Origin of the sequence: Pseudomonas sp. AF32, from assembly GCF_022342325.2 — a bacterium.
In the GTDB taxonomy this organism is placed as follows: Bacteria; Pseudomonadota; Gammaproteobacteria; order Pseudomonadales; family Pseudomonadaceae; genus Aquipseudomonas; species Aquipseudomonas uvaldensis.
Genome location: NZ_RQJK02000007.1, coordinates 1 through 57671, shown reverse-complemented (window position 1 = coordinate 57671; position 57671 = coordinate 1). Strand labels below are relative to the sequence as shown.

Sequence of the window (57671 nt, the reverse complement as noted above, 5' to 3'; positions counted from 1 at the left end):
GTGTTCTCCGGCCGTTTGACCGACTGGAGCCAGATCACCGGTTCCGGCCGTACGGGCGCGATCACTGTGGTCTATCGTGCTGAAAGCAGCGGCACCACCGAGCTGTTCACCCGTTTCCTGAACGCCAAATGCGCTGAAACCGGCACCTTCGCCATCACCACCAACTTTGCCTCCAGCTACAGCGGCGGCCTGCCAGCCGGCGCCATTTCGGCCACTGGTAGCCAGGCTGTGATGACTGCCGTGAACGCTGCCCAAGGTCGCATCACCTACATGAGCCCGGATTACGCTGCAACGACGCTGGCCGGTCTGGATGACGCCACCAAAGTCGCCCGCGTTGCCGGTGTTTCCCCAGCCCCCGCCAACGTATCGGCCGCCATCGCCGCTGTTGCGGTTCCTGCCGTCGCCAACCGCGCCAACCCGAACGCCTGGGTACCGGTGTTCGCCGCTACCACCAACCCTAACGACCCAAGCGTCGTGGCCTACCCAACCACCGGCTATCCGATCCTGGGCTTCACCAACGTGATCTTCAGCCAGTGCTACGCTGACGCAACCCAGACCACCCAGGTGCGCAACTTCTTCAGCCGCCACTACGGTGCGTTGGTCAACAACGATTCGGCTATCACTTCCAACCGTTTCGTGCCGCTGCCTTCGGCCTGGAAAACCGCCATTCGTGATTCCTTCGTCACGGCCTCCAGCGGTCTGAGCATCGGCAACACCAGCGTCTGCAACGCCATCGGTCGTCCGCTGTAAGCCCACGTTCGAGCGACCTGCAATACCTGATCAGCAACGGCGCGAGTCGTTGCTGATTTTTTGCGTATTGCCCGTACCAACACAGCCAAATGAAATTTTCATGACATCCGTTCGGTCCCGAACGGCTGCAACCGCCTAACCCCTATAACCAACGCTGGCAGCTTGATGGCACTGCGTTGCGCCCCTTAGAGCGAACCGAAAGGATGAGTAGGATGCTGCGCTGCAAACCCCGGACGAACCTGAATGCTTCCCGTCGCGATGGCGAGTTGTCGATGCTGCGGCTCAAGCCGTTGGCCCAGGCCATCGCGCTGCTTATGGTGGCCGGCAACGCCCAGGCGGCTACGGCGTTCAGTTCGGCCTGGTTTGCCGCCAAGGGGGCCTCCCAGGCCGCCGGTGCGGGGCGGCCCACGACGACACGGCCCGGTATGCCGCCACCGCTGGCCCAACAGCAACGGGCCAATGCGCAGTTGCAGCGTTCGCTGACCAACCTCAACAACACCGTGGCCGCCATCGCCGCCCAACAAGCCGCCCAGGCAGCGGGGCGGCAAGCGGCGTTCGGGCAGGTACAGGTCGTGCCCGACGGCTTGGGCGAGGGAGGACTGACGGTCGACAACAGCCTCACCCAAGGTTGGCTCAACGCCAAGGGACCGAAGCAGACCCAGGCCGGTGGCAAGACTACGGTGACGATCGAGCAGACCGCCGACAAGGCGATTCTCAACTGGGAAACCTTCAACGTCGGGCGCAACACCACGGTGGATTTCCAGCAGCAAGCGGACTGGGCCGTGCTCAACCGAGTCAACGATCCTCAAGCCCGACCCAGCCAGATCCAGGGCCAGATCAAAGGCAACGGCACGGTGATGCTGGTCAACCGCAACGGCATCATTTTCAACGGCAGCAGCCAGGTCAACGTGCGCAACCTGGCGGCGGTGGCCGCCAATATCAGCGACGAACAATTCAGCCAGCGTGGGTTGTACGTCGATGCCACCGGCAGCCAACCGACCTTCACCGACGCGGCGGGCAAGATTGAAGTGCAGCAGGGCGCACTGATCGAAACCCATCGCGCAGCCACCTCCACGGCCGGTGGTGGCTACGCCTTGCTGCTGGGCTCGGAAGTGGAGAACGCGGGATCCATTATCACCGCCAAGGGCCAGACCACCCTGGCGGCCGGCGACAGCTTCTACATTCGTCGCGGCCAGGGCACCAGCGGCAACCTGCGTTCGACCACCCGTGGCAATGAAGTCGCGACGTCACTCAAACCGGGCAGCAGCGCCGGCACCGTGATCAACAGTGGCCTGATCCAGGCGAGTACTGGCGACATCACGCTTACCGGGCACCGGGTGGAGCAAAACGGCGTGGCCGTCGCCAGCAGTTCGGTGGACACCCGCGGCACCGTGCATTTGCTCAACGCCATCAGCGATCGCAGCGGCAGTGTGACTTTGGGGCAAGGCAGCGTCACCGCCGTGTTGCTCGACGCCGCGGGCGGCAGCGCTCTGGACAGTCAACGCAACGCCGGGCCTGCCGGTCTGGACGGTACGCCGAACAATTTGATCACCGGCCAGTTCAACAATCTCAGCAGCGTGGTCGACCGCTCTGATCAGTCCCGTGTCGAGATTGTCAGCGGCGCCAGCGTCGATTTCCAGAAAGGCTCCATCACCCTGGCCACCGGCGGGCAGGTTGCGGTCAGCGCCGCCGGTCGCAGCCTGGTGCGCGATGGGGCGGTGATCGACGTGTCCGGCGCCATCGGTGTCAAGGTGGCGATGGAATCCAATTCCATCAAGGTCAACGTGCAGGGCAACGAACAGCGTGACGCGCCGGTGAATCGTGAGGGCGGCAAACTGACCAGCAATGATGTGTGGGTGGACGTGCGCGATCTGGTCTACGTCCCGGCGGGCACCAACGGCTACGCCACTGACCGCTGGTACACGGCGGGTGGTCTGTTGGAGGTTGGCGGTTATCTCGGCACCCGTGGCCACAGCGTCGGTGAGTGGGCGGCCCAGGGCGGTACCCTGACGTTCACCGGCAATGACGTGGTGACCCAGCAGGCGGCGCAGCTGAACCTGTCCGGCGGCACCCTGGATGTGCAGAGCGGCTACCTGCGCCAATCCTGGCTGAAAGGCGCCGACGGCCGTTTGTATGAGCTGTCCAAGGCGCCGGGCGACATCCTCTACACCGGCATCTACAAAGGCTACGAAGACCACAGCCAGCGCTGGGGACAGACCGATTACTACTACAACCCGCTGATTGCTCCGCGCGAGCGTTTCGAGGCCGGCTACACCGTGGGCCGCGATGCCGGCAAGCTGGTGGTGTCGACCCGCAACGCCGTGCTGGAAGGTCAGATCGTCGGCGAGGTCTACCAGGGCGAGCGGCAGACTCAGGCACCGAACCTCAACCTCGACGGCTACCAGCAGTCGCAGAACGCCGTGGCCCGTCGGGCTCAATTGTGGGTGGGCAGTTACACGCCGATCTATGACAAGGCCAGCGGCGTGATCAACAGTGGCCTGAACCCAACGTTCGACCAGGTCACCCTCGGCAAAGTCTCCAACAAGATCGCCGCCGGCCTGGACCTTACCTCGGCGGTCGGCTCCGACCGGCAAGGCAAGCTGGTGCTGGACAATGAATTGCTCAATGGCTTCCAGCTCGGCGCGGTCAAGGTGGCGGCGGGTGAAGGCATCAATGTCGATGGCGTACTCAAGGTCGCCGACGGCGGCGACATCACGCTTTATGCCCCGCAGGTCGAGGTGAATGCCGACCTGACGGCCCGCAGTGGCCGCATTACTTTGGGCAATGTGCTCAAACAGGTCAGGACCGATAATTTCCAAATGGGAGACGTCACCCTTTCACCCGCCACGGGACAGCGGGCGATGGTCACCTTGGGCGAAGGCGTCAAACTCGATACCGCCGGGCGCTGGAGTAATTTGTTGCTCGACGACACCGGCCGCCAAGGCCTGCCGTTCATCAACGGCGGCACCGTATCCGTGCGCAGCAGTGGCGATATCGATGTGCAGCAGGGCAGCCTGATTGACGTCAGCTCCGGTGCTGCCGTCATGGCCGATGGCAAGATTCGCGGTGGCAAGGGTGGTGACCTGACCTTGACCGCGAGTACCGGTGCATCGTCCGGTAACGGCGATTTGAACCTCGAAGGTGAACTGCGCGGCACCGGCGTGAACGGCGGCGGGACCTTGAAGCTGGCGGCCAGCAAAGTGCTGATCGGCAACACCAGCACCGGCCTCGAACCTGGCACTCTGCAACTGGGCGGCGATTTCTTCGACAAGGGGTTCTCGGCCTATGACATCACCGGCAACGAAGGCCTGACCGTGGCCGACGGGACCCGGGTCGATGTGACGATGCCGGTGTACCGTTTGGGTGAGCAGGCGTTGGTCACCGGCAGCGACGCAGCGCCGGCCGATGCGTTGCAGCGCTGGACGCCGGAGCTGTATCAGGAAGACGCAGTCAAAGGCATTCTGACCCAGCGTCGTGGTGCGAGTCTGAGCCTCACTGCCGGTACCGTGAACGCCAGCGCCGCCGACATGGCGAGCACGGTATTGAGCCTGGGCAAGGGCAGCGTGATCAGTGTCGATCCGGGCCAAGGCATTGATATACGCAGCATTGGTCAATTGACCGTCAACGGCACACTCAACGCATGGGGAGGGCGGGTCAGCCTTACCGAGTTGAGCGTCAATGATGCGGTTCGCGATCAGGTCAATGCCCAAGGCCATGGTCGTTCCATCTGGCTGGGCGAGCAGGCGCTGATCGATGTTTCCAGCCGGGCCGTGACTGCACGGGACATGCGCGGCCAGACCTACGGCCTGGTCCGCGATGGCGGGCAGATTGTTGTCGGCGGCCAGATCGATGCGGCGAAAGGATCGACGTCGGCCTCCGAGCTGTTTGTGGTGGTGCGCGACGGTGCCCGTCTGCAAGCGGATGGCAGCCAGGCCGTGCTGGATGTTCCGGGCCAGGGTCGCACGTTGGTCGCGAGCAATGGCGGCAGTATTTCCCTGGCGTCGGCCAATGGCCTGTATCTGGACGGTGCGTTCAGCGCCCGCTCCGGGGGCGACGGGGCGGCTGGGGGCAGTCTGTCGGTAGCACTGGAAACCCCCTATTACCTGAAAAGCGCGGTCAATGACCGAGTGTTGAATGTGCGTGAGCTGGTTTTGAGGCAAGTCGCCCAGGCAAGCTCGCTGAGCGATTCGGCGGAAACCTCGGCGGACTCGTTGGTTTATGGGCACGGCCAGCTGGGTATCGATCAGGTTCGGGGCGGTGGTTTCGACAGCCTGTCGTTGTTGAGCAACGGCCTGATGAGCGTGGATGGCGACCTCTCGATATCCCTCGGCCAAGGCCTGGCCTTGTACGCCCGCAGTTTTGGATTGAGTGCAGCGGCGCCCGCCAATACCCGGGTCGAGCTCAATGCGCCCCATGTGTTGCTGTCGACTGCGACAGGGCTGGCGAGCACTCGACCGAGTTTTGATCCCTACACCCGGCCAGTGATCGACGGTGGCGGGGTGTCTCTACTGGCGAACAAGGCGGTGTTTTCCGTCAACTCGGATCTGCTGGATGTGCAAGGCAATGTGATGTTCAGCAGCAAAGGCACCGTGAGGCAGGCCGATGGCAGCACGGTGGAGCTTGAGCGCGCAGGTTTCGATCAGGTCCAGCTAAGCAGCCGGGGTGATATGCGTTTCCTGGCCGGGTTCTCTGGCAACGATATGCCGGAAGGTTTCACTACCCAATTACTGACGCCTTCGGACATGCTCTTGCAGGCGGCCCAACTGTATCCGGCGACGGGGGTCGGGGCACGGATATTGGCAGGATATGGTTGGGGAACTGAACCCGGTAGCAGCACCAGGCTCTATGACCCGACGCGTCGCCTGGTGATTGGGCGTACCACCCAGGTCACACCACAAGTGCCTTATTCAGTCTTCGGTCGCCTGCAACTAGGCAGCGCGAAGATCGAACAGGGTGGTGTCGTGCGAGCACCCTTGGGGTTGCTTGAAGTCGGTACAAACAGCGGAGAGGGTATATCGGCTCGGGTAGACCTGTTGCCGGGCAGCCTGACATCGGTCAGTGGCCTGGGCCTGGTCTTGCCTTATGGCGGCACTGTCGACGGACAGAGTTATCAATACGCTGGAAAGAAGGTTGTGTTGCTGGGACAAGGAGCGGTGCCCTCCGGCAATGGTGACCTGAACATCGGTGTGATTCTCGGCGGCAAGTCGGTGGCGGCCGAGGAAGGCTCGGTACTCGACCTCTCGGGTGGCGGTGAATTGCTCGGCGCCGGTTTTATCTCTGGCCGGGGTGGTTCCACCGATGCGCGTTTCAACCCGCTGGTGCAAATCGGCACCAATGGCGGTTTCACGTTACCGGGGCTGTCCAGCAATCCGGTCTACGCCATCGTGCCCGGCAATCAGAGCCCATACGCGCCGGTTGCAGCCGAAGGGGGGGCGGTGGATCCCAGGGTCGGTCAGCAGATCACCATCGGTGCCGGTGTGCCTGGGCTGGCTGCCGGCACTTACACCCTGATGCCGTCCACCTATGCCTTGCTGCCGGGTGCGTTCCGGGTCGAGGTCAATGGCTTGGCGGGGCAGGGCGCCACAACGGGCGCGCAGCAGATGCGCAATGGTTCCTGGACCACCGCCGGGGTGCTGTCGGTGGCCAATACCGGGCAGCGCAACAGTTTGTCCAGCCAGGTCATTCTGACTTCGGGCGATGTGCTGCGCCGCTACTCGCAATACAACGAAACCAGCTACGCCCAGTTTGTGCTGGCCGATGCCGCTCGCCTGGGCGTGCCTCGGGCAATGTTGCCCGTGGACGCCAAGACGTTGAAATTGAACCTGGCAAAGGGCGCGGGGGATCAGGCGTTTTCCTTCAACGGCACCGGCAAGTTCGCGCCTCAGACGGGCGGCTACGGCGGTACCGTCGCGGTGGTGGGCGGCGCCGGGAGCGCATTGGAAGTGGTCGCTGACGGGCGTGGGGCAACGGCCGGCTTCGACGGCGTGACCCTCAATGCCGCAAGCCTCAATGCATTGAAGGCTACACGCCAAGTAATTGGCGGCCAGTTTTACGTTGACTATGGTCAGGGAGGGAACTACATCACGCCGCAAAGGGTGTCCCGCAGTGTTGCGTTGCGTGAAGGTGCGATCCTGTCGGCGCCCGAGGTATTGCTCCTGGCCGACGGCGGTGAGCTGTTGGTGGAGCAAGGCGCAGCCATCAACACCATCGGGCAGGGCAAGGCCGCGTACGATGCCCGCGATGGCTTTATCTATAACCTCAATGTGAAGAACCAGAATTACAACATGCTGGCGGCCTCCAACGGCTTGCTCAACGTGTTGGCTCCGCAGTCGGGTGCCGCGGGTTCGGTCAATATCGGCGGGTGCAGCCTGACACCGTGTAGCGGCGTGACTCGGATTCACTCCGAAGGCAGCCTCGTTGCTGCCTCCGGCAGCAGCCTGCAGTTGGATGACCAGGTGCGTTACGGCACCCGTCACCTGACCCTGGCCCTGAGCAATATCAACGTCGGCACGGCCCAGGCGCTCAGCGATGCGGCGATGCGGCAGGTCTTGCCAGCGGGTCTGACCCTGAGCCAGACCGTGCTTGATCGCCTGTTGCTCGGCGACACCGGGTACGGCGCACCCGCCCTGGAAACCCTGGAGTTGTCAGCCAGTCAGGCGCTGAATTTCTACGGCACCGTCAGCCTTGACACCTATGACTCGACCACTGGCAAATCGCGCCTGAGCAACCTGATGCTCAGCACCCCGGCCATCTATGGCGCCGGCAACGCCAATGACGTAGCGACCATCCGGACCGCCAATCTGGTCTGGAACGGTGCCGTCGGCGCGCCGGGTTCGGTGATTGCCGGCGGAGCCGGCACCGGTGCCGGTCGCCTGGACATCCAGGCCCAGCGCATCGAGTTCGGCTACGGTGCGTTTGCCCAGCCCAGCTCGCTCACCACCCTGGACCGTCTGGCCCTGGGCTTTGCCAACGTCAACCTCAGCGCCAGTGAACGGCTGACGGCCAACCACAAAGGCAGCCTGGCGGTGTATCAGAGCCAGGGCGCCTATGACGCGAAAACAGGTTTCGCCTACAGCGGCGGCAACCTGAATATCCTCACCCCGTTGCTCACCGGCGAAGCCGGGTCGGTCAACCGCATCACCGCGGGTGGCGCGATCAACGTAGCAGGTGCGAGCGCTAAGCCGGGCACCGTTTCCGGGCTCGGTGGCGAGTTATCCCTCAAGGGGGCCAGCCTCAACCTGGCCAGTGCGGTGGTGCTGCCCAGTGGCAAGTTGACCCTGAGCGCGACCGATGACCTGACCCTGGCCAATGGGGCGTTGATCGACGTAGCCGGTCGCGGGATCACGTTCAACGATGTCACGCGCTACAGCGCCGGCGGCGAGGTCATCCTGCAAAGCCGCAACGGCAACATCCATCAGGCCGGCGGGTCGAGCATCGACCTCTCGGCGCGCAACAACCAGGCCGGCCGGCTCAGCGCCGTGGCCCTGGATGGGACGGCGGGGATGGTGGACCTGCAAGGGCGAATCCTGGGCAGCAGCTCGGGCGAATATGACGCCGGCGGCACCGCCATGCCGTACCTGGCCGGCGGCGTGGAGATCCAGGCCCAGCGCCTGGGCGGTGGTGGCAGCCTCAGCGAGCAGTTCGCGGCGTTGAACCAACGGTTGAATGAGGGGCAGGTCTACGGTTCCCGTGGCTTCCAGCTTAAACAGGGCGACCTGGTGATCGGCGAAGGGCTCAAGGCCTCGACCATCAGTGTGTCGGTCGATAACGGCAATCTGTTGGTCAATGGCAAGGTAGACGCCAGCGGCGAGCGGGTTGGCAGCATCCGGCTGGCGGCGGGTCGTTCCCTGACGCTGGGCCGCAACGCGATACTCGATGCCCACGGTAATCGCCTGCGGGTGGACAGCTACGGCAAGATCATCGATTCGCCCAACCGTGCCATCGTCGACCTGACGTCCCGCGCCGGTGTGTTGACCTTGTCCAACGGCGCCCGCATCGACCTGCGCCATGGCGTTGCGGCGACAGCCGGCCAGCATGACGGTCGCGCCCGTGGCACCCTGGAGCTCAATGCCCGGCGCGCCGGCCCGGATGCCACCCACGGCGACATCGCCATCGACGCCAGTGGCAACCTGGACATTCAGGGCGCGCGGTCCATCGCCGTCAATGGTATGTGGCAGTACAGCGACGCGGAATATGGCAGCGATCCGGCGGCCAGCGGACGCCCTTATCAGGTCATCGACCAGGCATACCTGGACCGCAAGCATCAGGACAGCACAGCCTTCATCAACGCGGCGCTGAACAACGACGATTTGATGCAACGCAAACTCGGCGGCCTGAACAACGCCCGTTATGCCGATGCGTTCCACTTGCGGCCCGGCGTCGAAATCGTCAGTGCAACCGCCGACGGTGATCTGGTGGTGCAGGGTGACCTGGACCTGTCCGGTTATCGCTATGCGAGCGTCAACCCGCACACGCAGAAAACCGCCGTGTACGGCTCCGGCGAGGCCGGTGCGTTGACCCTGCGCGCCGGGGGCGACCTGAGCATCTACGGGAGCATCAACGACGGTTTCGCACCGCCACCGGCCACGCAGGATGACAAGGGCTGGGTGTTGCTGCCCGGGATCGACTTCACGGGGGGCGACATTGTCGTACCCGGTGCCGGCGTGACCCTGGCCGAAGGCACGGCCTTCCCGGCGGGGACCACGTTGAACTACGACTTGCCGATCAAAAACGTGATGTTGGCGGCGGGCACCCGATTGCCGGTGGCGGCGATTCTCGAACAACCACTGGAGCTGCCCGCCGGCACCGTATTGGCGGCCGCCGTGCACGATGCCTCCGGCAATCTGTTGTTTGCCGCGGGCACCTTGCTGAACCAGGCCCAGACCCTGCAGGCCGGCTCGCAACTGGGAGCCGGCAGCGTGTTGAGCGCCCCCACCGCGTTGCTCGGCTTCACCTGGCCGAAGGGCGTTGCGTTGCCCAACGTGGCGAACGCGGGCAATGCACAGAGCAACATCCTCAGGCTGGACCGCAGCCTGGCCCTGAACCGTGGTTCGTTGATCCCGTCCGGTACCGATGTGAAGTTGCCCGATGGCGTCGAGTCGATCCAACTGCGTCCGGAAATCGCCGGCAGCCAGGGGCGGATGTGGGCCGTCGCTCCGATGCTTGCCGAAGGGTCGCAATCCTGGTCGCTGCGGTTGGTGGCCGGGGCCGATACGACAGCGGCGGACAGCCGGATTGTCCAGCCGGAACCGGTGCATGGCGATTTGCGTTTTGCCGACAGCCATTACGGCATGTTTGGTAAGCCGGTACCGGCCAAAGGCGTTTTCATCTGGACTGAAGCCGGGGTCGCAGAGCTTCTGAACGCCGGGGTCACTGTCGAGCTTGGCGCACCCATCGACCAGGAGATCGTTGGCGCCTTCGGTTATGCTTCGGTCGATGCATTTTGTGCCGACCTTCCGTTCATGTGTGCGCAGCAATCTTCCTACAAGTGGACTGAGGCGGCGGTGGAGGCGCTGGCGGGATCCGGTTATGACGTCAAGGCAGGTGCGCCGATCGATGCGTCGGCTGCCCAGTTTTTCGGGTTCGATTCGGTCCAGGCGCTTTGTGAATATGCGCCGGAATTGTGTGCGGCCCTCGGCGTGGACTACAAGCTGGTCGCCGGCAGTACCCGCCCGAGCGTCATTCGCACCGGCACCGGCGACCTGGAACTGCTCAGCGGCGGCAGCCTGCGCATGGATTCGTTGTTCGGCATCTACACCGCCGGCACCTCGTCAACGCCGACGTTCCCGGGCGATCCCTACAACCAGCCCAAAGCCCTGGGCACCAATGGCAAGGTGCTCAACGACGAGAATGGCAGCTACGAAAAACTCGTGGATGGTGGCACAGAGAGCATCTACCGCGCCTGGTATCCGGACGCGGGCGGTAACCTGTTGCTCAAGGTCGGCGGCGATCTCAGCGGTAACTTGACCGCGCCCGCCGCCACCCCTGTCGGGCGACCGAACCCTGCCGACAAGGGGCAGGATTCGGCCAATGTCGGCAACTGGCTCTGGCGCCAGGGCAACGGTGATCCGGTGAACGGCCAGCCGACGGCCTGGTGGATCAATTTTGGCAGCTATACCGCGTCGACAGAGCCAGGGGGCGCTGATCAGATGGCCGGTTTCACCGGGTTCGGGACCTTGGGCGGCGGTGATCTGGACGTACAGGTGAAGGGGGACGCGGGGGTATTGAACCGGCTCGCCGGTGGTGACTTCAATACAAACATCACCCCCCGCAGCCAGGGGCTGCTGTTGGCTGTGGGCAGCACGGGTCGCGTAGGCGCCGATGGCAGCCTGCAACTGACCGGCGGCGGTGATCTCAATCTGCGGGTGGGCGGTGCTGTGAACCCAGAAAGCCTGTTCGTGAACGGGCATCTCAACGGTGCGGTCATCAACCTGCGAGGCCACGCGCAGATCGATAGTGGCGCCATCGGTCGTATTGATCTTCAATACGGCAACGCTGCCTCAGCACAGTCTCCGGGAGAAACGCGAGCCTACGACTCCTTCAAGTCCACGCGAGGGTTGGCTACCGGTGGGCTGACCCTCATGCCGGGCGATGCCACCTTCGATCTGGCAACTTCGGGCGATCTTGTCGTGATGGACGTTGCCGACCCCGGCCGGGCACCGATGATGAGCGCTTCTCGCTTCAAGGACGGTGACAGGAACGGGTCGGGACTGAGCTGGTTCACGCTATGGACGGCCAATACCGCGATCGACTTGTGGTCGTCCGGAGGTAACCTGACACCTTACACCTCCAGTACCGCAACGGACCTGGCGGTGGTCTACCCATCGATCCTGAGAGCCGTGGCGGCCGGTGGCAGCCTCTACTATGGAAAGTCGTCAGTGTTATATGAAGCAGGCTACAGCGGCGACAATCGCCCAGCCCTGCTGCTTGCTCCCGGCATCAACAGCGAATTGCAATTCCTCGCCGGCGATTCCATCTACGGCGGCGACCTGTCGGTCAGTCGTTCCGGTGCCGCGTCGTCCGCCTTGGCGACGCCATTTCGTCCCGCCTATGTCGCTTCAGTCGATGGCGGCATCAGTATCAAGGTCAGCAATCTTTCGGCCGATGGTAATCCCGTGGTCCTCAGCAGGAATCAATTGCCGCTGTTTGCCTTCGCCACCAGCAGCGCCTCCAGCGAATGGGCTGCCAATGTCGATCCTGCCCGCTTCTATGCGCTTAACGGTGACCTGCTGGCAGTGACCACTGGACGAACGATGACATCAGTTCCCACGGGCAAGTGGCCGGGGCGAATTGCCTACGAAGGCGCCGGAACGGTCCGGATGATGGCTGGGCGAGACATCGTCAGCAGCGGGATACCGCTGGGCGGATCGCGCAGTGATGACCTGGAGGCGGGGAATTACACCGTCGATGGCAACCTCTTCATCCACAACAACCCCACCGACATCTCCATCGTCTCGGCCGGGCGTGACATCCTCTACAGCCACTTCAACGTCGCCGGCCCCGGCCTGCTGGAGATCACCGCCGGGCGCAACATCCTGATGGAGGACAAGGTCAGCATCACCAGCCTCGGCGCCGTGGTGCCGGGGGATTCGCGCCCCGGCGCGAGCTTGGTGCTGCAAGCCGGCGCGGGCCTCAATGGGCCGGATTACGAGCGCTTCGTCAAGGCGTACCTGGACCCGGCGAACCAGGCCCTGGCTGGTGTACCGCTGGCGAGCCAGAACGGTAAGGTCGCCAAGACCTATGAAGCCGAGTTGGCGGATTGGCTGGAGCAGCGCTTCGGCTTCAGCGGAGATACCGAGCAGGCCCGCGCTTATTTCGCGAGGCTGCCGGCCGAGCAGCAGCGGGTATTTGCTCGCGAGGTGTATTTCGCTGAGCTCAAGGCTGGCGGTCGTGAGTACAACGAAGTCGGCGGCGTACGCCAGGGCAGCTATCTGCGCGGCCGCGAGGCTATCGCGCTGCTGTTCCCGGACAAGGACGTGGCGGGCAATGCGATCACCTACAAAGGCGATATCACGATGTTCGGCGGGGCGGGTGTGCACACCGATTTCGGCGGCAGCATCCAGATGCTCACGCCGGGTGGCGGCCAGACCTTCGGCATCGAGGGCAACGCGCCGCCGTCCACCGCAGGCGTCATTACCCAGGGTGAGGGGGATATCCAGTTGTATGCGCGCAACAGCATCCTGCTGGGGCAGAGCCGGATCATGACCACCTTTGGTGGCTCGATTCTGGGCTGGTCGGCTCAGGGCGATATCAACGCCGGTCGCGGTTCGAAGACTACCGTGGTCTATACGCCGCCCAAACGGCTGTACGACACCTGGGGCAATGTGACCCTGTCGCCGTCGGTGCCGAGTACCGGGGCCGGTATCGCCACCCTCAACCCGATTGCCGAGGTGGCGCCAGGCGATATCGACCTGATCGCACCGTTGGGCACCATCGATGCGGGCGAGGCGGGGATCCGGGTGTCGGGTAACGTGAACATCGCGGCGCTGACCGTGGTGAACGCCGCCAACATTCAGACCCAGGGCAAATCCACCGGCGTGCCGTTGGCCGCCACGGTGAACACGGGGGCGATCACCTCAGCCAGTTCGGCGGCGTCCTCGGCGACCCAGGCGGCGGAAGAGGTCGCCCGCCAGCAGCAGTCGGCGGCGCGGCAGAGTCAGGCGTCGGTGTTCACCGTGCAAGTGGTGAGCTTCGGCTCCGAGCAACTGGCCCCGTCCCGCGACGGCGCCAGCCGCGAAACGCCCAGGGCCTATGATCCGGCCAGCCCTGTGCAAGTGCTCGGTGCCGGTCCTCTGGATGAACAGACACGGCAGCGGCTGACCGAGGAGGAGCGGGGGCGGTTGAGTTTGTGAGTGGTGCGGGGCAGTGGTGGCGTTGGCTGTGCTGCCCTCATCGCGAGCCGGCTCGCTCCCACAGAGGCTCGGCGTCGTGCAGAAGATGTCTGGATGGGGGGACCATTATGGGTGGGGTTATAGCCAGCGGGGCGTGGTGAAGAACGAAGCCATTTCCTTTCGAGCCAGGGCGGAGCCAAAGTAGGGGCCCTGGACATGGTCGCAAGCCACGCTGCGCAGTTGGCTGAATTGCCGGGCGTTCTCGATGCCTTCGGCGGTGACCATCAGGCCGACGCTGCGACTCAGGCGGATCATCGCCAGGACGCCTTCGCGGTCGTGCTCCAGGCCAAGTTGCGAAAGGATGTTGCGATCGAAGCGAATGCCATCGAACGGCTGGTTCAAGACTTCGCGAAGGGAGGCGATGTTGGTGCCGAACTTATCGATGTTGATCCGCACGCCCAGCTCTTTGAGGGCGTGCAGGGTCGCGGCGACGGTCTTGTGATCCACCAGCAAAATGCCTTCGGCCACTTCCAGGATCAGTCGATGGGGAGCCAGGCCGCTGGCCTCCAGGGTCGTTTGCACCTGATTGAGCAGGAAGCCGCTGCTGAACCACTTGGGCGAAACCGCGAGCGAAACGCTGACCGGCATTGGCCAACTCGCCGCTTCGTCACAGGTATGGGTCAATATCCAGGTGCCCAGCTCTTCCAGCTGGCCTGAAGTCTCGGCGACGGGGATGAAATCGGCGCCGCTCAGCTCGCCTTTTTCGGGATGGTGCCAGAATATCTGGGCTTCGAAGCCATGCAGTTGCTCGGCGTTCATATCGAAGCGGGGCAGGTAGCGCAGCTCCAGCTGATCCTGCTGCATGGCTGCACGCAATTGCTGTTCGTATCGACGACGGTCCCGGGCCACGTGGCCCATGGCTTCCACGTAGACGCGCCAGGTGTTGCGGCCGGCGGCCTTGGCCGCATACAAAGCGATGTCGGCCTGGCGCAGCAGCTCGTCGGCACGGTTTTCTCCGGGATGTGACCAGGCAACGCCGATGCTCACGCCCAGGTACAATGTGTTCCCGTCCAGGTGCATGGGACGCTGCATGCAGTCGATCAGGCGTTTGCACAGCTGGTCGAGGTCCTGCGCATTGCCCGGCTCCGGCATGACGATGACGAACTCATCACCTCCCAGGCGCGCCACCAGATCGGTCTCGCGCACATTCTGCTGGAGAATATGCGCCACCTCTTTGAGTACCTTGTCCCCCACGGCATGCCCCAGGGAATCGTTGACCGGCTTGAAGCGGTCCATGTCCAGGTTCAGCACGGCCAGCGACCGGCCGTCGATCGGGTCCAGGTGTTCGCTGAGGCAGTCGAACAACCGGTTGCGGTTGGCGAGCCCGGTCAGCGGATCGTGCAGGGAGAGATGCTTGATCTGCGCCAGTGCACGCAACTCGTCGGTGATGTCGGTGGCCGTGCCCCGAAAGCCCAGGGCGCCGGCCTCGATGGCGCGTACCGAAAGCTTGCAGGTGCGTATGCGCTGGTTGCGTGCGGTGTATTCGCACAGCAGCGGGGAGGAGGTGTTGTTCGCGCCACCAAGCAACCATTGGGCGATGGAAATGGAGCCACCGTGGGGATGCAGCAGCCTGTGCAGGGGTTTACCCAGCCATTCGCCGGGGCTGAAGCCGGTCACCTGCTCGAAGCGCTCCGAAAGATAGGTCAACGTCCCGGTCGAATCGACTTCCCACAGCCAGTCGGATGACACTTCGGCAATGTCACGGAAGCGCTCTTCACTGCGCTCCAAAGCCTTGCGGTGGGCCAGCAGGCTGTCGTATTGGCGTTGCTGGGCACGCAGCATCATCAGGGCGTGGCGCAGGACGGAGAGGGCAAGGACTACCAGGATCAGCAGCGCCACGGCCAGCAGCGGCAGCAGGACCTTGCGCAAATCGTTGCCAGGGGTCTGCGGTCGCCAGGCCAGGGCCTCCTGCGTCCGGTCATCCAGCAATACCTGGGCGGTATCGCTCGGTCCTGGCGTCCTGGCAATATGGGCGTCGGGCAGGGCGAAGTCCCGTGCAAGGTTTTGCAGGGCTGCCGGATCGAGGACTTTCACGAACAGCAGTAGGCTGGGCGGGCCGGGGATTTCGGTCACGCTGTTGTCCGTGCCTGTGGTAATGGCTGACGCGGCGACGAATGCGGGTGCACCGTCGTGATGGGCCATCTCGACAAGGACCTCATCGCGATTTTCCGGGGCGCTGGCTTTCTTGCGCAGTGCACGCAGATCGCCCACCAGCCAACTATCGGCATCGACCTGACTCATCTTTCCGTCAATCACCGAATAAACGGTCTTGCCGGTCGGGGAGAGGACAAATACGGCTTGGTAGCCGTAGAGCGAATAAACGCTGCTGCCGACGTTTTCCTGGTCATAAGCCCATTCCTTGTCCATTTCGATATGCAAATGCCGGTAGGCGTCGCTCCACTTGGAGTAGTCGCTCAGGTCGCGACCGATGCCGGTACGGATGCCCTCGATGGCCCGTTGGGCGAAAAACAGGCTTTGTTCCCGCGCCCGCTGATCCTGGGCACGGGTGATGTTGAGCAGCACGCCGATCGCCAGTGCCGACATGACAAACAGCAGGAGCATGATGGCCGGGAAGGTGCGTCGAGTGAAGCTACGGGTTGGCAATCCCGGGGCCAGGTCGGTGGAGTGGTTGCCAGCATCTTCGGTCATAAACAAGCCATCAGCTAAAACGTAGAATATCCCGCATGCCGTGGTATCGGCTGACCGATCGATTAACTTAGGTTTTACATGGACGTACCAAGCGGTTTGTCATGCAAAGTTGTGTCATGACCTGAAACGAAGTGCCCAATCGAGGGCAAAGTCCCGTTGTCGGGCATAGTTGATCCCGGCACTGGCCAATAGCGTCACGAAAGCGGCAAGTGCCGCCAGGGTCATGTCTTTTTGCGAGTCCCATGGATCCTGCTGCGCGCCGATGAAGGCTTTGGCGGTGTCGCCGCCCATATAAGCGCCGCCAATCCATTCAATGATTTCGTAGATGGCCGACGATGCCAGGATCAGGCTCCAGGCCAGGAAATAACTGCTGCTGCCCCTCGTTGGTACGATCCGAAGCAGGGCCTCCCGCACCGGGTAGGCCAGCAATAACCCGTAGCTGAAATGCACCAGGCGATCAAACTGGTTGCGTTGGAAACCCATGAGCTGGTCGAGGGATGGCGCGTGTGTCAGCGCTTGCCACCATTGGTTGTAAGGCACCTTCGCGTAGGTGTAATGGGCGCCGACTTCGTGGATGCAGAGAAACACGAAGATCAACGTGGCGGACAGCCTGGAAAAGCTGAATCGCCGATGAACGGTTACCAGCACGACCAGCAAGGCGATGACCAACAAGTTTTCCGCCAGCCAGTCGCTGCGTTTCATCGGTGCGATAGCCAGCCCTATCCATAACAGGCCGAAAATCGCCAACAGGGCGTGTTCATATCGACGAAGCTGACCTGTGTTCATTCCCGTTCCTCGCCAGGGCCTGGGCGTGCGATGCCCGATACGATGCGCGGCATTTCGGCGCTCATAACACTGGACCCACGAAAGCTGTGCAAGTTTTAGTTCTCTTCGAGACCCCCTGCCCGAGCCCTGGCTTGTATCGCAGTGTGTACCCGGGCAGCGCCGATACATCCGCTTGCCTTCTCCTGCATCGATGACACAGCCCGGATACACGCCGCAGATTAACTACGCCAGCCAGCCGCTACCGAGCCTCGGTAGCGGAGACTGGCGCAATGATCTTTCGAGGAATACCCCATGCTCAACTTCTCGCGCAATTCATCCCTGGCACTCGGTCTGGCGCTGGTCGGCGGCCTTGGCCTTTCCAGTGCGGCCTCGGCCCTGACCATGAATGACCTGGCCCAGGGCTATACCCTGGCGGCGGCCGACACGGCGAAGAAACCTGTCGAAGGCAAGTGTGGCGAAGGTAAATGCGGCGAAGACAAGTTTGCCAAGACCGATACCAATCACGACGGCAAGGTCTCGCGCGACGAGTTCATCGCCGCCGCACCGGAACGCGCAGCCGAGTTCGACAAGATCGACGCTAACCATGATGGCGGCATTTCCTTGCCGGAAGCCAAGCAATACCTGTCGGCCCAGGCGAAAAACGCCGAAGGCAAATGCGGCGAAGGCAAGTGCGGAGCGGCTATCGAGTCCTGATTTACGGCTTGAACAGCGCCATGCCTGTGGGAGCAGGTTCGCTCCCCGGGCATGGGTTTCTTGACTGCCAAAGGAGACGTGCCATGTCCCAGCGTTTATCCCCTCTTTTGTATGAACCCAGTCGTCAGCAAGCGCCCTTGCTTGCCAGGTCATCCGCCGGACTTGGCCTGCGACGAGGATTACTCGGCGCACTGCGCGAGGCGCCGGCGGGGGATTTCGACTTTCTCGAAGTTGCCCCGGAAAACTGGATCGCAATAGGCGGCGCCCATGGCGCCGCTTTGCATTGGTTGGCCGAGCGCTATCCGCTGTCTTGTCATGGGTTGTCGCTGTCCCTGGGCGGTCCGGCGCCGTTGGACCTGGCGTTCCTTGGCCAGGTGCGCGACTTTCTGGATCGCTTCAATGTGCCGATCTACAGCGAACACCTGAGCTACTGCGGCGATGAGGGCCATTTGTACGACCTGCTGCCATTGCCTTTCACCGAAGAAGCGGTGCGGCACGTGGCCGCCCGGATCCGCCAGGCCCAGGATGTACTGGGCCGGCGTCTGGCGGTGGAAAACGTCTCCTATTACGCGGCACCTCAACAGGACATGACCGAGCTGGAGTTCACCAACGCGGTACTGCGCGAGGCGGGCTGCGACCTGCTGCTGGACGTCAACAATGTCTTCGTCAACTCGGTCAACCACGGCTTCGATCCCCAGGCCTTCCTGGCCGGACTTGAGCCCGGATGTGTGGTCGCCATGCACGTGGCCGGGCACTTTGACGAATCCGACAGCTTGATCATCGACAGCCATGGCGCTGCGGTCAAACCGGTGGTCTGGTCGCTTCTGGCCCAGGCCTACGAGCGTTTCGGTGTCCAACCGACCTTGCTCGAACGGGACTTCAATTTCCCGCCGTACGCGGCACTGGTGGCCGAACTGCAGACGATTCGTCAGTTGCAGCAGCAGACCGGCGCCCGGCAGGCGGTGGCCCATGACTGACGTCCGGCAAACATTGCATCAGCAGCAACAGGCGCTGACCCGCTACCTGCGCGACCCTGAACACTGCCCGGTTCCAGAGGGCATGGACGGCGCGCGGGCGCAGGTGTATCGCGACCTGATCTTCGAAAACATGCGCTCGTTGCTCAGTGGGACCTTTCCGGTGCTGGTGAGCGTGTTGGGGCAGGACGCCTGGCGCGCCACGGTGCGCGGCTTCCTGCGCGAGCATCGTTGCGTCACGCCCCGGTTCGGGGAGGTCGCCGAGGAGTTCGTGGGTTATCTGGCGACCCGGCAATCGGCGGACTCGCCGCCGTTCATGGCTGAGCTGGCGCATTACGAATGGATCGAAATGGCGCTGCTGCAATCGCAAGCCCAATCGCTGCCGCCCAGTGATGAAACGCTATTACTCGACCGCCCCCTGCGTATTTCGCCCCTGGCCTGGCCGTTGGCGTATCGATGGCCGGTGCATCGCCTGGCACCCGGCTATCAGCCTTCCACACCGCCGCCTCAGCCGACACTGTTGCTGGTACGGCGCACGCCTGGGTTCGAGGTGCGCTTTTCCGAGCTCAGCCCGTTGGCCTGGCGGCTATTGGAGCGCATCGAGGAGTTTTCGCGACTGGATGGGCGGGGCCAGTTGCTGGGACTGGCACGGGAGGCTGGCGTGAACTCGTTCGAGTTCATGGACAACGCCGTGACGCTGCTGCGGCAGATGCTGGCTGAAGGGGTGGTCGGCGTGCGGTGAAGACCTGTGGGAGCGAGCCTGCTCGCGATAGCGGTGTATCAGGCAGCACAGCTGTCGAATGAACAGACGCCATCGCGAGCAGGCTCGCTCCCACAGGGATCTGTGTCAGGTTTTGCTGGAGCGCTGCAACACGGTTTTAAGCAGCGCATCCACACTCAACTTTCCCGCCCCTTGCAATACCAGCGGCAGCAATGCCACCAGATAGATCAATGGCAGCTTGAAGTTGCCATGACCTTTGTTGGTGATTGCATAGCCCTGGGCCAGTTCGCTCAGGGTCGACCAGTCCGCCGGCCAGTGCACGGCCGCCGTGGCCACCACCGTGACGATGATCAGCACCAGCGCCGAGAAGCGGGTGCCCAGGCCGACCAGCAGGGCGAGGGCGCAGATCAGTTCGGCCCACATCGATAATTCCCAGTTCAAATAGGCCGGCAAGTGATTGAAAGGGAATGGAAAGGCCGACTGGATCTCGGCGAACCAGTTCTGGCCGTTCCACTTTTCCAGACCGGATTCGAAGAACTCCCAGGCCAGGAACAGCCGCAAGCCCAGGGGCGCGAGCCATGGGCCGGCCTGATCGAGAGGGGTGTGCAATGTTTTCAGGGTGTTTGAAAAGGTGGGGTACATGGCAGATCTCCTTGGGACCGGCGGTACGCGCCGGGAACACCAGGGAGTCTTTCAAACGGGTGTAAGCAGCGTGTGTCGCCAGAGAGGCGCCTTGCAACGTTGTGTAAGCCCGGTACTTGCAGACACACAGTCATACAAATCCATTGCACCGCAACCCCCTGTGGGAGCGGTGCATCTCAGCTGGCATGAGCGACTCCGCGACTCAGGCGCAACTCGGCGCATAACCCGCCGCCCTCTCGATTGCTCAGGGTCAGCGAGCCGCCCATGGCGATCGCCAGTTGCTGGGCGATGGCCAGGCCCAACCCGGTACCGCCGGTTTCACGGTTGCGCGAGCTTTCCACCCGGTAGAACGGCTTGAGGACTTCGGACAGTTCCTGCTCGCTGATGCCGGGGCCGCGGTCCAGCACCTGGATCGCCAGTTGGCCGCTGCGGTCTTCCTGCACCTCGATCCGGGCCGCGCCGCCGAACTTGAGCGCGTTGTCCACCAGATTGACCAGCACCCGGCGCAAGGCGTGGGGGCGGGTGTCGATGACGGCAGTGTTCCTTGTGCAAAGCTGCACATCCTGGCCGGTGTCCTGGTAGTCGAAGACCAGACTGTCGAGAAACGCGTCCAGGTTGATGCGACAACTGGCCTCGGTGGCGCCATGGATGCTGCGGGCGTAGGCCACGCCTTCGCGCACCAGATGCTCCATTTCAGTCAAATCGCTCCACAGCTTGTCCTTTTCGAGGCCATCGTCCATGAATTCCGCGCGCAGCTTCATGCGGGTGATGGGCGTCTGCAAATCGTGGGAAATGGCCGCCAGCAGTTGCATGCGCTCCTTGAGATAGGCCGCGATGCGGTCCTGCATGGCATTGAAGGCCTTGGCGGCGTGGACCACTTCGGTTGGTCCCTTTTCGTCGAGGCGCATGCCGTGGGCGTTCGGATCGAGGGTTTCCACCGCTTGGGCCAACCGGGTCAGCGGGCGGACGGCGATGCGCACCGCCAGCCAGGTGCAGCCGATCAACAGCGCCAACTGACCCAGCAGTACCACCGGCAACCAAGGGGAAAGGGGCATCATGGCCGGGCGGACATCGATGGTCAGCGGACTGCCGTCCTTCAGGCGCAAATGAGCCTGGTAATGCTTTTGCGGTCCGGGGATGTCAGTGAAGGTCAGTGCATAGGCCTGGCCGATGGCCTCCTGGATCGAGCTGACCGACACCGGCGCGTCGTCGGGCACCATGGGCAGGCCCGGCAGGCCTTCGTCGAGCAGGTACCCGTAGTTGCGCCGGGTGAGTTGGGGCAGCCACGCGGGGCGCTCGGCAGCGGGCAGGCGGTCGAGAATGGCGACGGAGGTCGAGACATCGGTTTCCAGATTGCCAAGCATGGTGGTCTTTGCCGTCTGGTAGCGCTCGTAATACTGGACGCCGAAAGACAGGCCCTGGGCCAGGATCAGGCCGATCAGGAAGATCAGCGACAGCCTCGACGCGAGGGTCCGCGGCCAATGCAGTGGCAGGCTCATACCGAAGCCTCGAGAATCTCCACCGGCAGCGAGAACACATAGCCTTCGCTGCGCACGGTCTTGATATAGGCCGGCTCGCGGGCGTCATCCAGCAGGCGCTGGCGCAGCCGGCTGACCAGCAAGTCGATGGAGCGATCGAACAGGTCGGCGTCCCGGCCCTGGGTCAGGTTCAGCAGTTGGTCGCGGTTGAGCACCCGCTGCGGATGATCGAGGAACACCCGCAACAGTCGGTATTCCGCGCCGCTGAGGGCAACCATGGTGCCGTCGGTATCGAGCAGATGCCGGGCCGTGGTGTCCAGGCGCCAGCGGCCGAACGCCAACAGGCGACCGCTTTCGGTGACCACCAGGTTGGGCGGCAGCATGCGGGTACGACGCAGTACCGCGTTGATGCGCGCCAGCAGTTCACGGGCGGCGAAGGGTTTGACCAGGTAATCGTCGGCGCCCATTTCCAGGCCAATGATCCGGTCGGTTTCGTCGTTGCGGGCGGTGAGCATCAGTACCGGCGTGGCTTTGTGCTTGCCGGCGCGCAGTTCCCGGCACAGCACCAGGCCGTCATCGCCGGGCATCATGATATCCAGCACGATCAGGTCCACCGGGGTGGTTTCCAGGAAAGCGCGCATCTGCCGGCCGTCGGCGACGACAGTGGTGCGCAGGCCGTTTTTCTTCAAGTAGTTGCCAACCAGTTCTCTGATCTCGCGATCGTCATCCACTATCAGCACGTGATCGACATGATCCATGGTGTTCAGCCCCTTATGGCGGTTCGTTGGTGGTCAGTCTACAGACGCCGGCCGGCCTGGCCCGAGACGGATTGTATTGCAGTGTATCTGGCGCACGACGGATACACAGCGATGCAAAAAGCCGGCGGGTTCGATACAGGCGCGATACCTCAAGGGCATTCAATGGCTTCCAACGAGGCAACACTAGACTTTTCAGACAAAGCCCAGGGCCTCGACAGAAAACCTGACCATTGAATGAATCGAGGACTGCGCCATGAACACCAAAGCCATCTACGCCACTTGCCTTTTCGCCGCGCTGAACATCTGCACCCTGTCGGCCCGCGCCGAAAGCAACATCCAGGCGCATACCTATAGCTACGGCACCCACCTGGATATTCAGAAGGTGTTATCCATCAGCGAAGACGCCAATCCGGCTTGCGGGGTGGTGAATGCGCGCATGACCTATCTGGACTCGGCAGGGCACGAGCAGGCACTGGACTACCGCAAGTTTTCGGATCACTGCCATGAAGACAACTGAATCCAGATTCTTATGATTATCTTGTAACTAATTGTATTTAAACGACTGTTTCCATTTTAAGTGACCGTTGCCTGGCTTTGCGAGTCTGCCAGTCTCCCTTTGAGGTGTGCCATGTTATTGATCGCTTTCCTGGGCGGGATCCTGACGATCCTCAGCCCCTGCATTCTCCCCGTGGTGCCGTTTCTGTTCGCCCGGGCCGATCGCTCCCCTCGTTCGGTGCTGCTGACGCTTGCCGGCATGGTGCTGACATTTGCCCTGGTGTCCAGCCTGGCGGTGGTCAGCAGCGAATGGGTTCTGCGTGCCAGCAGTATCGGCCGGCAGGTCGCGCTGGGCGTGATGGTGCTGTTTGCCCTGTCGTTGATGTTCAGTCGGGTCGGCATCTGGCTGGCACGGCCACTGGTAAGCCTGGGCAACCGTATCGATGCGGGAGCAGGGCGGATGGCCGGGCCGCTGGCGTCGGTGTTGATCGGCGTCGCGACCGGGTTGCTCTGGGCACCCTGCGCCGGGCCGATACTCGGGGTGATCCTGACCGGCGCCATGTTGCAAGGCGCGAGCGCCGAAACGAGCCTGCTTTTGCTTGCCTATGGCCTGGGCAGTGCCTTGTCGCTGGGGACGTTGATCCTGGCCGGACGCGGGTTGATGGGCCGGCTCAAGCTTTCGTTGCCGATCACCACCTGGTTGCGCCGGGGCACTGGTGCCGTGGTATTGCTGGCCGCCGTGGCGATCGGCACGGGGGCCGATGATCGCTTACTGGCAAGTACCTCCTCCCAAGGGACGGCAACCCTGGAGCAAGGCTTGCTGGAAAATGTTCCCAAGGCAATCGATTACGTCGTCAGCAAGGCCGGCGCCGCATCCATGCCAACCCTGGCCTCTCAAGGCGCCATGCCTTCGCTGGAGGGGGCGGTGCAATGGCTGAACTCGCCACCGCTGAGCAGCGAGTCCTTGCGGGGCAAGGTGGTGCTGGTGGATTTCTGGACCTATGACTGCATCAATTGCCAGCACACGCTGCCCTACGTGAACGATTGGGCCAGGAAATATGAGAAGGATGGGTTGGTGGTCATCGGTGTACATACGCCGGAATACGGCTACGAGAAGATCATCGACAACGTGCGCGAGCAAGTGCGCAAGCTGGACATCCATTACCCGGTGGCCATCGACAATCAGTATGCGATCTGGCGCGCCTTCGACAACCAGTACTGGCCAGCCCATTACTTCATCGATGCCAAGGGGCAGGTGCGCTACAGCCATTTTGGCGAGGGGCGGTATGGTGAGCAGGAACAGGTGATCCAACAGTTGTTGCAGGAAGCGAAGGCGGACGCCGCCGCAGCTCATCAACCCCAATAGTGCGCCAACCTGTGGCGAGGGGATAAATCCCCTCACCACAGGAATCACCATGTCCCCGGTCCAAACAGGGCCGCACGTCAGTACTGGCCCCTTGCTTATCTGAACCTCGTCAAACTTCTTTCATTTCATGAAGTTGGACGACAAACCTATGCGTATTTCTATGTGGGTCGTGACGACATTCCTGCTGGTGGCCGTCGCGTTCGAGGCCCAGGCCAGGGCGCTGACGCAGAACCAGCAATCGGTCTGCCGCTGGGGTTCGGATATTGCGGCGGGCGCCCAGGCGTCGAAGTTGGCCGGGGTCAGCCTCTACGGCGCTCGGAAGAAACTGCAAGTACGCAAGTTTCCCAGGCCCTGGATGCGCATGACGGCCCTGGGCATTACCGAGCAAACCTACAACAGCGCCTCACGCCTCAAACCGGCGGCAATCAAGCAGACCTACTATGAACAATGTGTGCGCCACGAGCTGGCGCAACGCTAAGGATTGGTTTCATACCGGGCTCCTGCCGGGCATCTGGATACCATGCTGGCGCACCCGTCGATACAGCGTCGCCCGGGAGATGCCCAAGGCTTGGGCAGCAGCGGCAGGTTTCCAGCGGTGACGCACCAGTGCATCGAGCAGCGCCTGACGTTCCGGGCAGGCGACCGGCTCCGGCGTGTCGGTCGTGGTATCTGTGTTGCGCAGCGATTCGGGCAGGTGGCCGATCTGGATCACGCCGGTCTCGCACACCGCGCAGGCATAGCGCAGTACGTGGCGCAACTGGCGAATATTGCCCGGCCAGTGATAACCGAGCAGGCATTCCAACGCCGCGCCACTCAGTTGCACCGGGCCGCCGTACGGCGTCGATTCCTCTTCGAGGAGGCGGTTGATCAGCGCCAGCCGGTCCGTGCGTTCGCGTAACGGCGGCAGTTGAAAGCGGGCGCCTCCCAGGCGGAAATACAGGTCTTCGCGAAACTCGCCGGCGGCCACCAGGGTTTCCAGGTCGCGGTGGGTGGCGCAGATCACCTGAATATCCACGGCCTTGCGGCGTGAGGCCCCCAGGGGTGCCACTTCGCCTTCGGCCAGGACCCGCAACAGGCGGGTCTGCAACGTCAGCGGCATATCACCGATCTCGTCGAGGAACAGCGTGCCACCGTCAGCCTGTTGCAACAGGCCTTGCATTCCTTTGGCCGAAGCCCCGGTGAAGGCCCCGGCCACGTAACCGAACAGCTCGCTTTCGATCAGGCTTTCGGGTATCGCCGCGCAATTCAGCGCCACGAAGGGCCGGTCGCGCCGCTGGCTGGCCTGGTGCAATTGGCGGGCGAACACCTCTTTACCGGAGCCGGTTTCGCCCTGGACCAACACCGGCAGGTTGCGGTCCTTGACTCGCACGGCCAGGCGCAGGCTATCGGCCAACCGTGAGTCCAGCTCGATGGCGGTCGCTGTCACTCGTGGCCGCGAGCCGGCCCGGTGGCGGGGCGCGCTCAAGCGGCCATGCAGGCCATGGGCGAGCGGGTAAAGACTTTCATCGCGGGCACGGTGCAATTGCTGCTGATCGAAGACCTGACTGATGTGTCGCGGTAACTGGCCGTAGTGTTGCAACAGGTACTGGCGGGCCGCCGGGTTGAGGGCCTGCAGGCAGCCATCATCGTCCCAGGCGAACAGAAAATCGGGCTGGCTGTCGACATAGCCGGCGTTGCGATGGGCTCGCAGCACCCAATAACCCTGGGCACTGCTCATGAAAAACGCCTGTTCGATTTCCCGGGCGCTCTGCACCACCATTTGCCGGATCAGGTGCTGGGAACGGCGGTCATCCGGAGAACGTACCGCCGACACGTCCAGCACGCCGAGCAAGTCCCCGTGCGGATCGAAGACCGGTGCGGCGGAGCATGTCAGGCCGATGAAGGCCGCACGGAAATGGTCGCGCTTGTGCACCGTCACCGGAGTCTGGGCGGTCAGTACGGCGGCCACGCCACAAGTGCCTTCTTCGCCCTCCGACCAGCAGGTGCCCAGGTACAGGCCCGCCTTGCGGCAGTCATTGCGGATGGTGGTTTCCACCCGGTAGTCGATGGTCCGGCCCTGGGCATCGGTCAACAGCACACAGTAGTCGGCGTCGCGCACTCGACCGTGGAGGCGAGCGACTTCCTCGCTGGCGATGTTGAGAAACAGCTCGGAACGCTCGCGGCATTGTCTGAGCACGGCCTCGGACAGGATGCGCGGCCCCTGCAGGGATCCGGGATCGAGGTGGTGCTGCTCCATGGAGCGACGCCAGGAATCGAGGATCAGGTCCGGCACGGGTCTTTGCGGCAAGCGGTCCGCGTTCTTCACCACGCGGCTGACGCAATCCACATGCGCCCGGGAGTGAGCGGAAAGCATAGGGGCCTCCGGTTCAGCTTCTTGTCGTTGTGGGTGCATTAAGCGCCGTTAGCCAAGCGTAGACAAGCACGACGGGGGGCGGGACGTCGGTGAGACGCCACGTCTCACCGTCTCATTGTGAGGGCGTGCAGGTTGACATGTGGCGTCTCATGAAGACGGGTTTCGGTGTTGCTTAAATGCCGATCAAACCGCTCTGGCATGCATTTTTCAGCGATATTCGCTGCATCTGGCACCCCCCTTGCTCTATCCCCCTCGACCCGCTGGACGGGCTTCCAATAATAACAACGAGGTGTCCATGACTTTCTGCCCAGGCCATTCTCCGGCCCAATCCAGGGTGGCGCCATGAACCGGCCGCCACTGACCGTCGGCATCATCGCCAACCCCGCATCGGGTCGCGACGTGCGCCGCCTGACGGCGAACGCCGGGCTGTTTTCCAGCACCGACAAGGTTTCGGTCATTCAGCGCTTGCTGGCAGCCTTCGGGGCCACCGGCATCGAGCAGGTGCTGATGCCCACTGACATGACCGGCATCGCCGCCGCCGTCCTGAAGAACAGCCACAGCCGACAGGCCCGCAGCAGCCATTGGCCGGCCCTGGAGTTCCTCGACCTTACCCTGCGCCAGACGGTGGACGACACCCGCCGGGCCGCACGCCTGATGGCCGAGCGCGAGGTTTCGTTGATCGCCGTGCTCGGCGGCGACGGCACCCACAAAGCCGTGGCCGCCGAAGTGGGGGACATCCCGCTGCTGACGCTTTCCACCGGCACCAACAATGCCTTTCCCGAACTGCGCGAAGCCACCAGTGCGGCACTGGCCGGTGGCTTGTACGCCAGCGGCCGGGTCCCGTCGCCGATTGCCCTGCGGCGCAACAAGCGCTTGCTGGTATGCGACGCCGGTCGTGGCCTGCGGGAAATCGCCCTGGTGGACGTGGCCGTGTCGCCGCTGCGTTTTGTCGGCGCCCGGGCCATCAGCCGGGCACAGGACCTGGCGCAAGTCTTCGTGACCTTTGCCGAACCGCAAGCCATTGGCCTGTCGGCGCTGTGCGGTTTGTGGTTCCCGGTGTCCCGCCAGGCTCCGGGCGGCGCCTGGATGCGCCTGGACCCGCAGTCGACCGAAGCACTGTTGGTGCCCCTGGCCCCTGGCCTGCTGCAAGGCTGTGGTGTGCTTGCTGCCGGTCCACTGGAGCCGGGTGTCGCCCATGGCCTGGCGTTGTCCAGTGGCACCCTGGCGCTGGACGGCGAGCGGGAAATCGAATTCAACGCCAACGACCGACCCACGATCACCCTCGATGCCGGCGGTCCGTTGAGCATCGATGTCAACGCGGTGCTGGCCTACGCCGCGCAACACCGGCTGCTGGCTATCGGCCGCGAACATCCGCAACACCCCCTGAACCTTCAATACAGCCTTCAAGACACCCTCGGAGAATAAAAATGTCGACATCGCTTACCCACGATCAATTGCTGCACGCCTACCAGGTGATGCGCACCATCCGTGCCTTCGAAGAACGCCTGCATGTGGAATTCGCCACGGGCGAGATTCCCGGCTTCGTTCACTTGTACGCCGGCGAAGAAGCGTCCGCCGCCGGGGTCATGGCCCACCTGGGCGATGACGATTGCATTGCCTCCAACCACCGTGGTCATGGTCATTGCATCGCCAAGGGCGTGGATGTCTACGGGATGATGGCCGAGATCTACGGTAAGAAGACCGGGGTTTGCCAGGGCAAGGGCGGCTCGATGCACATCGCCGATTTCGAGAAAGGCATGCTCGGCGCCAACGGCATTGTCGGCGCCGGTGCGCCATTGGTGGTGGGCGCCGCGCTGGCGGCACGGCTCAAGGGCACCGACAGCGTCGCCGTGGTGTTTTTCGGTGATGGCGGTTCCAACGAGGGCGCGGTGTTCGAAGCCATGAACATGGCCTCGGTGTGGAACCTGCCGTGCCTGTTCGTCGCTGAAAACAACGGCTACGCCGAAGCCACTGCCTCCAACTGGTCAGTGGCTTGCGATCATATCGCCGATCGGGCCGCCGGGTTCGGCATGCCAGGGGTGACGGTGGATGGCTTTGACTTCTTTGCCGTGCACGAAGCCGCCGGGGCCGCCATCGAGCGTGCCCGGGCCGGGGAAGGGCCGTCGCTGATCGAGGTCAAGCTGACCCGTTACTACGGCCACTTCGAGGGCGATGCCCAGACCTACCGGGCACCCGACGAGGTCAAGCACTTCCGCGAGCACCAGGACTGCCTGATGCAGTTCCGCGAGCGCACCACGCGAGCCGGGCTGCTGTCGGCCGAGCAGTTGGACCAGATCGACAAGGAAGTGGAGCTGCTGATCGAAAACGCAGTGTACAAGGCCAAGTCCGATCCCAAGCCCGCGGCGGCGGACCTGCTCACCGACGTCTACGTCTCCTATCCCTGAACGCCTCCCTTAAAACAAGAACAGAGAATCCCATCATGGCGAGAAAAATCAGCTATCAGCAGGCAATCAACGAGGCCCTGGCCCAGGAAATGCGTCGCGACGCCAGTGTGTTCATCATGGGCGAGGATGTGGCCGGAGGTGCCGGCGCGCCCGGCGAAAACGATGCCTGGGGCGGTGTGCTCGGTGTCACCAAGGGCCTTTACGACCAGTTTCCCGGTCGGGTGCTGGACACACCGCTGTCGGAGATCGGTTACGTCGGCGCCGCGGTCGGTGCCGCGGCGTGCGGCGTGCGTCCGGTGTGTGAACTGATGTTCGTCGACTTTGCCGGCTGCTGCCTGGACCAGATCCTCAACCAGGCGGCGAAGTTTCGCTACATGTTCGGCGGCAAGGCCGTCACGCCGCTGGTGATTCGCACCATGGTCGGCGCCGGTCTGCGCGCAGCGGCCCAGCATTCGCAGATGCTGACGTCGCTGTGGACGCACATTCCGGGGTTGAAAGTGGTGTGCCCGTCATCGCCCTACGATGCCAAGGGCCTGCTGATCCAGGCGATTCGCGACAACGACCCGGTGATCTTCTGCGAGCACAAGTTGCTGTACGGCATGCAAGACGAGGTGCCCGAAGAGCTGTACACCATCCCCTTTGGCGAAGCGAATTTCCTGCGCGATGGCAAGGATATGACCCTCGTGTCCTATGGCCGCACGGTCAATATCGCCCTGGACGCGGCCCGCAGCCTGGCCGAGCGGGGGATCGATTGCGAAGTCATCGACCTGCGCACCACCAGCCCGATGGACGAGGACAGCATCCTCGAGAGTGTGGAAAAGACCGGACGTCTGGTGGTGATCGACGAAGCCAACCCGCGCTGTTCCATGGCCACCGATGTCTCGGCGCTGGTGGCGCAAAAAGCCTTTGGCGCGCTCAAGGCGCCGATTGAAATGGTCACCGCGCCCCATACGCCGGTGCCGTTCTCCGATTCCCTGGAAGACCTGTACATCCCCGACGCGGCAAAGATCGAGAGCGCCGTGCTCAAACTGATCGAGTGGAGCAAGCACTGATGAGCCGGATTCATACCCTGACCATGCCCAAGTGGGGCCTGTCGATGACCGAAGGCCGGGTCGATGCCTGGCTCAAGGAAGAGGGCCAGGCCATTGCCAAGGGCGATGAAGTGATGGACGTGGAAACCGACAAGATTTCCAGCAGCGTCGAAGCGCCGTTTTCCGGCGTATTGCGCCGGCAGATCGCTCGCCAGGACGAAACCCTGGCGGTCGGCGCCTTGCTCGGCATCGTGGTCGAAGGCGAGGCCAGCGACGCCGAGATCGATGCGGTCATCGAACAGTTCCAGTCCAACTTTGTGCCGGGCGACGCCGCCGATGAAGACAGCGGGCCGAAGCCGCAGAAAATCGAATTGGACAGCCGGGTGATCCGCTATTTCGAGCGCGGCGAAGGCGGCACGCCGCTGGTGCTGGTGCACGGCTTCGGTGGTGACCTGAACAACTGGCTGTTCAACCACGAAGCGCTGGCGGCTGGACGGCGGGTCATCGCCCTGGACCTGCCGGGACACGGCGAGTCCGGCAAAGCTTTGCAGCACGGGGACCTGGATGAACTGAGCACAGTGGTGCTGAGTCTGCTCGATCATCTGGACATCAACGTCGCGCATCTGGTCGGCCATTCCATGGGTGGCGCCGTTTCCCTGAACACCGCGCGGCTGATGCCTCAGCGGTTGCGCTCTTTGACGCTGATCGGCAGCGCCGGCCTGGGCCAGGAGATCAACGGCAGTTATCTGCAAGGTTTTGTCGACGCGGCCAATCGCAACGCCCTCAAGCCGCAACTGGTGCAGTTGTTCTCCAATGCCGAGCTGGTCAACCGCCAGATGCTCGACGACATGCTCAAGTACAAGCGCCTGGAGGGCGTGGACGCCGCGCTGCGCCAGCTGTCGGCGACGCTGTTTGCCGAGGGGCGCCAGCAGATGGACTTGCGCGAAGTGGTCCAGGCCGGACACGTGCCGACGCTGGTGATCTGGGGCAGCGACGACGCAATCATACCGGCGACTCACAGCCAAGGGCTGGCGGCACGGGTCGAGGTGCTACCGGGCCAGGGCCACATGGTGCAAATGGAAGCGGCCGAGCAGGTCAACCGGCTGATTCTCGAGTTCATTCAACAGAACTGATCAAGCGGGCGACGACCGGGTCGTCGCCCCAAGCCTTCTGGAGGCAACGTCATGAACGTTTCAACCACACCTACCCGTAGCATGCGCGCCGCTGTCTGGCACGGTCGCAACGATATCCGCGTCGAGGATGTGCCACTGCCCGTATCGCCGCCCGCCGGCTGGGTGCAGATCCGCGTGCAATGGTGCGGCATCTGCGGTTCCGACCTGCACGAGTACGTGGCCGGACCGGTGTTCATTCCGGTAGACGCGCCGCACCCGCTGACCGGTATCAAGGGCCAGTGCATCCTCGGCCATGAGTTCTGCGGCGAAATCGTCGAGCTGGGTGCCGGTGTCGAGGGCTTCAGTGTCGGCGAGCCGGTGGCGGCCGACGCCTGCCAGCACTGTGGCACCTGCTATTACTGCACCCACGGGCTGTACAACATCTGCGAAAACCTGGCGTTCACCGGATTGATGAACAACGGCGCGTTCGCCGAGCTGGTGAATGTCCCGGCCAACCTGCTCTACAAATTGCCAGCCGGTTTCCCGACCGAGGCCGGTGCGTTGATCGAGCCGCTGGCGGTGGGCATGCACGCGGTAAAAAAGGCCGGCAGCCTGTTGGGCCAGAACGTTGTGGTGGTGGGCGCCGGCACCATCGGGTTGTGCACCATCATGTGCGCCAAGGCCGCTGGCGCGGCCCAGGTGATTGCCCTGGAAATGTCCAGTGCGCGCAAGGCCAAGGCCCTGGAAGTCGGCGCCAGCCATGTGATCGATCCGAACGAGTGCGACGCCCTGGCCGAAGTCCGGCGTCTGACCGACGGTCTGGGCGCGGACGTCAGCTTCGAATGCATCGGCAACAAACACACCGCCAAAGTGGCCATCGACCTGATCCGCAAGGCCGGCAAATGCGTGCTGGTGGGCATTTTCGAAGAACCGAGTTCATTCAACTTCTTTGAACTGGTCTCCACCGAGAAACAGGTGCTCGGCGCGCTGGCGTATAACGGCGAATTCGCCGACGTGATTGCCTTCATCGCCGACGGGCGCCTGGACATCTCGCCGTTGGTGACCGGGCGAATCCAACTGGAGCAGATCGTGGGGCAGGGCTTCGAAGAACTGGTCAACAACAAGGAACACAACGTGAAGATCATCGTGTCCCCCGCACGGGTCTGAACGCGGCGTCAGTGGGGCGATTGGCGATGGCCGGCCGGGGCCATCGCATTTTTTACAGGTTTCAACCGGAAAGATAATCGCGCCAGACACGTTCTTCGTCGAGCGACAGCTGTTGCTCCTCTTGTTGCCGAAACACACGGTCGCAGTCGAGAAAGAACTCGTCGAGCTGGGGTGGCTTGACAGGCGTACCGCTGAGCATCGTGTGCACCTGGCCACGGTGATGGATCTGGTGTTCGAACAGGTGCAGGAGCAGCCGGTCGATGCGTTCACGCACTACGGCGTCGATGCGCACCAGCTCGACGGATCGGGCGAGATCCGACGTCCGTAGCGTCTCGCAGAAGCTCACCAGTCGCTGATCGGTGCGGGTCTGCTCCTGCCTGAGCCGGGGGAATGCCAGCATCTCGGAAAAGTCCCTGAACTGACCGTCACGATCGCCCTCCAGGGCGGTGAGGTAATAGCGATCCACTTCCAGGATGTGGCAAAGCGTGGCTTGGATGGACGGGAAGAACCCCGTGCGTTGGGCCACATAGTCGGCTTCGCTCAGTTGCGCGCAGGCGCTGAGCAGCCTGTGATTGGCCCATCGGTTGTTCAGAGCTTGGGCCAAGAAATAATTCATGGGAAGCCTCCCTGTCATGGCCGCCACAAATCCTGTGGGAGCGGGCTTGCTCGCGAAGACGGCGGCACATACAGCATAGTCTTGCCAGACAGACCGCTTTCGCGAGCAAGCCCGCTCCCACACAGGCCTGCATATTTCTAGGGGGAGGTCCTAAAGCCCCACATCCGGCAACACCGGCCGGTTCGCCATGGCCTTGGCCATGATCTGCTCCACATACACCCGATCCTCTTCCGGCAAGGCCAGGCGCGGTGGACGGGTGAGGGCGCTGCCGCGGCCGGCGATGGCTTCGCACAGCTTGATGCACTGCACCAGGTCGGCGCGGGCGTCCAGGTGCAGGATCGGCATCAGCCATTCGTAGATCGGCATCGCTTCGGCGAAACGGCCGGCGCGGGCCAGGCGGAAGATGGTTTCGCCTTCCTTCGGGAACACATTGGACATGCCCGAGACCCAGCCCTCGGCGCCGACGGCCAGGCTTTCGAGCACCACGTCGTCGAGCCCGGCAAACAACACGAAACGGTCACCCACTTCGTTGCGCACGTCGATGAAGCGCCGGGTGTCGCCGGACGAATCCTTGAAGCACACCACGTTGTCGCAATCGGCCAGGGAAATCAGGATGTCCGGGGTCACGTCGTTCTTGTAGATCGGCGGGTTGTTGTAGACCATCAGCGGTACGTCGGCATGCCGGGCCACGTAGCGGAAATGCTCGGCGGTTTCGAACGGTTTGGAGCCATAGACCAGCGCCGGCATCAGCATCACACCGTCGACACCGACCTTGCGCACGGCATTGGCGACCTTGGCCGCTTGCACGCTGGTGAACTCGGCCACGCCGCAGATCACCGGCACCCGGCCACGGGAGGCGTCTACCGCCACTTCGGTCACGGCGATTTTTTCGTCGGCGCTCAAGGACGTGTTTTCCCCCACCGAACCGCAGACCACCAGGCCGGATACGCCGTCACGGATGACGTTGGAAATCACCTGGTGGGTTTTTTCCAGGTTGATGGAAAAGTCATCGTTGAATTGGGTCGTGACGGCAGGGAACACGCCGCTCCAGTTGATGCGTTTGCTCATGGGTTGTCTCCGATTGCTAATGGTTTGTGGCGAGGGGATTTATCCCCGCTGGGCTGCGAAGCAGCCCCCTGGATCGGTCTGACGCACCGAGTTGTCAGGTTTTGGGGCCGCTTCGCGACCCAGCGGGGATAAATCCCCTCGCCACAGGGGTGAGTGAAATTCGGGATGCTCATGCGCCGGGCCAGGTATCCGAGAGCCGATAGCCTTGCGGCCACGGGTCAGCCGGATCCAGCAGCAGTTGGTGGGTCCCGGTGATCCACGCCCGGCCGGCGATGCACGGGTAGATCGCCGGGCGTCCGGCCACGTCGGTCAGCGAGTCGATACGGCAGTGGAATTCGGAGCCGATGATCGAGCGTCCGATAAAACGATCTCCTACCTGCATCTTCCCTTTGGCCTGCAGCACCGCCATGCGTGCCGAGCAGCCGGTGCCGGTGGGCGAGCGGTCGATCTTGCCGGGCCGGATCACCACGGCGTTGGTGCCCGTGGCGATACCGGCTTCGTGCACGATGGGCGCGGCGATCTGGCAGAAGGAGATATGTGACCACTCGGGATTCAGCGGATGCACGAAACCCAACTGTTCATTGGCGGCTCGGGTGATCTTCATGCCTGTAGCCACCAGGTCCGCCGCTTCGTCGGGACGAATGGCAAAGCCCAGGCCTTGGGCGTCGGCAATGACGAAGCTGTCGCCGCCGTAGGCCGTGTCCACCCGCAACGACCCCAGGCCCTCAACTTCGATCCAGGCATCGAGGCGGTCGGCGAAGGAGGGCACGTTCTTGACTTCTACCCGTTGCACTTTGCCGTCGTGGCAATCGGCGACCGCTTCGATCAGCCCCCCCGGCGCTTCGAGCACCAGGTGCGTCCGGGGTTCGGTCATCGGCAGGATGCCGCTGTCCAGCAGCACGGTGGCGACACACAGGGAGTTGGAACCGGACATCGGCGGCGTGTCAGCCGGCTCCATGATGATCCAGGCCATCTGCGCCCGTGGGTCCTTGGCCGGCACCAGCAGGTTCACATGGCGGAACACCCCGCCACGGGGTTCGTTAAGCACGAAGTTGCGCAAGGTCTGGTCCCGGGCGATCCAGCGCGACTGCTCCCACACCGTGGCGCCGGGCGGTGGGGCGACGCCGCCGACGATGACATCGCCGACTTCGCCTTCGGCGTGGCAACTGACTATGTGAATGATCTTTGATGAGCGCATGGGGTGATCCTTGTGTTGTCTGTTCGGGCGTCATCGCGAGCAGGCTCGCTCCCACAGGGGACGATGCCGCACCTGAATCCCATGTGGGAGCGAGCTTGCTCGCGATAGGGCCATCAGCTATTTCACTGACCTGAGAAACGCCGCCGTCTCCGGCAGCACAGGGTTGCCGATGACCTGCTCCGGCGGTCCGATTTCATGGACCCGGCCGTTGCAGAAGAACGCCACCCGGTCGGACACGTCGCGGGCAAAGCGGATCTCGTGGGTCACCAGCACCATGGTCATGCCGTCTTCGGCGAGCATGCGCATGGTGTCCAGCACTTCGCCCACCAGTTGCGGGTCCAGGGCCGAGGTGGCTTCGTCGAACAGCATGTAGTCCGGTGACATTGCCAGGGCCCGGGCGATGGCCATGCGCTGTTGTTGGCCGCCGGAAAGTTTTCCGGGAAACGCCTTGAGCTTGTTGCCCAGGCCGACGTGTTCGAGCTGACGCACCGCCAGGGCTTCGGCTTCCTGCTTGCTCTTGCCCAGCACCTTGCGTGGCGCCAGCATCACGTTCTCCAGCACGGTCAAGTGAGGGAAGGCGTTCCATTGCTGGAAGACGATGCCGATCTTCTGCCGCAGGTGATTGAGGTCCGTGGCGCGGTCATGGACTTCGATGCCGTCGACGCGGATGCTGCCTTTCTGGATCGGTTCCAGGCCGTTGATGCACATCAGCAGCGTCGATTTGCCGGAACCCGAGCCGCCGATGATCGACACCACTTCGCCCTTGTCCACCGTCAGGCTCACGCCCTTGACCACTTCCAGATCGCCGAAGGATTTGTGCACGTTTTCGATCTCAATCATTTTCCTGCCACCTTCTTTCCAACCGTGCGCCGAGGCGGGCGACCACCAGGCTCATGACGTAGTAGATGAGGCCCGCGATGCACAGCACCAGCAGGGGTTCTTGAATGCGCGTGACGATGGTTTGCGAGGCGCGCAGCAATTCGACGATGCCGATCCACATCACCAGAGCGGTGTCTTTCATCACGCCGAGCACCAGGTTCAGCCAGCCGGGAAAGGCCACCCGCGTGGCCATCGGCAGGACGATGAAACGCAGGTCCTGCAGGTAACTCAGGCCCAGGGAGCGACTGGCGCGCCGCGTGCCGAGGGGCACCGACAGCACGCCGCCACGGACGATTTCGGTGAAATACGCCGCCGCGTAGATTCCAAGCACGATGCAGCCGACCGCAAAGGCGCTGAGGTTCAGCCCGGCGATGCTCTTGAAAGAGTTGAACAACACGAACTGGATCAACAGCGGCACGCTGCGAAACACATCCAGCACCCAGGCCAGTGGCAGGCTGGCCCTTGGCGCCAGTGCCCGCAGCAGGCCGAACAGCAGCCCGGCCAGGCTGCCCAGCAGGATCGACCATGCGGTCAGTTGCAACGTGACCCAGGCCCCTTCGAGCAGGAACTGCAGGTCGTTGACGGTAAGGCTTGTGGCAAACATGACGGGCCCTCAGTAACGATGCTTTTAATAACGAAAGAGCCGCCAGGACAGCAGCCGGGCCAGTCCGACGATCGATTTGGCGATCAGGTAATACAGCACCGCCGCGAGGGCGAAGTATTCGAAGGTGCGGAACGTCTTGACGTTGTATTCCTGGGTCACACCGGTGAGGTCGTTGTTCAGGCCGACCACGACCCCCAGCGACGTCATCAACACCGCCCAGACCATCTGGTTGGTCAAGGGATAGAACACGATGCGCAACAGCTGCGGGACGATGATCATCCGGTAGGCCTGGAACGCACTCATCCCCAGGGAACGCGCCGCGCGCATCTGTGTGCCGGGCACGGCCTTGAGGCCGCCGCGAAAGTTCTCCGCCAGATAGCCGGCGTTGTTGAAGGTGATCCCGGCCAGCAGCGCCAGCCATGAACTGACGTGCAACCCGAGGGAACCGAGGCCGAAGTAGAGGATGTAGATCTGGAACAGCGAGGGGGTATTACGGGCGATGGAAACCCAGCCGTTGCCCACCCCGCGTAGCAATGGGTTGCGCGCCTGGCGCATGACCGTCAGCACCAGGGCGATCAGCACGCCGAAAATCATCGACAGGGCCGCGGTTTCGAACGCCACCCACGCCCCGGCCAGCATATCGGGCAGGGCACGCAGGGCGGGGCGCCACTGGAAGCTGTAGTCAAACATGGGATCTGTTTCCTGGGCGAGTGACAGGGCGTAACCACATCGGCGGCTGGCCGCTGGTGGTGGCGGTGCATGCCGCCTCGACGCATTCGGCGAGGCTGGCGAAGTGCACGCCGCGGCCCACCAGGCCCGGCGCGTAATGGGCGAATTTGCCGGAGTTGGTCATCAACGTGGTGGCCTGGGGCGGGATAACGGGTTCGCCCAACATGCACCAGCAGGTGTCGGTGACCAGCGTTGCGCCGAAGGCTTCGAGGGGCGCCAGATGCCCGCCGGCGCGGGCCTGTTCCAGTACCGCTCGACCGCAGGTGATCGCCAGCATCACCTGCGAATGTTTATGTCGACCCGCGCACAGCTTCGCCAGGGCCGCGAACTCGCTGAGGGAAAAGTGTGGGTTACCCAGGGAAACCACATCCACATGGTTGTCTCGGGCATTGTTTAACTCGCGCCAACTGGCAAGCAGGCCCGCGATATCGACGTTTTTGACCGGCAAAACCGGGTCCCATGTATCCGGGGCGAGGGCTTGCGGGGTTACCCCGGCGATGTGAAACAGCGGCGCGGCGCTGGTGGTGGCGAACGCGGCACCGAAGGCTTTCAGGTCGTCCAGGCTGGGGGCGGCGTGTTCCAGGCCGCGAATCAGTGGGATGTTCCGGCCCGCCAGGTGACCGATGTGGTAGCCCAGCAGCGGATAGAAACTGTCGTCGACGGCGCCCAACACGGGCACCTCGACGATCAATCCGGCCTTGCGCCGGGCGTCCAGGTGACAGCCGGCCAACGGTGCGCGACCGCACAATGCTATGCAGATGTCGAGGAAGTCCGGGTATTTCTGGGTGCGTGCGCCGAGGACGCTGTTGGCGTAGACCACCGCATTGGATTCGGCCCAGACGATTTGCTCGCCGGCCTTGGGAGCGGTGTCGAGCAGGTAGGGTGCACAGGTGAAACTCATCTGCGCGCCCATCGCCATATAGGCGTCGCCCAGGGCGCTGGCCGGCTCGCCCAGGGCCGGGTCGACACCTAGCTCCCGCCAGCGACGCTGGTCCACGGAAATGGCATTGAGGGTGGTGGGTACCCGTACCTTCGCCCCCCATTGCACCAGTTGTTCGGCAAACCGCAGGCTCGCCGGGCCGGTGTAGATACAGCCGTCGATATGCGCCTGGGTCACGTCCAGCAGTTGTTCCGCGCCCTGGATGGCGGCCATGCGCAATACGATCTGCATCGCCACCTGGGCAGCCTTGCCATGGGCCCCGTCGAGCAACCTCCGATCCTGCTCGGTGAGTTGAACGTCCGTCGGAGGGGGCGATGACAAGGTACCGTCGGTGCCTTGCCAACCATCGTTGGGACGGCGCCCGGACAAGGTCACAGCGTTCCCTTCGATGCGCACGAAGCCCTGGCCGCGCAATCGGTCGAATGCCTCGCGACCGACGCACACGACCGGCAGGGTACGCTGGAAAATCACTTCTGCCACGAGCACGCCCAGGGTCAGGATTTCGTCGGCTTCGGCCAGCACCAGAGCGGCAGGCGCGTGACCGTTGCTGATCAGCTCCATCATCACGCTGCTGCCGGTACAGGAGCCGCGCCCGCCGGGAATCGCCAATACGCGAGCGCCCAGCCGTTCGCCGCTCAGCGGATGGTGACGGTCGATCACCTCGCCGGTGGCCGGGTCCACACCACCCCAGAAACTCAGGCCTACATCGGCGAAGAGCAGGGTGCCCTGGGCGGCACCCTCCACCAGACAGCGACCTTCGACGCGGACAGGCGTGCTTGGCATGCCCCGATCCTCAGTAGTAGACCTGGGGAACGGTCAGGCTGGTCGGCGCAATGTCGGTGCCGACCCATTTGGTGAACAGCTCCTTGTACCGGCCGGTGCGTACCTGCTGATTGATGAAGAGATTGAGGTAGTTGATCAGGCCGTACTCGCTGCGCTTGGCACCGAGGGAGACGTAGTCGATGACGTAGGGGGCGTCGCCGGCGATTTTAAGATTTTTGTACTTGCCGGATTTGATGGTCGCGGCCGCCACAGTGTTGGTCACCACGGTTGCATCGATGTGCCCCTGGGCGACGGCCAGCAGCGTGTCGTTCTGCGACTGATAAGCCCGGAAGCTGCCGCTGCCCCAGCTTTTCTGGTCTTTTTCCAGGGCGATGGCCTCGTAGGTGCCGCTGGTGTTGCCCAGGGCCTTGCCCTTGAGGTCGGCGAAGCTGTTGATGCCGGTGTTGTCGCGGGTCAGCACCACCATCTGGAAGGCGAAGTAGGGCACGGTGAGGCCGACGGTCTTGGCCCGTTCGAGGGTGTCGGAGGTCGATGCGACGATCACGTCGGCGCGGCCGGAGATGAGCGCCGGGATCCGGTCGGGAAACGGCGTTTCCACGACTTCGGCCTCCACGCCGAGCACTTTCGCCAGGTCGTTGCAGTAATCCACGTCGAAGCCTGCCGGCTTGTTGCTTTCATCCCGAAAGCCCATGGGCGGGAAGTCCAGGGTCACGGCACAACGCAGCTTGCCGGAGCCGATGATGTCGTCGAGCTTGTCGGCATGTGCCGGGGAGATGAAGAGGGGAGTCAGGACAACGCTTAACGCTACGGCCAATGCAGGGTTCTTCATAAGTGCCTCGCTGTCGAATGGGTGCGTTGAATATCGTAGTTAGGATTTCGTATACGATATTAAATAAGCAATCAGCGTGCCTGTTCGGTGTTTTACCGCTCGCTGTGTTTAAGTCATTGATAGTTAAGGCACCGCCTCGAATGGTCGCCCAGCCGCATCCAAGCCTGTTTCATCGCAGTGTTACAGATAGGAGCAAGCACGCCGCCGATGCCTCGCAAGGGAACAGGCTACCGGTGCTGGTTCTCGCGAAACTGGCTCGGTGAAAGGCTGGTCAGCGCGCGGAACTGGCGACTGAACGCGCTGTGGTCGGTGTAACCGCAGCGCAGGGCGATCTCGGTGATCGGCAGGTGTTTGTCCAGTAACAGCCGCGAGGCTTCTTCCAGTCGAGCCTTGTGAATCATTTGCCGGGGCGTGAGCTGGAAGATGCGTTTGCAGTGACGTTCCAGCTGCGCCACCGACAGCCCGGCGATGGCGGTCAGTTCGGCGAGGCTGACCGGGCGGGCAAAGTGCTGTTTGATGTGGGCGTCGACCGCCGCCAGCTTCTGGAACGCCGGGTCTGCGGAACGGGGCAATTGCAAGTCCCTGGAAATGCCGGCGAGGCCAACGATCCGTGCATCGGCGTCGTGCAGGGCGAGTTTGTGAGTCAGGCACCACACCGGCTGGTTGCCGTAGTACAGGTGCAGCTCGAGTTGATCGGCCAACTCCCGACCGCTTGCCAGGACTCGTCGATCCTGTTCGGTATACAGCGGGCCGAAGCGCTCGGGAAATACCTGCTCGGCGGTGAGGCCCAGCAGGTCGCCGCTGTGCTTGAAGCCGCAGCGTCGGGCCAGGGTCTGGTTGACGAAGGCGTAGCGGGCTTGCTGGTCCTTGATGAAAAACACCACGTCCGACAGGGTGTCCAGCAGCGGGGCGATGGGTTGCAGGCTGCGCAGCAGGGTGTCGAGATCGCAAGGAGGGAAAGCGGTGAGCGAAGGGTACATGGGCCGGCAGCGCCTTTTGTAGGAGCGAGCGGGGTCGCGATGGCGCAGTGTCATTCGAAAAATGGGCGGCTGTCACGCCGCAATCGCGAGCAGGCTCGCTCCCACAAAGAGTGGAGACCGATCGCCAATGCCATGTTCATCCCGCGCCTCTTGTGGGAGCGAGCCTGCTCGCGATGAGGCCGGCAGACCCAACACAAATACCAGGGTTCAGTTGCGCGGGAAGTCTTCCAGCTCCAGCAAGGTTTCAATCCGCGTCGGACTGAAGGGCGGACGCGGCACCGGCGGTGTCCAGCCCAGCAGATGTTCCAGCGCCGCGCCGCAGACCCGGCCCTGGCACGCGCCCATGCCGCAGCGGCTCGCCAGTTTCGCTTCGCGCCAGTTCGGATGTCCGGTCAGTTCGCCATAGGCCACATCTTCGCAGCGGCAGACCAGGGTGTCGGCGCGGACCAGGTTTTTGAGCCGTGCATCGAGGGCGAACGTCTTGTTCAACTTCCTGGCGAAAACCTGCCAATGTGCACGACGCGACCACAGGCGTCGGGCGGCGGCCGTATCATCGACCGCCGCGTGTCCGGCGATGGCACCTTCCACAAGCGCCAGTTCGCTTCCACCGAAACCGGTGCATTCGCCGGCGGCGTAATGGCCGGGGCGGGTGGTCGCCTGCCAGCTATCCACCGCCAGGGCGTTGCCTGCCAACTCACAGCCCAGGGCCTGGCCGAGCTGGGTATTGGGGATGAGGCCGAAGCCGCAGGCCAATCGGTCGCAGGCCAGCTCGATGGGCTTGCCGTGTTGCAGCAGGCGCACGCCTTCGAGTCGTTCGTCCCCGTAGGCTTGCACCACATGGGTGTCGGTGCGGTAGTGGCCGTCGAACAAGCTGAACGCCTGCACGAACTTGCCTGGCCAGCGCGGCAATTGCGCGGCGAAACCGGCCACCGCAGCGCGACCGGCCTGCTCGGCGATCCGCAACACTTGCGCACCTTGGTGCCGCGCCGTGGCGGCGCTGGCCAGCAACAAGGGCCCGCTGCCGGCGATCACCAACCGTTCGCCGCGTACCGGCAGGCCGCCCTTGATCAATGCCTGCAAGCCGCCGGCACCGGTCACGCCGGGCAGCGTCCAGCCGGGGAAGGGCAGCAGCAGTTCACGGGCGCCGGTGCACAGGATCAAGCGCTCGTAGCGGATCTGCCAGCCATGTTCGGCGTCCTCAACCAGCAATGTCTGCTCGGCTGCGCGAGCAATCACGCGGGTGCCCGGATGGCAGCGCACGTTGGTGCAGGCGAGCAGCCGTTCGCGCAGGCGTCGTGCCTCGGTGGGCAGGTTGGCTTGGGGGCCGTCGCGCCAGATCTGTCCGCCCGGCAGAGGGTTGTCGTCCAACAGCACAATGGATGCGCCACTGCTCGCCGCGGCGAGGGCAGCGGCCATGCCGGCGGGGCCGGCACCGATGATCAGCAGGTCGGTGGTTTCGTTCATGGTCGGGTCTGCACTTGCATGCCGTCTCGGCACACTGTCTGGCATGCCAGGCGCCGCTGGCCGTCGATCATTACCCTGCATTCCTGGCAGATGCCCATGCCGCACAAGGGCGCCCGCCGCTGGCCGCTGACCGAAGTGCGGCTGCTGCCGTCTGAGCCCAGTGCCAGGGCGGCGGCGACGCTGGTGCCGCTGGCGACTGACAATGGTTGACCATCCAGGAATAATTCAGGCACGGGCCGGCTCTCCGAGGAAACGTTTGGGCAGGTAAGGCTCCGGAGCCAGCGGTGACTTTTCGTTGAACAGTTGGGCGACCAGCAGATCGGCCGTCGCCGGTGCCGTGGTGACGCCCAATCCTTCGTGCCCCACCGCCAGCCACAACCCCTTGCGCTGCGGATGCTGACCTACCAACGGCAGGCCGTCGGGGCTGGCGGCGCGCAAACCGGTCCAGGCGCGAATGCCGTTGAGGTGCGCCAGCCCCGGCATGTACTCGACGGCGCGCTTGAGCATTTTCGCCAGCATCCAGCCTTCCACCTGCGGATCGACGGTGCCGAACTGCCGCGAGGCGCCGATGAACAATTGCCCGGTCGGGCGTGGCTGGATGTTGCACGCCACCGAGGGACCGCTGGCGTTGTGGGCGCTGGTGACGTAACCCAGCTCCACCAGGGTATGGGTGACGGTGGCGGGGTAGCGATCGGTGATCAGCAGATGGCCCTTTTTCGGTTCGATGGGCAGCTCCGGGCATAACTCGGTGGCCTGGATGCCATTGGCGAGGATCACCGCCTCGGCGCTCAGCCAGCGACCATCGTCCAGGCGCACCCGGTGGCCATCCACTTCGCTGACCTGCGCCCGTTGCTGGCGGATACCCGGTAAGTCCAGCATCCAGCGAGCGGCGGCTGGCGCGTAGAGGATGCCGTCGCCCTTGATCAGCACCCCGCCTTCGAGGCCTTCGCGCAGTTCGGGCTCGCGCTGGCGCAGGGCTACCTGGCCGATCAGCTCGCAGGCTTCGCCATGGGCCGAAAGATTCAGGTATTTGTCGTGGGCGACCGCCATTTCTTCTGCGTTGGCGGCCAGCCACAAGGTGCCGTTGTTACGCATGGCGCAGGGCTCGGGCAGCAGTCGGGCGAGCTCGCGCCAACGTTGCAGGGAGTATTGGGTCAGGGCCCGTTCCGCCGGGTTGTCATCCAGCACCAGCAGGTGGCCCATGCCGGCCGCTGTGGCGCCCTGCCAGCCGGCGTCCAGCACCAACACTTCCAGGCCGCGCCGGGCCAATCCCCTGGCGCACGCCGCGCCGATGATGCCGGCACCGATGACGATCACGTCGGCGACAGGCGCTTCGCTCACGGACGGATGCCCCAGGCGAACGGATCATCCGGCTCGATGATCAGCGAGGCTTCGCTACTGATGAACGCGCGACCGCGAATGGTCGGCACGATGCGCTCGCCCGCCGGTTCGTAGGAACCTTCGAACTCGCTGCCAATGACACTCGCCTGGCGCCAGATCTGTCCGGGTTGCAACTTGCCGTCCGCCGCCAGACACGCCAATTTGGCGCTGGTGCCGGTGCCGCAGGGGGAGCGGTCATAGGCTTTGCCGGGGCAGAGCACGAAGTTGCGGCTGTCGGCGTGCGGGTCTTCGGCGAACAGTTCGATGTGGTCGATCAGGCCGCCGTCTTCGCCGCGAAAGCCTTGCTGCTCCAGGGCCTGTTGCACGGCGAAGGTGTAGGCGGTCAACGCGTCGAGATTGTCGCCCGCCACGCGCTGGCCATGGTCGGCGATCAGGAAAAACCAGTTACCGCCCCAGGCTACGTCACCCACCACCGGGCCGATGCCAGGCACTTCCACGCTCAGTGCCTTGCGGTAACGGTAGGCCGGTACGTTGCGCACGCTGACCGAGCGATCTTCGTGCAAGGTCGCCTGGACGGTGCCCACCGGGGTTTCAATAGCGTGCACGCCGGGGCCGATCCGGCCCAAGTGGGCCAGGGACGCCACCAGGCCGATGGTGCCGTGACCGCACATGCCCAGGTAGCCACTGTTGTTGAAAAAGATCACCCCGGCACAGGCCTTCGGGTCCACCGGTTCACAGAGCAGCGCGCCTACCAGCACGTCACTGCCGCGGGGTTCCAGCACGCAGGCCGTGCGCCAGGCATCGTGCTCCTCGGCCAGCCGATGCCTGCGCTCGGCCATGCTGCCCCGGCCCAGGTCGGGAAAGCCGTCGATGACCAGGCGAGTCGGCTCGCCGCCGGTATGGGAATCGATGACGGTAATGCGTTTCATGGGCAAGCCGCTCCCGTTCGGATGAGTGAACGCAAGCGTGGCCCGTACCGAGGGTCGGCGGCTTGATGGTTTTATCCGGTGCTCATGACGAAATCGGCACAGCCGCGATACCCACAAGATCCAGCTACACAGGGGGTGTTGGGGTGGGCTCAATGACTGGACGGCAGGAACTCGAACAAGGTCTTGCAAACCCCGGCGATGTGCTCGTCCAGCAACCGCACCGCCCGGTCCACATCCCTGGCGCGGCAGGCGTCGACGATTTCCCGGTGTTCATGATCGGCGCGTTCCTTGCCGGCCGACAGGCTCATCTGCATGCGCAGGTAGCGCTCCAGCTTGTCGTGGACCGAGCGGATCAGGCTGACCATGAAGGGCCGTTGCGCCGGCTCGTACAGGCAGGCGTGCAACTGCCAGTTGAGCTCGGCCCAGCGTCCCACGTCGTCCTCGCCGATGAACTCGCGGCAGATGGCCTCGGCACGGGTGAAGGTGTCCTCGGTCATGTTCGGAATCGCCAGGCGCAGCACTTTGTCTTCGAGCAGCATCCGCACCTCGAACATCTGCGCCAGCTCCGCTTCGGAAATGCGCGTGACCATCGCCCCGCGATTACGCTGGAACATCACCAGGCCTTCGGCCTCCAGCCGCTTGAGGGCTTCGCGCACGGGGATCTTGCTGACATTGAACTGACGGGCAATGTCGTCCTGGCGAATCCGCTCGTCCTCGGCAAAATGCCCGGCCACGATGGCGTCGCGCAGGTGGCGGGTGATGATTTCCGACGTGGAGGGGGTGTTGCCCAGGTCAGGCAGGTTGAATTTGGATAGAGTCACGGCGACGAGTCGGCTGGCTGAGATGGGGATATGGTATACGACTTGGCAGAAGGGGTGTCGAGCTGTCCTGGATCCTGGTGTCACCCCTCCACATAGGTGAAAAACTTGTGGCGAGGGGATTTATCCCCGTTGGGCTGCGAAGCGGCCCTGAAACCAGGCAACGCGTGGTGTCAGTTGCTCCAGGGGCCGCTTCGCGCCCCAGCGGGGATAAATCCCCTCGCCACAGGAGTTATCCATGCCACAGGAGTTATCCATGCCACAGGAGTCATCCATGCCACAGAGTTATCCATGGGACATGTGGGTTACGTATGCTTCTGTCCGAACAATGACTAATCCCGTGACCAACGCACCCAAGGACAACGCCACCCCGAACAGGACCAACGCCACATCAGCGCCGAAATGGTCCGCCAACACCCCGGTCACCACCACCGGAATGCTGAACCCGACGTAGGCGAACAGAAAGAATCCGGCGCTGCCCCGGGCTTTTTCCGCCCCTGCCAGGGCCGTGATCGCCGACAACCCACCCAGGTATAGAAAGCCGTAGCACGCGCTGCTGGCCCCCAGCGCTCCCAGCAGTACCGCGCAGAGAGATCCCTGGCTGGCTCCCCAGGCCAACAACCCGTAACTCAAGGGCAAGACCAACAAGCCCAATCCGGTGGCGCGGGCCGGTTGCATCCGTCGTACCCAGGGCTGGAAGAGCAAGCCGCAACTGATGACCGTGAAGGTCGAGAGCCCTGACCAGCGCTGTAGATCGTGGGTGGCCAGTACCGAGGGCAGGATGGCGATCACCAGGCCCGAGGTGGCCCAGGCCAGCAGCATCGAAAAGCTATAGGGCAGGCTGCCGGCCGGAAACAGTGGCGGGCGCAACAGGGGGGCGTGGCGGGTCTTCGGCGCGGGGTCCGGCAGTCGTGAAACCACGGCCATTGCGATAGCGGCCAATCCCAATTGCAACCAGAAGCTGCCCGGCACGACGCTGGGATACACCAGCAGGAACAGGCTGGTCAGCGCTGCGCCAAGACCAAAGCCCAGGGACGTGCTGGCCGTGACCCGATTGGCGCAGGCACGGGAATCGCCGTTTGCCAGCAGTTCGCTCATATAGGCCGTCGATGTCGCCGAGGCCAATCCCGTGCCCAGCCCCATCATCAATCTTGCCAGGCCCAGCGCGACCAGGTTCGGCCAGAGCAAGGTCATCACCGTCGCCACCATCGACAGACCCAGCGCTATCAGTATCAAGGGTTTGCGTCCCACCCGGTCAGGCAGTCCACCGAAGGCGAGCAGGACGGGCAACACCCCCAGCACATAACACGAAAACGCCACCGCCGTAGCGCCGGCGCCATAGCCGGAGGCTTGTGCGTAGGTGGTATAGAGCGGGGCTTGCAGGTTGACTGCGAGGGTGATCAGGCAGAGACCGAAAGCCAGTCCCCACGCGTGCCGGTGTTGTGTGTTCAAAGTGTTTCCTGAAGGTGAGGGCGTTTGGGCGACTATCACGTCCGGGCTTCACACGGACAAGGAACACATCCGGACCATTTGTGTTTAACTGTTCGCTAAAAAATCGAGAACACCTCGCCAAGAGCGCCGCCATGGACCTGAATATCGACCGCAACGCCGGGGTGCCCGTGATCCGGCAGCTCGAGACGCACCTCACAGGCTGGATAAACGCGCAGCGCATCCGTCCCGGCGCCCGGATGCCTTCCATCCGTTCCCTGGCGCAGGAAAATGGCGTGAGCCTGTCGTCGGTCATCAAGGCTTACGATCGGATGGTCGCCAGCGGCGTCCTGGAGTCCCGCCATGGCTCGGGCTTTTTCGTGGCACAGCAGCGTTCCTGCCCGACGGAACCGGACGTTGAGACCGGCGATGGCCCATGGTCGTTGTTCGATAATGCGTCGACGCAGCTCAAGCTGGGGTGTGGCTGGCTGCCGGATGCCTGGCGCGACGACACCGACCTGGGCCAGGCGATCCGCCAGGTGGTGCGCAGTGACAGCCAGGCCCTGTTCAACTACAGCACCCCGCTGGGTTTCGCCCACTTACGCCAGCACATTCAAAAACGCCTGGGCCTGATTGATATCCACGTCGATCCCCGGCAGATCATCACCACCCAAGGAGCGAGCCACGGCCTTGACCTGTTGGTGCGCACGCTGCTCAAGCCCGGTGATCTGGTGCTGGTGGAGAGCCCCGGTTATTACAACCTGTTCAATCTGCTGAAGCTGCACGGTGTCAGGACCCTGGCGGTTCCCAGGACCGCCGAGGGCCCTGATATCGAAAGCCTGGAGCGGTTGCTGGCGCGGCACAAACCCTCTTGTTTCTTCATCAACAGCATGTACCAGAACCCCACCGGCACCAGCCTGACACCAAGCGTGGCCTATCGGTTGTTGCAACTGGCGACCCAGCATGATTTGCGCCTCATCGAGGACGACATCTACGCGGACTTCCAGAACGGCGCGACGACTCGCCTGGCCGCGCTCGATGGACTGGATCGGGTGATCTACCTCGCGAGTTTTTCCAAGACGCTTTCCAGTTCATTGCGCATCGGTTATGTCGTCGCCCCACCCGACATCATCCAGCGCCTGGCCGAGGTGAAGATGGTGACCGGCATCGGTTGCTCGCTGCTGGCGGAAAATGTCGTGGCGACCCTGTTGGCCAACGGGGCTTATCGCAAGCTGCTGCAACGCTTGCGCCAGCGCCTGAACAAACAGATGGCGAGTACGCTTCGCCTGCTGGACAAGGGCCATTGGGAGGTGTTCGCCGAGCCGACAGGAGGGCTGTTCGTCTGGGCCCGGCCTCGGCATCTGGAGAACGGGCAGGTGCAGCAGATTGCGCGTGAAACGCAGGTCCAGCTGTCCAACGGCGCCCGCTTCATGCCGGCGGGGGAGGCGTGCGACTGGTTGCGGCTGAATGTGGCGTACGTCCAGGATGTTCGCGCACAAAGGTTTTTTCAGCGGGTAGAGGAGGAGTCATTTTGCTCCCACAGACTGGAGCGATCAGAAAGATACTAATGGGAATAGATATCAAACAGGAATGAGTTGCTGTATCTTCCGCGACACATTCTTGTCGGCCTCAGGTGGCCGGTGTTCTGTCATTAGGATTGTGCATCGATGCGTCGGATTCTCGTTTCACTGTGTGTGCTTCAGGCTTATTCCTTATCCTCCTGGGCAGAGGAGCCCGTCGCGGCCAGCCCGGCAACCCTGGAACTGCAAGCCACCGACGTCGTCGGGCGTGCTGATGACGAGACTGCAAAAGGTCCGGTGAAGGGCTACCACGCCACCCGTTCCGCCAGCGCAACCCGCACCGATACGGCGATCCACGAAACGCCGCAATCCATTTCCGTGGTGTCCCGTGATGTGGTTGAAGACCTCGGCGCCACGCGCTTGCAGGATGCTCTCGATTACGCGGGCGGGGTGGGGCGGGCCAACAACTTCGGGGGCCAGGGCCTGACCACGTTCACGGTGCGCGGTTTCACCACCGGTGAGTTCTACCGCAACGGCTTCCCGATCAACCGTGGTTACCCGAACATGCCCGACGCCAACACCATCGAGCGGCTGGAGGTACTGCGCGGCCCGGCGACGATGCTGTATGGCCGTGGCGACCCGGGCGGGACATTCAACGTGGTGTCCAAACAACCATTGGCCGAGCGCACGGTGACGCTGGGCAGTCAGGTCAATGACCAGGGGATGCGTCGAGGTACCCTGGACGCCTCCGGGCCGCTGGACGAAGAGGGCCGCCTGGCTTACCGGCTGAACGTGATAGGCGAGGGCGGCGACACCTTCCGCGATCACGTCGAAACCGAGCGCTATGGCGTCGCGCCCGTGGTCACCTGGCAGCTCAACGACACCACGCGCCTGACCTTCGAAGGCGATTTCATGCGCAACAATGCGCCGCTGGACCGTGGCCTGACCCATTACCCCGGCCAACGCGGCACCGCCTCGCGCGATACCTTCTTCGGCGAAAAAGACGCCGGCAAGCTGCACAACGACAACAATATGTTGCAGGTGCGCTTCGAACACATGCTCAACGACGACTGGACCCTGGCCGGCGGCACCCAGTGGCTCGACGGCACCTTGCAGGGCAACGCGGTGGAAGGCAACGGCATCGCTGCCGACGGGCGTACCCTGGGGCGCAACTTCAACTATCGCAAGCTGGAATGGACCGACCGGGACACCCAGCTCAACCTCACCGGGCACTTCTCCACTGGCGGGTTCGAGCATACGTTGCTGACGGGTATCGAGTACGAGGACTACGACTATAAGTCCATTATTCAACGCTCGGCGGCCGGTGCTGGTGCCTACCCGATCGATATCTTCGATCCGGTGTATGGCCAGCCTCGCCCGGCGTTGACGCGAACGCCGACCAACGACCACGAAAAGCTCAAGACACTGGGTGTGTTCGTCCAGGACCAGGTGGCGCTCACCGAGCGGTTGAAAGTATTGGCCGGTGCACGTTTCGAGCGGTTCGAGCACGAGTACGAGAATTTCACTACCAAGAACGGGGACTGGGACGCCAGCCATAACGCAACCACTCCGCGTCTGGGCGTGATCTATGACCTGACCGACACCGTGGCGATCTACGCGAACACCGCCCGCTCTTTCAAACCCAACACCGGTCGTAGTCGCCAGGGCGGAGGATTCAAACCGGAAGAGGGCAAGTCCTACGAAATGGGTGTTAAGTGGGAGGTTCTGGACCGTCAGCTGAGCGTCGATGCAGCGGTGTATCAGATCGAAAAACGTAACGTGTTGACCACTGATCCGGTGGATTCCACGTTCAGCGTGGCGGCCGGTGAAGTGCGCAGCCGTGGTTTCGACTTGAACGTGGCCGGCAATCTGACACCGGAGTGGCGCGTGATCGGGGGCTACGCCTACGTCGATGCCGAAGTGACCAAGGACAGCAGAGTTCCGTCCGGTACCCGTCTGCTCAACGTTCCCGAGCACAGCTTCAGCCTGCTCAACGTCTATGAGTTCCAGGACGGCGGCCTCAAGGGCCTGGGCCTGGGGATGGGCGCTCGCTATGTCGATGAGCGGGCCGGCCAGACCGCAGCGAATGCGTTCTCCATGGACAGCTACACCGTCGTCGACCTGCTGGGTTTCTACAAGGTCAACGAACGGATTCGTCTGAATCTGGATCTGAAGAACCTGTTCGACGCTGACTACGAAGAAGGCGCCTTCGGCAACGTCTACGCTTATCCCTGCGCACCGCGAACCGTGCAGGCCGGCATCTCCTACACGCTCTGAATCTTCGTGAGAACCCCGGAGGACCTGCCTCCGGGGTTTTTCTTTTTTTACCACTTGCCGGTGCTCATCCCGCCATCCACCGGCAAGACCGCGCCAGTTGTGAAGTCGGCACCCGCCAGGTACAGCACGGCTTCGGCGATTTCCTCGATGGTGCCCACGCGTCCGGCCGGGGCCAGGTTGTTGAGGAAGTCGCGATGGGCCGGGTCGTGCATGGGCGTGTCGATGATGCCGGGCGCCACCGCGTTGACCTTGATGTGGTGGGGTGACAGTTCCAGCGCCAGGGCGCGGGTCATCTGGTTGACGCCGCCCTTGATCAACACCGGCAGCGCGGCAGGCACCTGGATGTTCGGTTGCAGGGCCACGGCCGCCGAGATGTTGATGATGAACCCCTGCTGCCGGCCGATCATGTGCGCGGCTGCTGCCTGGCTGGCGTAGACGAGCCCCTTGAGGTTGGTGTCGAGCAGCGCTTCCAGGTCCTGGGGGCTGTACTCGACGAAGGGCTTGGGCAGGAAGAAGCCGGCGTTATTCACCAACCCGTCAACGGCACCGAACGTCTCGATGGCTTTGGTGATGAGCGCAGTGGAGGTAGCCGGAGCGGCGATATCGCCCGCCACGCCGATGAAACCGGCCGGGTGGCCGAGTTGGGCGGCAGCGTCATCGAGGCCGGACTGGGAGCGGGCATTGCCCACCACGTTGTAACCCTTGTCCAGAAACGCCTTGACCAGACCCAGGCCGATGCCGCTGGAAGCGCCGGTGATGATGACGGTTTTTTTGCTGCTCATGATGTGACTCCTGATCGTTGAATTGAACCGTTGTGCCGGTATGGCGGCGGTTGGGATCAGATTATTGTTGCGCCAGGGTTTGATAAATGGGGGCTCTGGTACTTGAGTTGATACGTGGTGTAATCAATTAAATAAGCCACACCACGACCCCCTGTGGGAGCGAGCCCTGCTCGCGATGGCGGCGTGTCATTCGACGCAACTTTGACTGATCCTCCGCTATCGCGAGCAGGGCTCGCTCCCACGGGGGGGTGCAGAACCAATGAAAAAGCCCGGTCACTTGGACCGGGCTCAGCAGGGCAAAACCACTCATCACTCTTTTGGAAGACTTCGATACGCCGTCGTCGTCATCCCCGCATACCCCCAGTTATCCGTGTCGACTTCCTCAATCACGATATGGGTCAGGTGCGGGTCCTTGCCCAGCACGCGCTGGAGGGTTTCGGTGATTTCCGAGATCACTTGGGCTTTTTGTTCGCGGGTCACGCCATCGCGGGTGATGCGTACGTTGACGAAAGGCATATTGCACTCCTGCTGGTGAGAAATGAGCGCAGGAAGATTCCCGCGCAACCGAAGGCCACTGTATTTATACGCCCCGGACTGATAAACAGGTATCTGGAATATTCAGTTGATACGCGGTGTAACGAATCATGAAACGGCACTTCGAAGACTTACAGCTGGGCAGCATCGAACTGTTTTGCCTGGCGGCCGAGGCGGGCAGCTTTACGGCGGCGGCCCAGGTGGCGGGCGTGACGCCGGCGGCGGTCAGTCGCTCGATCTTCCGGCTGGAGGAGCGCCTGGGCTCGCGTCTTTTCGTGCGGACCACGCGCAGTATCCGGTTGACCGAAGCCGGCAGGACCTACTTCGAACAATGCCGACAGGCCCTGACGCAACTGGTCGAGGCGCAACAGGAAGTGATGGGCGCGCAATCGGTGCCGTCCGGACAACTGCGCATCAGTCTGCCCACCACCTACGGTCACCACCGGATCCTGCCGCTGTTGCCTGCCTTCCGCGCGCGGTATCCGCAGGTCAGCGTGGACATTCATTTGAGCAACCGAAACATCGACTTCGTCGCAGAAGGTTATGACCTGGCGATCCGGGTGCGGGCCCAGCCGGACTCGTCGATGATCGCCCGGTTGCTGGAGGATGCCCGACTGGTCGTGGTCGCGTCCCCGGATTATCTGCGCACGGCGGCCACGCCGCAGACCCTGGAAGACCTAGACGATCACGAATGCATACAGTTCGAATTGCCCAGCAGTGGACGGCGGATTTCCTGGCTGTTCAATGTGGAAGGCAAGGAAAGGGAAGTGTTCGCTCAAGGCCGCTATAGCTGTTCGGATGACGTGCTGGGTGGCGTGACGCTGGCCAAATATGGGGCGGGGCTGTTCCAGACTTACCGCTTCATCGTCGAAAGGGAGCTGGCGGACGGCAGCCTGGTGGAGGTGCTGCAACCGTACAGCGGTCGGTCACGTCCCTTTACTCTGCTGTACCCCCATGGTCGGTACGTGCCGCAACGGGTGCGTGCGTTCGTGGATTTCCTGTTGGAATACCGGCAACAGCGGGTTAACGCCTGAGGTAAACCTGTGGCGAGGGGATTTATCCCCGTTGGACTGCGAAGCAGTCCCAAAACCTGCAACGCGTTCAATCTGAACATTGCGCACTGCCAGATCAGGGCTGCTTCGCAGCCCAACGGGGATAAATCCCCTCGCCACAATGGATTACAACGGTATCAAAGGGCTTCAGGTTTTTCAGGCCAAGCCGCGCTCAGAACCGAAATGCCTGACGCCCGATCAGCAGCCACTTGCCATCCTTCTGCTTCTGCCAGATCTGGAAGTTCTCGATTTCCGTCGGGACCACTTCGGTGCCCTTGAACGCTTGGGCCGAGAAGTGGTTACGCACCAGGGCGGTGTCGCCGGACAGGGTGATTTTCTGATTCTTCATTTCCAGGGTCTTGAACGCGCTCTTACCGGTTTCGATATCGGCAATGAAGGCTTTCTTGTCCTGGATGTTGCCGCTGGAGTGGCCGTACGTGAGGTTTTCGGAAGCCAGGGCCTGGAGCTGAGGGATGTCTTTGTGAAGCATGGCCTGGGTCAGGTGATCGACCGCTTCAGCCACTTCTTTCTCGGCTGTGCCAGGGGCTGCGGCGACGTAACCGCTGAACAGGCAAACGAAACCCATCAGCAATTTGGCTTTTCTCATGATCTTTCCTTGTTTTTGTAGTTGTCGGGGCAAAAGAGCGGGCGATGATCGCCTATGCTCGTCGGTCATCGTACAACTTGTTTGTGGCGACGGGAATAGCCCAAGGCCGTAGTTGATCTCACATCCCTTCGCGAACCGCCCCGCGGATCCCGTCCAGCAACATGGTGAACGCCGGATTGTCGTTGTCCTCGCGCCACACCAGGTGCAATTCGCTCTGCACCCCTTCACCCAGGTCGATCTCGCGGAACACCACTTGCTTGAACACCACGCTGGTGGCACACCGGGGCACCAGCGCCAGGCCCATGCCGGCGTTGACCAGCGCCAGGATCGTCAACGATGACCCCAGCCATTGCACGAATTGCGGCGCGACCCGCGCCGAGCGGAGCATGCCGGTGAGCAATTCGTTGAAGGGCGGGTAGGCGGAATGGGAGTACATGAGGAAGGGTTGAGCATCGAGGTCCTGCACATTGACGGATTCAGCGCGGGCCAGCGGATGGCCAGCGGGCACTGCCAGGACGAAGGGTTCGCGCACCAGGCATTCGGTAGCGTAGCCGGTCTCCAGCAGCGGTGAGCGGACGATCCCGAGGTCGATGCGGCGGGCGCGCAGAGCCTCGTGTTGCTGGTAGGTGTTCATCTCCGACAGGACGATCTTCACCTGGGGCTGCTTCAGCCGGGCCTCGGCAATCACTTTGGGCAGAAATTCATACACCGCGCTGCCGACAAAGCTGATGGTGACCGAGCCGATGTCGCCTTGGGCGAATCGCCGCGCGGCCACGGCGGCCTGTTGTGCCTGCTCCAACAGGTTCTGCGCTTCGATGAAGAATGCCCGACCGGCTGCCGTAAGGGCCACGCTGCGGGTGCTGCGGGTGAACAGCTCGACGCCCAGGTGATGTTCGAGCAATTGGATCTGCCGGCTCAGCGGTGGCTGGGTCATGTTCAACCGTTCGGCGGCGCGACGAAAATTCAGTTCAGTCGCCACGGTGGTAAAGCAGCGCAGTTGGGCCAGTTCGAACATTGATTCAATCCGAGTATCAATCAAGTGCCAAGTTAGATTAGACGGGAACAATGTGCCCCGTCCATCATCGAGCCGTTCCCCACAAAAACAATGATTGGGAGGCTCCCTTGAGTAACGTATCGGACTCCACGCATGACAGCACCCTGGCGCTTGCCGCCGCCAAGGTCAAACGTCATGTCCTGCCCCTGGTGGTGGTGATGTTCATCGTCAACTACATCGACCGGGTCAACATCGGCTTCGTGCGCAGCCATCTGGAAACCGACCTGGGCATCGGTGCCGCCGCCTACGGCCTGGGCGCCGGGCTGTTCTTTGTCGGCTATGCGCTGTTCGAAGTGCCCTCCAACATGCTGCTGCAACGCTACGGCGCCCGTGCCTGGCTGACGCGGATCATGTTCACCTGGGGCGCGGCGGCGATGGCGATGGCCTTCGTGCGCGGCGAAACCAGTTTCTATGTGCTGCGTTTCATCCTCGGCGCGGCGGAGGCGGGCTTCTTTCCCGGCATCATCTACTACTTCACCCAATGGTTGCCCGCGAACGAACGCGGCAAGGCCATGGCGATTTTTCTCAGCGGTTCGGCGATTGCCTCGGTGATTTCCGGCCCGGTGTCGGGTGCCTTGTTGCATATCAGCGGCATGGGCCTGCATGGCTGGCAGTGGATGTTCCTGATCGAAGGATTTGCCTCCATCGTGCTGTGCGGGTTTGTCTGGTTCTGGCTGCAATCGCACCCCAGCCAGGCCAGATGGCTGACGGCCGAAGAGAAGACCGTGCTGATCGCCGCCATTGCCGAGGAGCAACGGGCCAGGGAAGCCGCCCAGGTGATCAAGCCGTCGATGTTCAAGCTGTTGGCCGACCGCCAGATCGCATTGTTCTGCTTCATCTATTTTTCCATCGCCTTGACCATCTACGGCGCCACGTTCTGGCTGCCCAGCATGATCAAGAAAATGGGCGGCCTGGGGGATTTCCAGGTCGGTCTGCTCAATTCCATCCCGTGGATCATTTCCATCGTGGCGATGTACGGCTTCGCCGCCCTGGCCAGTCGATGGAAATTCCAGCAGGCCTGGGTCGCCGTCACCCTGGTGATCGCGGCGTTCGGTATGTTCATGTCCACCACCGGCGGACCGGTGTTCGCCTTCGTCGCGATCTGCTTCGCGGCCATCGGTTTCAAGGCAGCGTCGGCGTTGTTCTGGCCCATCCCGCAGGGCTATCTGGATGCCCGTATCGCCGCCGCGGTGATTGCCTTGATCAACTCCATCGGCAACCTCGGCGGTTTTGTCGCCCCCACGGCGTTCGGTTTCCTGGAACAGACCACCGGCTCCATCGAGGGCGGTTTGTACGGGCTGGCGATCACCTCGCTGATCGCCGCCGTGGTGATCTTCTTCGCCCGGACCACGCCGCGGCGTGACACGCCCAATTCCTTGTCCGGTCGGCGCGAAACCGTCGAACCCACCGACCTGCCGGAAAAAAACCAAGCCCTGAACCCTGGCCCATCGGGAGCCGCTGTATGAAGATCAAACGCGTCACCGTCACACCCATTGCCTTTCGCGATCCGCCCTTGCTCAACGCCAGCGGCATCCACGAGCCGTTCGCACTGCGCTCGATCATCGAGATCGAGAGTGACAATGGCTACATCGGCCTGGGAGAGAGCTACGGCGATGCGCCGGCCCTGGCGATCCAGCAGCAACTGCAGAGCCAGTTGATTGGCCTGGACCCGTTCAACCTCAACCAGTTGCGAGCCATCGTTCAGGCCACCGTCGCCGCGCAGAGGCCGGCCAGTGTGGCCGGGGCGGAGCTGGCGCCGGGTTCCCATGCGAGCAAGGCGGTCAGCAATGCTTACTCAGCCTTTGAAGTGGCGTGCCTGGATCTCCAGGCCCGATACCTGAACGTACCGCTGGTGGATCTGCTGGGCGGGGCGATTCGCGACGAAGTGCCGTTCAGCGCCTATCTGTTTTTCAAGTACGCCGAACACATCGACTCGCCGTATCCGCCGGACAGCTGGGGTGAAGCCCTCGACGAGCAACAGATCGTCGCTCAGGCGCGGCGCATGATCCAGGACTATGGCTTCAAGAGCATCAAGCTCAAGGCCGGTGCCCTGGAACCGGAGCATGAGGTGGCGTGCATCAAGGCGTTGAAAAAGGCGTTTCCCGGCTACCCGCTGCGCATCGATCCGAATGCCAACTGGTCCCTGGAAACGTCCATCCGCATGGCCGAATTGCTGGGCGATGACCTCCAGTACTACGAAGACCCGACGCCGGGCCTGGAAGGCATGGCCCAATTGCACAAGCAAACCGGCCTGCCGCTGGCAACCAACATGGTGGTGACCGACTTCGACGAATTCCGCCGCAGCGTGGCGCTGAACAGCGTGCAGATTGTCCTGGCCGATCACCATTACTGGGGTGGGCTGCGCGATACCCAGGCCCTGGCGAAAATGTGCGCCACCTTTGGCCTGGGGGTATCGATGCATTCGAACTCGCACTTGGGCATCAGCCTCATGGCCATGGCCCATGTGGCCGCCGCCGTGCCGAACCTGGACTACGCCTGCGACACTCATTACCCGTGGCAGGAGCCGGATGAAGAAGTGATCCAGGGCGGCAAGCTGCCGATTGTCGACGGCTGCGTGAAAATCACCCGGGCGCCGGGCCTTGGGCTGGAGCTGGATCGCGATCAACTGGGCAAGCTGCACGACCAGTTCCTCAGCTGCGGCATCCGTCAGCGCGACGATGTGCGGCAGATGCAGCGTTACCGGCCGGATTGGAAAATCGTCAAACCGCGGTTCTGAGTTCAGGTCGAGGCGCCTGTCTGTTCACCACAGATTTTATGTTGGACACCCACCCTGTGGGAGCGAGCCCTGCTCGCGATTACGGTGGATCAGTCACATTTATATGAACTGACACACCGCCATCGCGAGCAGGGCTCGCTTGTATGGTAGGACTTGAAGGGAGGAGGAGGGACAAGGCTCGATTCTGACTGTTAGCCGCAGTACAGACTGTGGGAGATTTCGCCCCTCCTCC

The 57671-nt window shown here is 63.0% G+C and carries 43 protein-coding genes (1 of these 43 running past the window's edge); 18 read left to right on the top strand and 25 right to left on the bottom strand.

The window, feature by feature from the left end; all coding sequences use genetic code 11:
• Together EGM97_RS08775 and EGM97_RS08770 are read left to right on the top strand one after the other, a co-directional pair.
• On the top strand, positions 1 to 750 hold the 3' portion of the coding sequence (locus EGM97_RS08775) for a substrate-binding domain-containing protein (protein ID WP_238963209.1). It extends 417 nt beyond the left edge of the window; the window shows 750 of its 1167 coding nt (coding positions 418-1167); the start codon falls outside the window, past its left edge; the stop codon is at positions 748 to 750.
• Positions 751 to 962: 212 nt separating this feature from the next.
• A complete protein-coding gene (locus EGM97_RS08770; protein ID WP_238963208.1) occupies positions 963 to 13601 on the top strand; it encodes a filamentous hemagglutinin family protein in 12639 nt (4212 codons plus the stop codon).
• A gap of 117 nt (positions 13602 to 13718) precedes the next feature.
• Here the strand turns inward: EGM97_RS08770 and EGM97_RS08765 are convergent, their stop codons facing one another.
• Together EGM97_RS08765 and EGM97_RS08760 are read right to left on the bottom strand one after the other, a co-directional pair.
• Positions 13719 to 16289 (bottom strand): bifunctional diguanylate cyclase/phosphodiesterase, encoded by a 2571-nt coding sequence (locus EGM97_RS08765; RefSeq protein ID WP_238963207.1) that lies wholly within the window; start codon positions 16287 to 16289, stop codon positions 13719 to 13721.
• Between the two features lie 114 nt (positions 16290 to 16403).
• On the bottom strand, positions 16404 to 17075 hold the full coding sequence (locus EGM97_RS08760) for a DUF2238 domain-containing protein (protein ID WP_238963206.1): 672 nt from the start codon (positions 17073 to 17075) through the stop codon (positions 16404 to 16406).
• Positions 17076 to 17366: 291 nt separating this feature from the next.
• Between EGM97_RS08760 and EGM97_RS08755 the strand changes: the two genes are divergently transcribed.
• The 3 genes from EGM97_RS08755 (at position 17367) to EGM97_RS08745 (ending at position 19484) form a co-directional block, all read left to right on the top strand.
• The gene (locus EGM97_RS08755; RefSeq protein WP_238963205.1) at positions 17367 to 17768 is read left to right on the top strand and encodes an HvfA family oxazolone/thioamide-modified RiPP metallophore; all 402 of its coding nucleotides are present in this window, start codon (positions 17367 to 17369) and stop codon (positions 17766 to 17768) included.
• 83 nt (positions 17769 to 17851) lie between these two features.
• Positions 17852 to 18745: an HvfB family MNIO-type RiPP peptide maturase gene (locus tag EGM97_RS08750; RefSeq protein ID WP_238963204.1), complete on the top strand. Its 894-nt coding sequence runs from the start codon at positions 17852 to 17854 to the stop codon at positions 18743 to 18745.
• Complete coding sequence (locus EGM97_RS08745; RefSeq protein WP_238963203.1) at positions 18738 to 19484, top strand: HvfC family RiPP maturation protein; 747 nt, start codon at positions 18738 to 18740, stop codon at positions 19482 to 19484. The genes EGM97_RS08750 and EGM97_RS08745 overlap by 8 nt, the downstream gene beginning before the upstream one ends.
• A 105-nt stretch (positions 19485 to 19589) precedes the next feature.
• On the opposite strand, the gene EGM97_RS08740 is transcribed toward EGM97_RS08745, so the two are convergent.
• From EGM97_RS08740 to EGM97_RS08730, 3 genes are all read right to left on the bottom strand, one after another.
• Positions 19590 to 20105 carry an HvfX family Cu-binding RiPP maturation protein gene (locus EGM97_RS08740; protein ID WP_238963202.1) on the bottom strand — a complete coding sequence of 172 codons (516 nt, stop codon included), beginning with the start codon at positions 20103 to 20105 and terminating at the stop codon, positions 19590 to 19592.
• 176 nt (positions 20106 to 20281) lie between these two features.
• Entirely contained in the window at positions 20282 to 21604 is a 1323-nt protein-coding gene (locus tag EGM97_RS08735; RefSeq protein WP_238963201.1) for an ATP-binding protein, read from the bottom strand.
• Positions 21601 to 22341, bottom strand: a complete 741-nt coding sequence (locus tag EGM97_RS08730; RefSeq protein WP_003202589.1) for a response regulator — start codon at positions 22339 to 22341, stop codon at positions 21601 to 21603. Before EGM97_RS08730 ends, EGM97_RS08735 begins: the two co-directional genes overlap by 4 nt.
• A 253-nt stretch (positions 22342 to 22594) precedes the next feature.
• Here EGM97_RS08730 and EGM97_RS08725 point away from each other — a divergent pair, with 253 nt between their 5' ends.
• The 3 genes from EGM97_RS08725 (at position 22595) to EGM97_RS08715 (ending at position 24680) form a co-directional block, all read left to right on the top strand.
• Positions 22595 to 22858, top strand: a complete 264-nt coding sequence (locus tag EGM97_RS08725) for a DUF2790 domain-containing protein (protein ID WP_238963200.1) — start codon at positions 22595 to 22597, stop codon at positions 22856 to 22858.
• A gap of 111 nt (positions 22859 to 22969) precedes the next feature.
• Positions 22970 to 24202: a cytochrome c biogenesis protein DipZ gene (locus EGM97_RS08720; protein WP_238963199.1), complete on the top strand. Its 1233-nt coding sequence runs from the start codon at positions 22970 to 22972 to the stop codon at positions 24200 to 24202.
• 148 nt (positions 24203 to 24350) lie between these two features.
• Positions 24351 to 24680, top strand: coding sequence for a hypothetical protein (locus tag EGM97_RS08715; RefSeq protein WP_238963198.1), 330 nt, complete (start codon positions 24351 to 24353; stop codon positions 24678 to 24680).
• Between the two features lie 9 nt (positions 24681 to 24689).
• Here the strand turns inward: EGM97_RS08715 and EGM97_RS08710 are convergent, their stop codons facing one another.
• Positions 24690 to 26555, bottom strand: coding sequence for a sigma-54-dependent Fis family transcriptional regulator (locus EGM97_RS08710; protein WP_238963197.1), 1866 nt, complete (start codon positions 26553 to 26555; stop codon positions 24690 to 24692).
• Between the two features lie 342 nt (positions 26556 to 26897).
• Here EGM97_RS08710 and EGM97_RS08705 point away from each other — a divergent pair, with 342 nt between their 5' ends.
• From EGM97_RS08705 to EGM97_RS08685, 5 genes are all read left to right on the top strand, one after another.
• The gene (locus EGM97_RS08705; RefSeq protein WP_238963196.1) at positions 26898 to 27980 is read left to right on the top strand and encodes an ATP-NAD kinase family protein; all 1083 of its coding nucleotides are present in this window, start codon (positions 26898 to 26900) and stop codon (positions 27978 to 27980) included.
• 2 nt (positions 27981 to 27982) lie between these two features.
• Positions 27983 to 28960, top strand: a complete 978-nt coding sequence (locus EGM97_RS08700) for a thiamine pyrophosphate-dependent dehydrogenase E1 component subunit alpha (RefSeq protein WP_238963195.1) — start codon at positions 27983 to 27985, stop codon at positions 28958 to 28960.
• 35 nt (positions 28961 to 28995) lie between these two features.
• Positions 28996 to 30012: an alpha-ketoacid dehydrogenase subunit beta gene (locus tag EGM97_RS08695; protein ID WP_238963194.1), complete on the top strand. Its 1017-nt coding sequence runs from the start codon at positions 28996 to 28998 to the stop codon at positions 30010 to 30012.
• Entirely contained in the window at positions 30012 to 31124 is a 1113-nt protein-coding gene (locus tag EGM97_RS08690) for an acetoin dehydrogenase dihydrolipoyllysine-residue acetyltransferase subunit (protein WP_238963193.1), read from the top strand. Before EGM97_RS08695 ends, EGM97_RS08690 begins: the two co-directional genes overlap by 1 nt.
• 81 nt (positions 31125 to 31205) lie before the next feature.
• Positions 31206 to 32270, top strand: a complete 1065-nt coding sequence (locus EGM97_RS08685) for a 2,3-butanediol dehydrogenase (RefSeq protein WP_238963553.1) — start codon at positions 31206 to 31208, stop codon at positions 32268 to 32270.
• A gap of 61 nt (positions 32271 to 32331) precedes the next feature.
• On the opposite strand, the gene EGM97_RS08680 is transcribed toward EGM97_RS08685, so the two are convergent.
• The 15 genes from EGM97_RS08680 to EGM97_RS08610 form a co-directional block, all read right to left on the bottom strand.
• The gene (locus EGM97_RS08680) at positions 32332 to 32886 is read right to left on the bottom strand and encodes a DinB family protein (RefSeq protein WP_238963192.1); all 555 of its coding nucleotides are present in this window, start codon (positions 32884 to 32886) and stop codon (positions 32332 to 32334) included.
• A 150-nt stretch (positions 32887 to 33036) separates the two neighbouring features.
• Positions 33037 to 33954 (bottom strand): dihydrodipicolinate synthase family protein, encoded by a 918-nt coding sequence (locus tag EGM97_RS08675; RefSeq protein ID WP_238963191.1) that lies wholly within the window; start codon positions 33952 to 33954, stop codon positions 33037 to 33039.
• Positions 33955 to 34123: 169 nt separating this feature from the next.
• On the bottom strand, positions 34124 to 35152 hold the full coding sequence (locus EGM97_RS08670; protein ID WP_238963190.1) for a trans-3-hydroxy-L-proline dehydratase: 1029 nt from the start codon (positions 35150 to 35152) through the stop codon (positions 34124 to 34126).
• A 117-nt stretch (positions 35153 to 35269) separates the two neighbouring features.
• On the bottom strand, positions 35270 to 35992 hold the full coding sequence (locus tag EGM97_RS08665; protein WP_238963189.1) for an amino acid ABC transporter ATP-binding protein: 723 nt from the start codon (positions 35990 to 35992) through the stop codon (positions 35270 to 35272).
• Positions 35985 to 36635, bottom strand: coding sequence for an amino acid ABC transporter permease (locus EGM97_RS08660; RefSeq protein ID WP_238963188.1), 651 nt, complete (start codon positions 36633 to 36635; stop codon positions 35985 to 35987). The genes EGM97_RS08665 and EGM97_RS08660 overlap by 8 nt, the downstream gene beginning before the upstream one ends.
• Before the next feature lie 24 nt (positions 36636 to 36659).
• Positions 36660 to 37325 (bottom strand): amino acid ABC transporter permease, encoded by a 666-nt coding sequence (locus EGM97_RS08655; protein WP_238963187.1) that lies wholly within the window; start codon positions 37323 to 37325, stop codon positions 36660 to 36662.
• A complete protein-coding gene (gene lhpI / locus EGM97_RS08650; protein WP_238963186.1) occupies positions 37318 to 39087 on the bottom strand; it encodes a cis-3-hydroxy-L-proline dehydratase in 1770 nt (589 codons plus the stop codon). Before lhpI ends, EGM97_RS08655 begins: the two co-directional genes overlap by 8 nt.
• A gap of 10 nt (positions 39088 to 39097) precedes the next feature.
• Positions 39098 to 39916 carry an ABC transporter substrate-binding protein gene (locus tag EGM97_RS08645; RefSeq protein ID WP_238963185.1) on the bottom strand — a complete coding sequence of 273 codons (819 nt, stop codon included), beginning with the start codon at positions 39914 to 39916 and terminating at the stop codon, positions 39098 to 39100.
• 227 nt (positions 39917 to 40143) lie between these two features.
• On the bottom strand, positions 40144 to 40896 hold the full coding sequence (locus tag EGM97_RS08640; RefSeq protein WP_238963184.1) for an AraC family transcriptional regulator: 753 nt from the start codon (positions 40894 to 40896) through the stop codon (positions 40144 to 40146).
• Between the two features lie 207 nt (positions 40897 to 41103).
• Positions 41104 to 42360: an NAD(P)/FAD-dependent oxidoreductase gene (locus EGM97_RS08635; RefSeq protein ID WP_238963183.1), complete on the bottom strand. Its 1257-nt coding sequence runs from the start codon at positions 42358 to 42360 to the stop codon at positions 41104 to 41106.
• A complete protein-coding gene (locus tag EGM97_RS08630) occupies positions 42357 to 42593 on the bottom strand; it encodes a (2Fe-2S)-binding protein (RefSeq protein ID WP_238963182.1) in 237 nt (78 codons plus the stop codon). Before EGM97_RS08630 ends, EGM97_RS08635 begins: the two co-directional genes overlap by 4 nt.
• The gene (locus tag EGM97_RS08625) at positions 42586 to 43701 is read right to left on the bottom strand and encodes an NAD(P)/FAD-dependent oxidoreductase (protein WP_238963181.1); all 1116 of its coding nucleotides are present in this window, start codon (positions 43699 to 43701) and stop codon (positions 42586 to 42588) included. The genes EGM97_RS08630 and EGM97_RS08625 overlap by 8 nt, the downstream gene beginning before the upstream one ends.
• Complete coding sequence (locus EGM97_RS08620) at positions 43698 to 44630, bottom strand: 4-hydroxyproline epimerase (protein WP_238963180.1); 933 nt, start codon at positions 44628 to 44630, stop codon at positions 43698 to 43700. Before EGM97_RS08620 ends, EGM97_RS08625 begins: the two co-directional genes overlap by 4 nt.
• 149 nt (positions 44631 to 44779) lie before the next feature.
• Positions 44780 to 45451, bottom strand: coding sequence for a GntR family transcriptional regulator (locus EGM97_RS08615; protein ID WP_238963179.1), 672 nt, complete (start codon positions 45449 to 45451; stop codon positions 44780 to 44782).
• 282 nt (positions 45452 to 45733) lie between these two features.
• Positions 45734 to 46900 carry an MFS transporter gene (locus EGM97_RS08610; protein WP_238963178.1) on the bottom strand — a complete coding sequence of 389 codons (1167 nt, stop codon included), beginning with the start codon at positions 46898 to 46900 and terminating at the stop codon, positions 45734 to 45736.
• Between the two features lie 131 nt (positions 46901 to 47031).
• Between EGM97_RS08610 and EGM97_RS08605 the strand changes: the two genes are divergently transcribed.
• Together EGM97_RS08605 and EGM97_RS08600 are read left to right on the top strand one after the other, a co-directional pair.
• Positions 47032 to 48444, top strand: coding sequence for an aminotransferase-like domain-containing protein (locus EGM97_RS08605; protein ID WP_238963177.1), 1413 nt, complete (start codon positions 47032 to 47034; stop codon positions 48442 to 48444).
• A gap of 99 nt (positions 48445 to 48543) precedes the next feature.
• The gene (locus tag EGM97_RS08600) at positions 48544 to 50673 is read left to right on the top strand and encodes a TonB-dependent siderophore receptor (RefSeq protein ID WP_238963176.1); all 2130 of its coding nucleotides are present in this window, start codon (positions 48544 to 48546) and stop codon (positions 50671 to 50673) included.
• A 47-nt stretch (positions 50674 to 50720) separates the two neighbouring features.
• Here EGM97_RS08600 and EGM97_RS08595 read toward each other — a convergent pair whose 3' ends face one another.
• Entirely contained in the window at positions 50721 to 51455 is a 735-nt protein-coding gene (locus tag EGM97_RS08595) for an SDR family NAD(P)-dependent oxidoreductase (RefSeq protein ID WP_238963175.1), read from the bottom strand.
• A gap of 309 nt (positions 51456 to 51764) precedes the next feature.
• Complete coding sequence (locus EGM97_RS08590) at positions 51765 to 51971, bottom strand: tautomerase family protein (RefSeq protein ID WP_013693518.1); 207 nt, start codon at positions 51969 to 51971, stop codon at positions 51765 to 51767.
• 128 nt (positions 51972 to 52099) lie between these two features.
• Between EGM97_RS08590 and EGM97_RS08585 the strand changes: the two genes are divergently transcribed.
• A complete protein-coding gene (locus EGM97_RS08585; protein ID WP_238963174.1) occupies positions 52100 to 53023 on the top strand; it encodes a LysR family transcriptional regulator in 924 nt (307 codons plus the stop codon).
• 190 nt (positions 53024 to 53213) lie between these two features.
• On the opposite strand, the gene EGM97_RS08580 is transcribed toward EGM97_RS08585, so the two are convergent.
• Together EGM97_RS08580 and EGM97_RS08575 are read right to left on the bottom strand one after the other, a co-directional pair.
• A complete protein-coding gene (locus tag EGM97_RS08580; RefSeq protein WP_238963173.1) occupies positions 53214 to 53648 on the bottom strand; it encodes a nuclear transport factor 2 family protein in 435 nt (144 codons plus the stop codon).
• A gap of 118 nt (positions 53649 to 53766) precedes the next feature.
• Complete coding sequence (locus EGM97_RS08575) at positions 53767 to 54663, bottom strand: LysR family transcriptional regulator (protein WP_238963172.1); 897 nt, start codon at positions 54661 to 54663, stop codon at positions 53767 to 53769.
• A 107-nt stretch (positions 54664 to 54770) separates the two neighbouring features.
• On the opposite strand from EGM97_RS08575, the gene EGM97_RS08570 reads away from it, so the two are divergent.
• Both EGM97_RS08570 and EGM97_RS08565 read left to right on the top strand, forming a co-directional pair.
• Entirely contained in the window at positions 54771 to 56168 is a 1398-nt protein-coding gene (locus EGM97_RS08570) for an MFS transporter (RefSeq protein ID WP_238963171.1), read from the top strand.
• Positions 56165 to 57439 carry a glucarate dehydratase family protein gene (locus EGM97_RS08565; RefSeq protein ID WP_238963170.1) on the top strand — a complete coding sequence of 425 codons (1275 nt, stop codon included), beginning with the start codon at positions 56165 to 56167 and terminating at the stop codon, positions 57437 to 57439. Before EGM97_RS08570 ends, EGM97_RS08565 begins: the two co-directional genes overlap by 4 nt.
• Positions 57440 to 57671: the final 232 nt, after the last annotated feature.

Bases quoted from the DNA above. Each gene is read 5' to 3' on its own strand.
- lhpI (WP_238963186.1), bottom strand. From the start codon at position 39,087: ATGCCAAGCACGCCTGTCCGCGTCGAAGGTCGCTGTCTGGTGGAGGGT.
- EGM97_RS08635 (WP_238963183.1), bottom strand. From the start codon at position 42,360: ATGAACGAAACCACCGACCTGCTGATCATCGGTGCCGGCCCCGCCGGC.
- EGM97_RS08645 (WP_238963185.1), bottom strand. From the start codon at position 39,916: ATGAAGAACCCTGCATTGGCCGTAGCGTTAAGCGTTGTCCTGACTCCC.
- EGM97_RS08720 (WP_238963199.1), top strand. From the start codon at position 22,970: ATGTTATTGATCGCTTTCCTGGGCGGGATCCTGACGATCCTCAGCCCC.
- EGM97_RS08655 (WP_238963187.1), bottom strand. From the start codon at position 37,325: ATGTTTGACTACAGCTTCCAGTGGCGCCCCGCCCTGCGTGCCCTGCCC.
- EGM97_RS08760 (WP_238963206.1), bottom strand. From the start codon at position 17,075: ATGAACACAGGTCAGCTTCGTCGATATGAACACGCCCTGTTGGCGATT.
- EGM97_RS08690 (WP_238963193.1), top strand. From the start codon at position 30,012: ATGAGCCGGATTCATACCCTGACCATGCCCAAGTGGGGCCTGTCGATG.
- EGM97_RS08640 (WP_238963184.1), bottom strand. From the start codon at position 40,896: ATGTACCCTTCGCTCACCGCTTTCCCTCCTTGCGATCTCGACACCCTG.
- EGM97_RS08695 (WP_238963194.1), top strand. From the start codon at position 28,996: ATGGCGAGAAAAATCAGCTATCAGCAGGCAATCAACGAGGCCCTGGCC.
- EGM97_RS08700 (WP_238963195.1), top strand. From the start codon at position 27,983: ATGTCGACATCGCTTACCCACGATCAATTGCTGCACGCCTACCAGGTG.
- EGM97_RS08715 (WP_238963198.1), top strand. From the start codon at position 24,351: ATGCGTATTTCTATGTGGGTCGTGACGACATTCCTGCTGGTGGCCGTC.
- EGM97_RS08755 (WP_238963205.1), top strand. From the start codon at position 17,367: ATGCTCAACTTCTCGCGCAATTCATCCCTGGCACTCGGTCTGGCGCTG.
- EGM97_RS08680 (WP_238963192.1), bottom strand. From the start codon at position 32,886: ATGAATTATTTCTTGGCCCAAGCTCTGAACAACCGATGGGCCAATCAC.
- EGM97_RS08750 (WP_238963204.1), top strand. From the start codon at position 17,852: ATGTCCCAGCGTTTATCCCCTCTTTTGTATGAACCCAGTCGTCAGCAA.
- EGM97_RS08765 (WP_238963207.1), bottom strand. From the start codon at position 16,289: ATGACCGAAGATGCTGGCAACCACTCCACCGACCTGGCCCCGGGATTG.
- EGM97_RS08685 (WP_238963553.1), top strand. From the start codon at position 31,206: ATGCGCGCCGCTGTCTGGCACGGTCGCAACGATATCCGCGTCGAGGAT.
- EGM97_RS08565 (WP_238963170.1), top strand. From the start codon at position 56,165: ATGAAGATCAAACGCGTCACCGTCACACCCATTGCCTTTCGCGATCCG.
- EGM97_RS08585 (WP_238963174.1), top strand. From the start codon at position 52,100: ATGAAACGGCACTTCGAAGACTTACAGCTGGGCAGCATCGAACTGTTT.
- EGM97_RS08770 (WP_238963208.1), top strand. From the start codon at position 963: ATGCTGCGCTGCAAACCCCGGACGAACCTGAATGCTTCCCGTCGCGAT.
- EGM97_RS08600 (WP_238963176.1), top strand. From the start codon at position 48,544: ATGCGTCGGATTCTCGTTTCACTGTGTGTGCTTCAGGCTTATTCCTTA.
- EGM97_RS08740 (WP_238963202.1), bottom strand. From the start codon at position 20,105: ATGTACCCCACCTTTTCAAACACCCTGAAAACATTGCACACCCCTCTC.
- EGM97_RS08710 (WP_238963197.1), bottom strand. From the start codon at position 26,555: ATGCTTTCCGCTCACTCCCGGGCGCATGTGGATTGCGTCAGCCGCGTG.
- EGM97_RS08660 (WP_238963188.1), bottom strand. From the start codon at position 36,635: ATGTTTGCCACAAGCCTTACCGTCAACGACCTGCAGTTCCTGCTCGAA.
- EGM97_RS08675 (WP_238963191.1), bottom strand. From the start codon at position 33,954: ATGAGCAAACGCATCAACTGGAGCGGCGTGTTCCCTGCCGTCACGACC.
- EGM97_RS08745 (WP_238963203.1), top strand. From the start codon at position 18,738: ATGACTGACGTCCGGCAAACATTGCATCAGCAGCAACAGGCGCTGACC.
- EGM97_RS08580 (WP_238963173.1), bottom strand. From the start codon at position 53,648: ATGAGAAAAGCCAAATTGCTGATGGGTTTCGTTTGCCTGTTCAGCGGT.
- EGM97_RS08670 (WP_238963190.1), bottom strand. From the start codon at position 35,152: ATGCGCTCATCAAAGATCATTCACATAGTCAGTTGCCACGCCGAAGGC.
- EGM97_RS08665 (WP_238963189.1), bottom strand. From the start codon at position 35,992: ATGATTGAGATCGAAAACGTGCACAAATCCTTCGGCGATCTGGAAGTG.
- EGM97_RS08590 (WP_013693518.1), bottom strand. From the start codon at position 51,971: ATGCCTTTCGTCAACGTACGCATCACCCGCGATGGCGTGACCCGCGAA.
- EGM97_RS08730 (WP_003202589.1), bottom strand. From the start codon at position 22,341: ATGGATCATGTCGATCACGTGCTGATAGTGGATGACGATCGCGAGATC.
- EGM97_RS08725 (WP_238963200.1), top strand. From the start codon at position 22,595: ATGAACACCAAAGCCATCTACGCCACTTGCCTTTTCGCCGCGCTGAAC.
- EGM97_RS08735 (WP_238963201.1), bottom strand. From the start codon at position 21,604: ATGAGCCTGCCACTGCATTGGCCGCGGACCCTCGCGTCGAGGCTGTCG.
- EGM97_RS08575 (WP_238963172.1), bottom strand. From the start codon at position 54,663: ATGTTCGAACTGGCCCAACTGCGCTGCTTTACCACCGTGGCGACTGAA.
- EGM97_RS08705 (WP_238963196.1), top strand. From the start codon at position 26,898: ATGAACCGGCCGCCACTGACCGTCGGCATCATCGCCAACCCCGCATCG.
- EGM97_RS08605 (WP_238963177.1), top strand. From the start codon at position 47,032: ATGGACCTGAATATCGACCGCAACGCCGGGGTGCCCGTGATCCGGCAG.
- EGM97_RS08620 (WP_238963180.1), bottom strand. From the start codon at position 44,630: ATGAAACGCATTACCGTCATCGATTCCCATACCGGCGGCGAGCCGACT.
- EGM97_RS08595 (WP_238963175.1), bottom strand. From the start codon at position 51,455: ATGAGCAGCAAAAAAACCGTCATCATCACCGGCGCTTCCAGCGGCATC.